26 protein-coding genes are annotated in these 45,323 nt (G+C 64.3%); 8 read left to right on the forward strand and 18 right to left on the reverse strand.

What is annotated here, in order from left to right:
• Positions 1-15: 15 nt before the first annotated feature.
• Genes AC3A5O_RS00740 through AC3A5O_RS00800 form a run of 13 tightly spaced genes read right to left on the reverse strand, consistent with a single transcriptional unit; the run spans position 16 to position 25,160 of the window.
• A complete protein-coding gene (locus AC3A5O_RS00740) occupies positions 16-1,398 on the reverse strand; it encodes an isochorismate synthase (protein ID WP_487752741.1) in 1,383 nt (460 codons plus the stop codon).
• The gene (locus AC3A5O_RS00745; RefSeq protein ID WP_305467012.1) at positions 1,395-1,703 is read right to left on the reverse strand and encodes an isochorismate lyase; all 309 of its coding nucleotides are present in this window, start codon (positions 1,701-1,703) and stop codon (positions 1,395-1,397) included. The genes AC3A5O_RS00740 and AC3A5O_RS00745 overlap by 4 nt, the downstream gene beginning before the upstream one ends.
• Positions 1,700-2,446 carry an alpha/beta fold hydrolase gene (locus tag AC3A5O_RS00750; RefSeq protein WP_205929573.1) on the reverse strand — a complete coding sequence of 249 codons (747 nt, stop codon included), beginning with the start codon at positions 2,444-2,446 and terminating at the stop codon, positions 1,700-1,702. Before AC3A5O_RS00750 ends, AC3A5O_RS00745 begins: the two co-directional genes overlap by 4 nt.
• A gap of 8 nt (positions 2,447-2,454) precedes the next feature.
• Entirely contained in the window at positions 2,455-4,053 is a 1,599-nt protein-coding gene (locus AC3A5O_RS00755; protein ID WP_305467010.1) for a (2,3-dihydroxybenzoyl)adenylate synthase, read from the reverse strand.
• Positions 4,046-4,759 carry a VOC family protein gene (locus tag AC3A5O_RS00760; RefSeq protein ID WP_305467009.1) on the reverse strand — a complete coding sequence of 238 codons (714 nt, stop codon included), beginning with the start codon at positions 4,757-4,759 and terminating at the stop codon, positions 4,046-4,048. The genes AC3A5O_RS00755 and AC3A5O_RS00760 overlap by 8 nt, the downstream gene beginning before the upstream one ends.
• A complete protein-coding gene (locus AC3A5O_RS00765; RefSeq protein WP_305467007.1) occupies positions 4,756-5,901 on the reverse strand; it encodes a Gfo/Idh/MocA family oxidoreductase in 1,146 nt (381 codons plus the stop codon). The genes AC3A5O_RS00760 and AC3A5O_RS00765 overlap by 4 nt, the downstream gene beginning before the upstream one ends.
• On the reverse strand, positions 5,898-7,610 hold the full coding sequence (locus AC3A5O_RS00770; RefSeq protein ID WP_305467006.1) for a class I SAM-dependent methyltransferase: 1,713 nt from the start codon (positions 7,608-7,610) through the stop codon (positions 5,898-5,900). Before AC3A5O_RS00770 ends, AC3A5O_RS00765 begins: the two co-directional genes overlap by 4 nt.
• Positions 7,607-8,641, reverse strand: a complete 1,035-nt coding sequence (locus AC3A5O_RS00775) for a class I SAM-dependent methyltransferase (RefSeq protein ID WP_487752742.1) — start codon at positions 8,639-8,641, stop codon at positions 7,607-7,609. Before AC3A5O_RS00775 ends, AC3A5O_RS00770 begins: the two co-directional genes overlap by 4 nt.
• On the reverse strand, positions 8,638-9,741 hold the full coding sequence (locus AC3A5O_RS00780; RefSeq protein ID WP_487752743.1) for a saccharopine dehydrogenase NADP-binding domain-containing protein: 1,104 nt from the start codon (positions 9,739-9,741) through the stop codon (positions 8,638-8,640). The genes AC3A5O_RS00775 and AC3A5O_RS00780 overlap by 4 nt, the downstream gene beginning before the upstream one ends.
• On the reverse strand, positions 9,735-11,480 hold the full coding sequence (locus AC3A5O_RS00785) for an ABC transporter ATP-binding protein (RefSeq protein WP_487752744.1): 1,746 nt from the start codon (positions 11,478-11,480) through the stop codon (positions 9,735-9,737). Before AC3A5O_RS00785 ends, AC3A5O_RS00780 begins: the two co-directional genes overlap by 7 nt.
• Complete coding sequence (locus AC3A5O_RS00790) at positions 11,477-13,216, reverse strand: ABC transporter ATP-binding protein (RefSeq protein WP_487752745.1); 1,740 nt, start codon at positions 13,214-13,216, stop codon at positions 11,477-11,479. The genes AC3A5O_RS00785 and AC3A5O_RS00790 overlap by 4 nt, the downstream gene beginning before the upstream one ends.
• The gene (locus AC3A5O_RS00795) at positions 13,213-18,687 is read right to left on the reverse strand and encodes a non-ribosomal peptide synthetase (protein WP_487752746.1); all 5,475 of its coding nucleotides are present in this window, start codon (positions 18,685-18,687) and stop codon (positions 13,213-13,215) included. The genes AC3A5O_RS00790 and AC3A5O_RS00795 overlap by 4 nt, the downstream gene beginning before the upstream one ends.
• A 38-nt stretch (positions 18,688-18,725) precedes the next feature.
• The gene (locus tag AC3A5O_RS00800; RefSeq protein ID WP_487752747.1) at positions 18,726-25,160 is read right to left on the reverse strand and encodes an amino acid adenylation domain-containing protein; all 6,435 of its coding nucleotides are present in this window, start codon (positions 25,158-25,160) and stop codon (positions 18,726-18,728) included.
• A gap of 303 nt (positions 25,161-25,463) precedes the next feature.
• Between AC3A5O_RS00800 and AC3A5O_RS00805 the strand changes: the two genes are divergently transcribed.
• From AC3A5O_RS00805 to AC3A5O_RS00815, 3 genes are read left to right on the forward strand one after another with little or no spacing between them, the layout of a single operon-like run.
• Positions 25,464-26,348 (forward strand): ABC transporter ATP-binding protein, encoded by an 885-nt coding sequence (locus tag AC3A5O_RS00805; RefSeq protein ID WP_487752748.1) that lies wholly within the window; start codon positions 25,464-25,466, stop codon positions 26,346-26,348.
• A complete protein-coding gene (locus tag AC3A5O_RS00810; RefSeq protein ID WP_487752749.1) occupies positions 26,345-29,440 on the forward strand; it encodes a hypothetical protein in 3,096 nt (1,031 codons plus the stop codon). Before AC3A5O_RS00805 ends, AC3A5O_RS00810 begins: the two co-directional genes overlap by 4 nt.
• A 33-nt stretch (positions 29,441-29,473) precedes the next feature.
• Positions 29,474-31,621: a TonB-dependent receptor gene (locus tag AC3A5O_RS00815; protein ID WP_487752750.1), complete on the forward strand. Its 2,148-nt coding sequence runs from the start codon at positions 29,474-29,476 to the stop codon at positions 31,619-31,621.
• Positions 31,622-31,645: 24 nt separating this feature from the next.
• Here the strand turns inward: AC3A5O_RS00815 and AC3A5O_RS00820 are convergent, their stop codons facing one another.
• Positions 31,646-33,616 (reverse strand): TonB-dependent receptor, encoded by a 1,971-nt coding sequence (locus AC3A5O_RS00820; RefSeq protein WP_487752751.1) that lies wholly within the window; start codon positions 33,614-33,616, stop codon positions 31,646-31,648.
• Positions 33,617-34,035: 419 nt separating this feature from the next.
• Here AC3A5O_RS00820 and AC3A5O_RS00825 point away from each other — a divergent pair, with 419 nt between their 5' ends.
• The gene (locus AC3A5O_RS00825; protein ID WP_305471117.1) at positions 34,036-34,905 is read left to right on the forward strand and encodes a helix-turn-helix transcriptional regulator; all 870 of its coding nucleotides are present in this window, start codon (positions 34,036-34,038) and stop codon (positions 34,903-34,905) included.
• Here the strand turns inward: AC3A5O_RS00825 and AC3A5O_RS00830 are convergent.
• The 3 genes from AC3A5O_RS00830 to AC3A5O_RS00840 all read right to left on the reverse strand — a co-directional run bounded on the left by AC3A5O_RS00830 (position 34,894) and on the right by AC3A5O_RS00840 (position 38,077).
• Positions 34,894-36,372 carry an aldehyde dehydrogenase family protein gene (locus AC3A5O_RS00830; protein WP_487752752.1) on the reverse strand — a complete coding sequence of 493 codons (1,479 nt, stop codon included), beginning with the start codon at positions 36,370-36,372 and terminating at the stop codon, positions 34,894-34,896. The two genes, AC3A5O_RS00825 and AC3A5O_RS00830, sit on opposite strands and share 12 nt — an antisense overlap.
• Before the next feature lie 177 nt (positions 36,373-36,549).
• Positions 36,550-36,951, reverse strand: a complete 402-nt coding sequence (locus AC3A5O_RS00835) for a RidA family protein (protein ID WP_122564799.1) — start codon at positions 36,949-36,951, stop codon at positions 36,550-36,552.
• On the reverse strand, positions 36,941-38,077 hold the full coding sequence (locus AC3A5O_RS00840) for a DSD1 family PLP-dependent enzyme (protein ID WP_487752753.1): 1,137 nt from the start codon (positions 38,075-38,077) through the stop codon (positions 36,941-36,943). Before AC3A5O_RS00840 ends, AC3A5O_RS00835 begins: the two co-directional genes overlap by 11 nt.
• A gap of 96 nt (positions 38,078-38,173) precedes the next feature.
• Here AC3A5O_RS00840 and AC3A5O_RS00845 point away from each other — a divergent pair, with 96 nt between their 5' ends.
• The gene (locus AC3A5O_RS00845; RefSeq protein WP_305481556.1) at positions 38,174-39,058 is read left to right on the forward strand and encodes a LysR family transcriptional regulator; all 885 of its coding nucleotides are present in this window, start codon (positions 38,174-38,176) and stop codon (positions 39,056-39,058) included.
• 649 nt (positions 39,059-39,707) lie between these two features.
• Here AC3A5O_RS00845 and AC3A5O_RS00850 read toward each other — a convergent pair.
• Positions 39,708-39,833, reverse strand: coding sequence for a hypothetical protein (locus AC3A5O_RS00850; RefSeq protein WP_446533920.1), 126 nt, complete (start codon positions 39,831-39,833; stop codon positions 39,708-39,710).
• Positions 39,834-40,236: 403 nt separating this feature from the next.
• Between AC3A5O_RS00850 and AC3A5O_RS00855 the strand changes: the two genes are divergently transcribed.
• From AC3A5O_RS00855 to msrA, 3 genes are all read left to right on the forward strand, one after another.
• Positions 40,237-41,628 (forward strand): alkaline phosphatase D family protein, encoded by a 1,392-nt coding sequence (locus AC3A5O_RS00855; protein ID WP_487752754.1) that lies wholly within the window; start codon positions 40,237-40,239, stop codon positions 41,626-41,628.
• Between the two features lie 182 nt (positions 41,629-41,810).
• Entirely contained in the window at positions 41,811-44,504 is a 2,694-nt protein-coding gene (locus AC3A5O_RS00860; RefSeq protein ID WP_122565364.1) for a putative bifunctional diguanylate cyclase/phosphodiesterase, read from the forward strand.
• Between the two features lie 84 nt (positions 44,505-44,588).
• Complete coding sequence (gene msrA / locus AC3A5O_RS00865) at positions 44,589-45,236, forward strand: peptide-methionine (S)-S-oxide reductase MsrA (protein WP_122565363.1); 648 nt, start codon at positions 44,589-44,591, stop codon at positions 45,234-45,236.
• The last annotated feature ends 87 nt before the right edge of the window (positions 45,237-45,323 follow it).

The following is a 45,323-nucleotide window of genomic DNA, read 5'->3' on the forward strand; positions in this document are numbered from 1 at the left end:
GGCTTGGCATAGACCTCAATACCCTGACCTGTAGCCGTTAGCGTATGAGAGGTGCAAGGCCTGTTCCATGCTCGCCAGCTTGATTTGGGTTTCCTCATATTCATCGGCCGGTCGAGATCCTTGAACAATCCCGCAGCCTGCGAACAAGTGGCAATGCGCAGGTGTCATCAGTGCTGAGCGCAGGGCCACCAGGAAATCGCCGTTGCCCCGAGAGTCCAGCCAGCCTATGGGGGCCGCGTACCAGCCCCGGTCGAAACCTTCGTGATGACGAATGAAGCCCATGGCTGTCGCGCCCGGCAAACCTCCAACCGCCGGGGTGGGGTGCAAGGCCTGGATACCGTCCAGCAAGCTGTGCCCTTCTTTCAGCCGGGCGCTGATCGGGGTACTCAAATGCTGCACCGTGGCCAGTTTTAAAAGCTCGGGTTGGGTTGCCGCTTGTAGCTCGTTGACGATGCCGTACAAGCCTTGCAGGATGGTTTGCACCACCAGTTGGTGTTCATGCAGTTCCTTGGGATCCGCTAACAAGCCTGCGCCTGCTTCCTGGTCTTTCTCGGGCGTTGGGGCGCGACGAGCGCTACCCGCGAGGGCATGGGTGCTCAGATGGCTTTCCTGGCAACTGAGCAGCCGCTCCGGCGTTGCGCCCATGAAACAGCTGTCTCCTCGGTGCAGGGCGAACAGGTGGGTCTGGTTGCGCCGCTCGTACAGCCGGCGCATGACGGCGCCGCTATCGAGGGCGGCGTCCAGCTGATATTCAATATGGCGGGCGAGCACCACTTTGCTCAGGTCGCCGCTGTCGATGGCCTGCAAGGCGTTGGCGACTTTGGCTTGCCACTGCGGCGCGGGCAATGCATTGCGTTCGATGACCGCGGGGCACGATTCGGGCGAGTGTGGCGTCGGGAAAAGCTGTTGGTACGCCGCCAGATTGGCAAGCGCCAATGCGGCCGGATCGCTACCGGGTTCCACCACGCACTGGCAACGCAGCCAGCGGCCGTCGGCGTCCTCGCTGAGCAACCATTGGGCCAGGTGAAAGCTGGCATCGGCAAACGGCGCCCAGTGCGGCGCGCAAGGCTGCTGGGTGTCGAAACGCATACCGCCCAGCAGCAGTGGTGGATGGGGGCCATCGATCACCGCGTCGGCGCACAGTGCGAACCATTGACGGTTCACCTCGGCCAATCGCTGGGGCCCCGCGGCTTCGATCTGCCAGGCACAGCCCAAGCCGAACAGTGCCAGGCCCGGTGAGTGAGCGCACCAGAAAAAGCCCTGCCGGTGCGCTTCGTAGAGCGCCAAGGGATCGAGGGACGGTGCGGGGCGCGAGCTCACTGCGACGACAGGACGCTGATGCTTCAACGCGAGCTGGTGCGCAGCTTCGAACACATTCAATAAGGCGGCTTCGTTCATACGGCCGCGCTCTTTTTTTGCAGCCAGAACGCCGTTTGTTCGGCGATGTACCAGTGGATGATCTGGTTGAACAGGCCCTCAATGAATTCACCGTCCAGCCCGGCCTCCTGCGCCCATCGCCGGCGCTGCGGCAACATCGCCGCGACGCGGTCCGGTGCGGCGATACTGGCCTGGTCAGGCTTGAAGGACGAGGCCGCGAGGACGTATTGCATGCGCAGCCCCAAGGCATCGACGATCTGCCGGTCGAGGGTGTCGATGGCGTGGCGAATGTCCGGCAGGCCGGTGCAGTGTTCCGGGGTTTTCATACCGAGTCTCCTTGAAGGTAGGCCGTGCGTTGCAGCAGGTGATGGATCACGGGGCGCGGCTGTTGCTTGAGGTAAAAATGATCGCCGTCGAACTGGCGGATATCCGGGGTGTGTTCGCTCAGGTCTGCCCAGGCCCGGGCCTGGTCAAGGCTGACTTCCGTGTCGGCCCGGGCCAGCAGTACGTCGATGGGCGCCGTCAAGCGGTCAAGCTGCGCCGGTCGCCAGGTCTCGATGGCCTGGTAGTCGCTGCGCAGGGTTGGCAGGAACAGTGCGCGCAGTTGCGGGTTGCCCCATAGGCCGGTGGCCTCGGCGTCCTGGCGCAGAATGTCGGCGATCAGCGCGGCGTCGTCCTGGCGGTGCAGGTCACTGGACGGTTGCCGGTGCGGTGGCGGGTGGGCCGAGACAAACACATGCTCGGCACCGACGCCCGCCGCCTCCAGCTGCACACCGACGGCGTAGGCCAGCGCCGCACCCATGCTGTGGCCAAACAGCCACAGCGGGCGGCTGGGCAAACTCAACAGGGCTTGGCTGATGTGTTCGGCCAGGCTGGCCAGGCAGGCAATACGCGCCTCGTTGAAGCGTTCTTCACGTCCGGGATATTGCACGGCCAGTAGATCGATATCTCCCGGCAGGTGCGCCAGCCACGGGCGGAAGAAACTCGCGCTGCCCCCAGCATGGGGCAGACACACCAGGCGGGCCCGAGGTTGGCCGCCCTCACGCAGTACGCGTATCCACGCGGACATTTCGCGGCTCATAAGGCTTGCACCTGTTCCGCCAGGGCCTTGCGGTTGACCTTGCCCAGGCGCGTCAACGGAAATTCGCGCAGCACATGCAAGCGATCCGGCAGTTTGTAGGCGGCCAGTCCACGCTCGCGCAGCCAGGCGTTGATCGCGCCCAGCTCGACCTGTTCGGCGTGGGCCAGCACACAGGCGCAACTGCGCTCACCCAGTAGCTCATCGGCCAAGGCCACCAGGGCGACATCGCGAATCAGCGGATGGCCCAGCAGCAGGTTCTCGATTTCCTCCACCGGAATTTTCTCGCCGCCGCGATTGATCACATCCTTGGTCCGCCCCTCGACGATCAAATGGCCCTCGGGCAAACGTCGCACCAGGTCGCCGCTGCGGTAGAAACCGTCGGCGGTGAAGGCGCGCAGATTCTGTTCGCCGGCGTTGTAGTAACCACGAATGGTGTAGGGGCCGCGCACCAGCAATTCGCCCACGGCGCCTGGCGCGACCGGGACGTCATCGGCGTCGACGATGCGGATCTCATCATCGGCGGTGAGCGGCAGGCCCTGGGTTTCGAAGATGCGCGCTTGCGGGTCATCCAGCGGGGTAAAACACAGCAACCCTTCGGCCATCCCGTAGACCTGTTGCAGGCCACACCCCAGGACAGGGCCGATACGTGCGGCGATCTCGGCCTTGAGCCGCGCACCACCGACCTGCAGCCATTGCAGGCTGCTCAGGTCATGGTCGGACCATTGCGCCATTTCCAGCCACAACAGCACCAGTGGCGGGATCAAAGCGGTGTGGGTGATGCGTTCGCTCTCGATCAGCTCGAAGGTGGTGTCCGGGCTGGGCTCTGGCGCCAACACGAGGGTCGCGCCGACACTAAACACCCCGAACGCACCGGGCGAGGCCAGGGGAAAGTTGTGCGCCACGGGCAATGCCGCCAGGTAGCGGGTGTGGCTGTCGAAGCCGCACGCGCGGGCCGCCAGGCGCGCATTGCAGGCGTAATCGTCATGGGTGCGCGGGATTAGCTTGGGCAGGCCGGTGGTGCCGCCGGACAGTAGCAGCACGGCGACTTCCCGTGAGTCTGGCGCGGGCAGCGGACGAGGGTCAGCAACACAGTCGGCCAGGGACACGAACTCCTCGGCCGCCCCGACCACCCAGATCTGTTGCAGGCTCGGCGCCTGCTCACGCAGGGTGCGCGCCAGTGGCCGATAATCGAAGCCCAGGTGCCGATCGACAATCACATAGGCAACGGCCTGGCTCAGTTGGGCCAAGTGGAGCAGTTCGTGTTCGCGATGGGCCGGCAGGGCAAACACCGGAATCACCCCCAGGCGCAACAGGGCGAAGGTCAGGCTGAAAAACTCGGCGATGTTCGGCAGTTGCACCAGTACTCGCTGGCCAGCGCGCAGGCCCCGGTCGGCGAGGCCGGCGGCCAAGCGGTCGGCCTGCAGGTCGAGCTCGGCGTAACGCCAACGCCGAAGACCGTCCACCAGCGCCTCTTTATGTGGCGTGCGCTGCGCCTGCTCGCGCAGCAGTTGGCCCAACGGCACGCCTTGCCAGTAGCCGTGTTCGCGGTAACGGCGGATAAAGTCGTCGGGCCAGTCGGTGCATCCATCAAGCATGGCAATCTCCTTGAGCGGTCGGGCAACCCAGCAAACGGGCGCCGTGCAGAATCAGCGGGTGCGTCAGGCCGGCGATTCGCACCGCCTGTACGCCGGTGTATTCGGCCGGCTGGATACGCAGCAACGGGTCGTCACCGGTCAGCAGGCTGAGGGCGGTGTGGTCGGCGGGATGTACGCCCAAGTGGATCGCTGCCAAGCCCGTTGCGCCGTTGGGGTGAATCATTCGGGGCGGATGCTGGGCCGGCTCATAGGGCGTGACCAGGAAGGGCAGGCGGTCGTGGCGCGGGTAGACGAAACGAAACCGCGTCTGGCGGCCATCAACGCAGGTACGCCGCCAGTTCACCGTCCGGCCCATGGCCACGCCGCAGCCCGCCAGGCCTTTGAGGCGCGGCGCCAGGGCGGGGGTCTCGCACAGCAGCGCCAGGTCGCAGAACCCTTCGCCTTGGGCCGCCCAGCGCAACATCCGTCGCCCGGCGCCACGGCCGGCCAGGCAGTCGATGGGCCACTTGAACAGCCAGGCGTGACGCGGTGTGGTGAGTAATTCGATGATCGGCCCCTGGCTGAACCAGATATGCGCGTGTTGGGCGCGAGCTTCGGCGGTGGCGTAGGTGACTTCGAAACCGGCGGCACGAAAGTTCGCCACGGCCTGGTGCAAGTCGCGCACCCACAGCAACACATGGCTGCAGGAGGATTGGGCAGTGTTCAAAATGGCAGCGCTCCCAGCAGTTGGGCGGTGTCATCACCGTAAGGGGCTTGCACGGCGTCGGCCAGGGCCTGGAGTTCAGCCAGCGGCAGCGAGCGGGGCACTGGCGGCTCTATCAAGGCGGGCATGCCAATCAGGTTGTTCATTTCACGCCAGGCCATGGACACCTCGGTGGCCCAGACGCCGCTGCGCAGGCGCCGCGAAGGTTCATCGATGTCGAGGCACAACGCGTCCAGGGCGACGATGACTGCGTCGGGCCAAACCTGGTTGAACACTTGTCGGTAGCTCAGGGGCACTTGCGGATCAAGCAGCACCATCGTTGGTCCGGCCAATCGTTCGCTGCCGGGGCCGGCCATGATCAGCCGGTCAGTGCTGTCCCTTAAAGCGTGCAGGCGCGGGTTCCACAGCACCGGGCCGTGGGTGTCGCCCAGGCTCAGCACCCCGGCTTCACAACCGACTTCGAGGCGATGCAGCAGGAACGAATGGTTGTCCGGGTCCTTGGGGTGCACCTGGTTCTGCACCCGCAAGCTGATCGGTACGCCGTTGAAACAGGCATCGAGCCGGGTGAAGGGGGGCTCCCCGACCGTAGCGGCCGGTGCCGCGAACGACCAGGGCCGCAGGCCTCCGGCCAGGCGCCCGAGAATATCCAGCAGCGGGTAAGCCACCTGGCTGTTGCAGGCGGCTTCGATATACGCCAGCCCCTGTTGATCGCGCAGATAGGCGGCCACGGCGAGAAAGCGACGGATCGCCAGGATATTCGGGTACAGCGTATTCACCGCATAGGCAGCGTGGCCCTGGCGCGCGGCCTGCATGCACGCGGCGATTTCGCGGTGGTGCACCGGGTGTTCCTGCAACACGTGGATGCCGCGACGCAGAAACTGTTGAGCCAAGTCAGCGCCAGCGCCACCGGTTGCGCCGGAGCGCACCACCACGCAAGCGATATCGACCTCATCCGGCACCTGTTCGACGGTCTCGTACAGTGCTACTCCATAATGGTCGGCGCAGGCCCGGGAATAGGCGTTGCCGCGGGACAGGATGCCCACCAGTTCGTAGCAGTCACGGGCGCGGGCCAGGGCTTGCAGGTAGATGCGACCGAACGCGGTGCCGGCCACGATCACGCGTTTGCGCGCAGGGGTGCTGTTCATGGGCAGGTCTCCGGGAGGCGTGCCCACTGGGCCAGCGTGTGGTCGTCAGGCAATTGTTCGAGTAGCTCAAGATCCAAGGCGGGCTCTTCGAGGTGCGCGGCCAATGCCGCGCGGCTCAAGCGATGGACGGGCACCTGGGCGACGAAGACGCGATGGCCCAGGTGCGCCAGTGGGTGTCCATCGGCGGGCAAGCTGCGGTTGCCCTGGAACCCGGTCCTGGCCAGGGCGGTTTGCCATTGCGTGAGGTTGAGGAAAGTGGTGCTGCTGAGCTGACGTTCATCGTCGGCCTGGTTGAGCATGAAGGCCTGGGAGGCCATCACCCAGAACGACTCCTGCGTGGGTTCGCTGAACACCAGCCAGCCGCCCGGCTTGAGCAAGGCGAGCAGGGTCGCCAGGGAGCGTTCGGTATCGCGGGCGGCATTGAGGACGCCGCCGGCGACGATCAGGTCCCAACTCTGGCTGCGGTAACCCTGGGCCAGGGCGGGCCGATCGATGTCGAATACGCCATGGCGAACCCACGGCCAGGCTTGCAAGTGCTCGGCGGCCTGCTCACTGAAATAGCGCGACACGTCGGTGCACAGGTAGTCCACCGACGCGTCGGCCAAGGCCGGCAACACGGCCTGGGTGGTCGACCCGGTGCCGGCACCGACTTCAAGTACGCGCAACGGCACACCGGCTGGCTGGCGTGCGGCCCAGGCACCGACCCAGTGGGCCACCGCGCGGTGCTGGTACTGGGCCGCCAGGCTTTCGCGGTACAACGCCGCCGCGCGTTCGGTGCGCCCTTCGGGAAACAACAGGTGCACGGCCGCACAATCACCGCGCATCAGCGCCGGCAATTGACGGGCATTGTCCCGCGCATAGTCGAGGGTGCCGCTGCCGCCGGTGTTGCGCGTCCAGTCCAGGGTCAGTTGCGACCAGATACCTTCGAGGGCTTCATCGCTCCAGGCGCTGGCGTCGAGGGTGGGGTGCAGTCGGGTGCCTTCGCGACTCAACAGACCTTGCCCTTGCAACACGTCCAGCCAGCGCGCGATCAGCGGCCGGTGCCCCGGCGCGATGCCCCCATGGGCCAGCCCCTGGGCGACGTCGTTCAACGGTGCGGGCAACAGGCCGCAATGGTCCAGGCCGTTGAGCATCGACAGCAACGCGGCGTGGCCAAGCCGATCATTGAGCCGTACCGCTTCGACGAGTTGCTCGGTGGAAAACTGCTGGTCGAGGGCCGCTTCGGTCGCATCGAGGTAATCCTCGACCCATGCGGCCTCGCAAGGGTGAGGCACGACGAACAAGGTCTGGCCATGCAGCGCGACGCAGCTCACGTCGGGATGCCCGAGGGCACGCTCGCGCCAACGTTGATGTTCGAGTTTGACGCTGGCCAGGTCGCGCCATTCCCCAAGGGCATCCGTAAACCCCTGGACACGACAATTGAGCTGTGCCGCCGCCCGCTCGGCGAGTTGCCAATCGCCCGGTTGCGCCGTGACGAACAGCACCTGTTCCAGGTGACTCAGGTCGGTCAACGGCAGGGCGGGGAAGTCCAGCAGCCGTTCCAGCTGTTCGGCGTTCATGACCGCCACGGCGGGGCGTTGGCGTTCGATGACCGCCAACAGGCGTGCCGGAGAGCGTTGATGTATGCCCAGGTCAGTCAGGGCAGGCAAATGCCACGGGAGCGTGCAGCCCGGCAGCTCAATCAGCAGGGTGTCAACGTGCAGCGTCATGATGAAACTCCTACGGCGTGAAACAAACGTTGCCCGGCGGCCGCCAGCGGGTCGGTTGCCGTGGGCCATACTTCGAGTAATTGGAAACCCTGGGCTTGCAAGACCTGGCGCCATGCATCAGGCGGGATGAACGCTTCATCGGTATCGCGCAGCGGTGCATCGGCAGGCGGTGACAACAGCAGGTGCATGAAGGTCAGCATCGCCGGGTTGTCCGCGATGGACTCGCTGAACAAAAAGCTTCCGCCGTCCCGCAGGCAGGCGCGAATCTGCCCGAGGCTTTGGGGCAGATCGCGGGCGTTGTGCAGCACATTGCCGGCGATCACCAGGTCCTGGCTGCGGGCCTCGATGCCTTGCTCTGCGAAGCCTCGGTCCAGGTCGAGCAAGGCGAAATGCATCCCCGGCTCCAGGCGAAACTGACGCTGGGCCGCCCCGGTGAAAAGCGCACTGATGTCGGTAAAGCGATAGTCCTTTTCGTTTGCTTGCAACGTTGCCAACACGGCGTGGGTGGTGCAGGCGGCGCCGCCGCCCAATTCCAGCACCCGCAGCACATCGCCGTGGGCACGGACTTCGCTTGCCCGAGCGGCGAGGGCCTGATTGATCGCTGCGGTGAAGCGGTTGTGCTGGTAGGCACCCAACACCGCGACGGGGTCGCCCGATTGCAGGAGCAACGGTGTCAGGGCAAGTTGATCGCGCAACAGGTCGGGCAGGCACTCAATGACCTGGCTGTGCAGGGGCGCCATGCTGGCCGGGAAGCCGAGTTCGGCGTACAGCCCGGGCAAGTTATCGATCGCGGCTGTGGGTGGCGTGCCTTGCCAGGCGAGGCGTCCGGCGTCTTCGCCCAGCGCACCGGCACGGGTCAGTGCCGCCAGCCAGCGCCGCACAATCCAGGCATGGCGGGGGGCCGTGCCCAAGGCCCGGTTGATCTGCCCGGCGCTGCGCCAGACCTGCAACGGCAAGGCCCCGGTGTGCAGCAACACTTGGGCCATCACGCCCAGGCTCACGTGTTCGAGTTCATTCAGGGCGCTGTTCATAGGCAACCTTCTTCAACGGTGTGCAGGTGTTCGAGCGGGCCGGGCAGCAGGTTCAGCGCAAGGATCGCCGCGGTGCGTTGCAGGCGTTCAAGGCTGGCGGCGGGTGGCAACACCTGGGCGGCGTAATGGCAGCCGGCACTGATTTCACCGTTCGCCACGCTGACCACCGTGGCGGCGGCCATTGCACCGGTCAGCGCCGCATTGCCTGCACCACTGAGCACCAGGCTGCGAGTGCGCGCCTGGCCGTCCCACTGCCCGTCGAGTTGCAGCAGCAACGTGACGAACGGGGCCTGGCCGCTGAGGTCCAGCAGGCTGGCCTCGCACAAGCGCTGCACCGCTTCGGCGCGCGGCAGGCTGTGGGCCAGGTCCAGCGCCTTGAGCACATGCCCGTCGGTGATCACGTTGAACCACTGGCCGACATCCAGGCTCAGGTCCATGGCCAGGCGTTCGCCTTCTTGATTCAAATAGGGCAGCACGTGAACCTGGCCGGGGAAACACGGCAGCACCACGTCCCGGCTGCGGCGCAGCGCCCGGCTGCAACGGCCGTTGCGCCATGCCGCCAGGGGCTCGCTGGTGCCATCCACCGCTCCTTGCAGGAAGTCGTCGGCGGCCACGGCGGTGAATGGGGCACGCAGGCCGAAATAGCTGGTCAGGCCCTGGACCTGGGTGAAGGCCCGCTCGGCCAGCCAACGTGGAAGCAAGCCGGTAAGGCCTGGTTGCAGGCCCGCACCGAGGACGGCGCAACGGTTGGGCCACTGGCTCGGCTCAAGCGTCATCTCGCCGGCGGCATCCACGTAATGCGCATCGGCTTGCAGCGCCGCCCGGGCGGCACGATCTCCCAATCGCCAGGCGGGGCCGGCGCAGTTGAGCAGCACATCGCAGCCACGGGCGAACCCGGCCAGGGCAGGGGCATCATTGAAGTCCACCGCTGTCCATTGCAGGCGTGCGTCGGGCCATTGCTGCTGGAGCGATGCCAGGCAGTGGGCACCGCTGCGTGGGTCACGCCCGCCCAGGCGCAGTTCGTTCACGCCCAAGCTCAACAGCGCCCGAGCGCTGGCCAGACCGACATCGCCACTGGCACCCAGGACCCCGATCAGCATGGCTGGGCCTGCGCATTCAGGCGCCAGCCGCCGGCACGCTGGCGATCTCGCCAGAACCCGGTGTAACGCCCGTCGAGGGCCAGCAGTTGCGAGTGTGTGCCTGCTTCCACCAGGCGGCCGTGGTCGAGCACCAGAATCTGGTCAGCGGCCATGATGGTCGGCAGGCGATGGGCGATGACCAGCACCGTCGAGCTTTGCTTCAGGCGACGAATCGCCGCTTGTACAAAGGCTTCGTTGTGCGGATCCAGGGCGGCAGTGGCTTCATCCAGCAGCACGATAGGAGCGCCCTTGAGCAGCGCCCTGGCCAGGGACACCCGCTGGCGTTCGCCGCCAGACAATGCCGCGCCGCCTTCGCCCACCGGGGTGTGCCAGCCCTGGGGCAGGCGCGCAACGATTTCATCGACGCCGGCCAGCCTCGCCGCTTCAGCCACCTGCTGCGCGTTGGCGTCCGGCCTGCCGACACGGATGTTGGCTTCGAGGCTGTCGTCGAACAGGTAGACGTCCTGCATCACCAGCGACAGTTGCGCCATCAAGGCTTCGTTGGACAGTTCGCGCACATCGACGCCACCGACCTTGACGCGGCCTTCGGTCGCATCGAAAAAGCGCATGAGCAGCCGCGTGACGGTGGTCTTGCCCGAGCCCGAGGCGCCGACAATCGCTGTCATCGAATGGGCCGGTGCCGTGAATGTCAGGTCGCGCAGTACCGTCGGGCCGCTGGCGTAGGCGAAGCTGACGTGTTCAAAGGCAAAGCTGCCAGGAGCGGTCAACGGCTGACTGACAGCGGGTTGCGGCAGTGGCGACTCGCGCAGGATGCCGACCAGTTGCTCCAGGTCATTACCGGCCATGCGCAACAGCCCGCTGCGCGCCGCCGCCTCGGCCAATGGCCCGACAAATCGGGCCGCCAGGGCGAGCAGGGCGACCAGCTGGATGGCGTCGATGTCGCCTCGGACGGCGAGAGCGATGCCCACGCCCACCAGCAGCGCGAAGGCCAGTTGCACGGTCAGGCCGCCGGCCAGCAATTTGGGAAAGGTCTGGGACAACATCGAACCGCCGGCCTGTTTCTGTGCCAGGTTGGCCGCCTGTAAGGGCGCATAGCCGTCCTGGGTCCGGCCAAAGGCGCGCAGCACTTGCTGGTAGCGGGCGAACTCCACCACGCGGTTACCGGCCAGGGTCGCGGCGGCTTCGACCCGGGCATCGTTACTGCCGATGGCCGCGGCGGACCAGTGATGGGTGAAGTAGATCAGCGGCGCGCACAGCAAGGCGGTCAGGCCCAGGCGCCAGTCGAAGATGAACAAGGTCAGCGCGACGGTGGCTGGTACCACCACCCCGGACACCACCGGCCCCAGGTAATGGGCAAATAAACCGGTGACCATCAACGTGCCGCTGGTGGCACTGCGCGACAGACGCCCGACTTTCTCCGAGTTAAACCAGCCCAGGGGCAGGTTGACCAGGTGTTGGCCGAGACGATCATGCAAGGTGGTCAGCACGACTAGCGCGAGCGCAAAGCCCTTCATCGCCTGCTGGTAATGGGCAACGCACGTTAGCACGGCCATCGCCGCCAGGCCGGCCAGCCAAGCGATCGCCGTGGGATGATCACCGGCAAACAGCGCGTGCAGGATCGGCACCAGGAACGCTACGGCCAGGCCTTGCAGCACGGCGCTGGTTACCAGCCACGCGAGGTATCGGTAGAGGCCTGCGGCATGTGCCGGCCCCAGTAAAGTGACAAGGCTGCGGATCACAGGGACATCTCCAGCTCGGGGAGGGAGTGCTTGGCGCCGGTGCGCCACAGGCGGGCATAGGCACCGTCGGCCTGAAGCAGGGATTCGTGACGACCGCTTTCAAGCACTCGGCCCTGATCGAGGACAACGATCTGGTCGACGCCGCTGATACTGGCCAGGCGGTGCGCGATTACCAGCACCGTGCGACCCCGGGCCAGGGCCGACAAGGCGTCCTGGATCAACGCTTCGGATTCGGGGTCGGCGTGGGAGGTGGCCTCGTCGAGGATCAGCACCGGCGTATCGGCCAACAGCGTGCGGGCGATGGACAGGCGTTGCGCTTCACCGCCGGAGAAAATCGCATCCTCGCCGATCACCGACTGATAGCCTCGGGGCAGGGCCTGGATGCGCGGGTGAATCTGCGCCGAACGAGCCGCCATCTCCATCTCGGCGTCGCTGGCGTCGGGGCGGCCCAGGCGCAGGTTATCGGCCACGGTCCCGTGCACCAGTTGCGCGTCTTGCAAGACGAAACCGACTTGCCGATACAGCTGGCGCGGATCGATTTCTCGCACATCGACACCGCCCACCCGCACGCAGCCGGCGTTGACGTCATGGAAGCGCGGCACCAGTTTGGCCAGGGTCGATTTACCCGCGCCGGATGCGCCGACCAGGGCGGTCACGCTGCCGGCCGGGCAGTACAGATCCACGCCGTTAAGGATCGGGTGCTCGGGGTCGTAGCCGAACTGCACGCGCTCAAAGGTGATGTCGCTGCCCTGGGGCTGCTTGCTCACGTTGGGCGCGGGCAGCTCGTCGACCTTGAGCAGCGCTTCGATGCGGTCGGCGGCCGCCAGGGCGGTGCGTTGGGCGGTCAGGCTCTGATTGATCACCAACAGTGACTGCGGAATCACCACCGCCACCAAGGTTTCGGCGAATAATTGCAGCGGCGTGATCCAACCTTCGGCCAGCAACAGGCTACCCGCCCCCAGGCTCACCAGCAGGATCACCGGAACGCTCAAGGCCATGGAGGAAAACGCTTCCAGACGCAGCAGCGGCTTGACCCAGCCGGCGTATTGCTCGCTGAACTGGTTGACCGCCTGTTGATAGCTGCGATGGGCCTGGCCCACCTGGCCGAACGCCTTGACCACGGCAATGCCGTGGACAAACTCGACGATCGCGGCACTGACTCGGCTCATGCTTTTGTCCAGCAACTGCATCTTCGCGCCGAAGCCGCGCATCATCAGGGCGTAGGCCACTGCATACACCGGCAAGGTCAGCACGGCCAGCAGCGCCAGGCGCCAGTTCAGCGTGACCAGCCACACCAGACCGGCCACGGGCGTGACGATGGCCGCGGTGAGTTCCACCGCATGGTGGGCGACCAGGTGATGCAGGTCTTCCAGATCGTCCTGCACCACTTTGCGCACCGCGCCCGAGGTGGTGTCGGTGTACCAGCCCAGGGGCACGCGCCCCAGCTTGCGTACCATGGCTTCGCGCAGGCTCGCCTGCAGGCGGTGGTCCGCCAGGTGGGTCAACCACAAGGCCACGCCGTTGGCCATCCAGCCCAGGCTCAAGGCAATTACCACCAGCGCCGCCCAGCGCCACAAGGATTGAGCGTCGACGCTGCCGGCCAGCAGCAATCGGCCCAGCTCGGTCAGGCCGATGAAGGGCACCAGGTTGACCAGCGCGCCGACCGCGGCAAACACCACGCCGAGACGGATCAGGCGGTTGACCGGACGTTTCAGGGTATCCAAAGCGCTCGTCATGAGTTTTTCCGTAGGGCGTCCAGCAGGTGCGCGGTGACGGTGTGGACGTGGGGTGGTTCGATCACGCTGAAGTGGTTGCCGGGCACGTCGATCAAGTCGAACCGCCCCAGGCACGCGTCTTCCCAGAACGGTGCCGCCAGGTGGCCAACGCCGCCGGTGATGCCGAACGATTGCTGTTCCAGGCAGCGCAGGTAGGTCATGTTGCCGAGGAACGGCGGCGGGTCGAACCGTGCCGCGCGCATGCTGTGGCGGCACACGCGAAACAGTGTTGGCACCAGTTCCGGGCCAATGGGCACCCCGGCCTGGCCCGACGCCAGGCGCGCGTACTCGGCCAGGCGTTCTTCCTGGCTGCGCGCCGATTGTTGTTGCACCGCCAGCGCCAGGGCTTCCAGGCCCGGATCGCCGCTCAAGGACGCCATGGCCCCGGCCGGCACGCGGCGATTGTCACGGGCCATCAGCAGGTCGATGGCGCGGTACACGTCGTAGTCCTCAATGTGTGCGCCGAACACGGTTTTAACCGGGTCCAGGTTCAGGTTGGGCACGAAGATCGCCTCATAGGCCAGCTCTTCGTCGGTGTCGATGAACATCGGAATGCTGTCGATCAGGCTCAGGTCCACCACGTCCATGCCGCGTTCGAGCAGGCGCCGGGCGACCTCGGTGGCGAGCAGCCCGCCGAGGCAGTAACCGATCAACTGGAAGCGCTGATGACCGTCGGCGATCAAGCGTTCGGCGTAGTCCTGGGCCACGCTTTCGATCAGGCGCTTGGGCTCCAGGGCCAGGTAACGCTCGGTGTCGGCTACGGCAAAGCCGATCACCGGTCCGGCCTGTTGCTCGGCCAGGGCGCGCCCCAGGTGTTGGAAGTAATCCAGGGTGCCGAGGGCGGCGTGGAACATCACCCGCACCGGGCCGACGTCGCCACCGCCAAACGGCACCACCAACGCATTGCTGTTTGACGAGCGCTGGGCTTCGCCGCTCGCCGGAGTGGGGGCTGTCGCGGTTTCGCCATGGTTGAGCAGGCGCACCAGGGCGGCCACATTCGGCTCGTTGAGCATCTGCCGCAGCAGTGTGTCGTAACTCAAGCCCTGGGCCTGGGGCAGTTGTTCACGCAGTTGACCGGCGACGCGGGCGAGGATCAGTGAGTCGGCGCCTTTTTCGTAAAAACTGTCGTCGACGCCAATCTGCGTCAATCCCAACGCCTCGGCCCACAGCCGGCACAGCTCGGCGGTGAGCGGATCGCTCGGCGTCGCCTGGCCAGCCGACACCTGGGCATCAACGGCGGGGCGCAAGCTGGCCAGGGTCTTGCGGTCGACCTTGCCGTTGGCGGTCAATGGCAAGCGGTCGAGCACTTGCAGGTGCGCCGGCAGCATGTACTCGGGCAAGCGCTGCGCCAGGGCGCGGCGCAGGCTGTCGACGTCCAGGCGCTGGAATCCGGCCTTGAAACGGGCGGCGAACACCTGCATGCCGAGGGCGGCCAGCGGGTGATCGGCCTGGGGCAGGGCGGACAGGCACTCGCCTCCAAAAGCCTGGATCCGCGCCTGCCAGGTTTCGGCGTCGTGCAAGCCGCTATGGCCCTGGTCATGATCGCCGTTGACCGGCGTCATCATGAAGCCCTGGGTCAGCAGGATCGGCGGCCATTCGCCGGTGGGTTCGCTGAACACCAACCAGCCACCTGGGCTGAGCAGTTCGGTGATCTGGCCGAGGGCCTTGTCGATGTCCTTGACGCTGTTGAGCATGCCCGCGCACAGCACGACATCGACGCTGTTGCTGGTCAGCCCTTGGGGCCGGATGTCCTGGTCGATGTCCAGCACGCCGTAACGCACCCAGGCGTGCTCGGTAAACCGTTGCTTGGCCGCCGGCAGGAAAAAAGCGGTCATGTCGGTGAACAAATAATCGACATCCAAGCCATCGAGCAGGCCGATCACGGGGGCGCTGGTAGCGCCGGTGCCGGCGCCGATTTCCAGGATGCGCAATGGGCCGTCGCCGTCATGGTGAGTGGCGAGGCGATTGATCAGGGCCGCGATGCTGTGATTGTTGTAGCGCGAGACGGCGTCCCCGCCGTACAGCTGCAACGCCAGGTCCTGTTGGCCTTGGGGAAACAGCAGGTCGAACGGGTTGACCTCGCCCTTGAGCAACTGCGGCAATTGCCAGACATGGTTGAGCTGATAGTCGAACAGCGCCTGGCTGCACAGCCCCGAGGCGACCGCCTGTTCTACCTTGCCCCAGGCCAGCGCCGGCTCGGGTGCCGGTTGCGCCAGGCGATAGCGCGATTGTTCGAGTTGCACCAGGCCTGCATCGCACAGCGCGCCCAGCCAGCGGCGCACCAGCCAGTGATGACGAGGTTGTGCCTGCAAGGCGTTGAGAATGGCCGGGGCATCGGGTTCGGCCAGCTCGCCGCTGAACAGCCCGGCCTTGAGCATCACCTCCAGCATCGAGCTCAATGCCGCGGCACGGAGGTCTGCCTGGTAATCGCGTACCTGTTGCGCGTCAAAGGTGCCGACCTGGTTGTCGGCGTAACGATTGATGGTCGTGAGCAAGGACGCGTCCGGCAGCGGTTTTGGCGTTGTCCGCGCAGCGGTAACGAAGGCCAACAGGCTACGCTCGCCGGTTGCGTCACCGGTGACCAGGCTGACTGCGCTGTCCACGCCAGGGGTGGCGAGCAATGCGGCGTCGATCTCGCCCAGTTCAACCCGATGTCCACGGATTTTCACTTGGCCGTCTTCACGGCCGAGGAATTCCAGTTCGCCACCCGGCAGGTAGCGACCCCGATCGCCGGTGCGATACAGGCGCTGGCCATCCACCGGATGGGCGAAGAACCGCGCCTCGCTCAGTGCCCGGTCGCCGAGGTACCCCTGGGCCAGGCCGACACCGCTGATGTACAGGTCGCCGGGCACCCAGGTCGGCGCGTCGCGCCATTGGCTGTCGAGCACGCGAAAGCCCTGGTTCGCCAAGGGCAGGCCATAGGGAATACTGCGCCACGCCGGGTCAATCGCGCCGATCGGGTGCAGGTTGGACCAGATCGAGGCTTCGGTCGCGCCACCGAGGCCTACCAGGGCCAGGCCGGGCAAGAGCCGTTGGAGTTGCGGCGGCAGGTTCAGCGGGATCCAGTCACCGGACAACAAGGCCAGGCGCAGGCTGTCCAGCGGCCGAGGCTCGGCATGCAGGTAATGGGCGAGCATGTGCAGTTGCGCAGGCACCGAGTTCCACAGCGTCACCTGGTGACGCTGCACCAGCTCGGCCCAGTGCGACGGGTCGGCGCCGCGTGCCGGGTCGGGCAGCACCAGCGCACCGCCCGCTGCGAGGGGACCGAAGAGGTCGTACACCGACAGGTCGAAACTCAACTGTGCCAACCCCAGCACGCGATCCTTGGCGCTGAGTTGAAAGCGTCGGTTGATGTCTTGCACGGTGTTGAGGGCGGCGCGATGGCTGATCATCACGCCTTTGGGATCGCCCGTGGAGCCGGAGGTGAAGATCACGTAGGCGAGATCATCGGGACTGCCGTCGGCCGCTTTGAAATCAGCCGACGCGGGCGCCAGTTGATCCACCGCGTGCCAGTGCACCCCCTCAGGCAGCGGCGTATTGGGCAAACTCTGGGACTGGCCGAGGACATGACGCACCTGGGCGCTGCGCAGCACGCGATCGCGGCGGGCGGCCGGGGCGTTGCTGTCCAGTGGCAGGTAGGCAGCCCCGGCAAGCAATACGCCGTAGGCCGCCACGACCTGATCGAGGCCTTTGGGCATGAGGATCGCCACCGGTTCCTGGGCAGCGCAACCGGCCTGGCACAGGGTGGCGGCGACGGCACGGGCGCGTTCGACGAGTGCGGCGTAGGTCAGGCTGCCACTGGCGTCGATCACCGCCAACGCTTGCGGATGTGCCTCGGCCATGGCCAGCAGGCCGTCCTGCAAGCGACCGGTGGGCAGCGGCGCGGCGGTGGTATTCGCTGCCAGGCGTTCACGTTGTTGCCAGGCCGGCAGGGGCACCTGCATCGGTTGTTCCCAGGCGACCGGGTCCAGGGCCAATCGCTGCAACTGAGCCAGGAACGCCTGCTGCATGTCGTTGACCAAGCCGTCGGGGAACACGCCTTGGCGCACATCCCAATGGATGTGCAAACCGTGGAGGTCATCCATCACCTGGCAGTCGAGGGTGACTTGCGGGGTCTGGGTAATGCCGTGGCCCACCCGGCGCTGGCTGGCCGCCAGGGGTTCGATCGCCAGGCCAATGGCGCTGGTGAACACCACGGGCATGGCTGCGGCTTCACGGCCACGACGACGGCCGATTTCACGCATCACTTCAATGCCGGAAAACAGCCGGTGCTCCAGGTCGGCAAACAATTGGCTGCCCAGTTGCCGGGCCTGCTGGGTGAAGTCCTGGCCTTGAGGGTCGTTGACCTGCAGCAGGCTGACGGAGGTGAAGTCCCCCACCAGCCGATCCACCTGCGGGTGCAGTGGCAAGCGGTTGAGCAGCGTCAGGTTGAGGCTGAAGGCGGGGCGCTGGCTCCAGCGTTGCAAAGTCCCGACGTAGGCAGCGAGTACTGCAATGGAGGGGGTCAGGCCGCGTTCGCTGGCGGCTTTTTTCAGGGCGCTCCAGTGTGGCTGATCGAACTGGGCCGAGTGCCTCTGGAAACGCGCTACGGTCGTGTCTTCGCCGCTCAGGGGAGCCGGCAGTTGCGGTGCGGCGGGCAGATCATCGACGCGCGCCAGCCAATACTCGCGGTCGCGTTGATGGCGGCTGCCTTCGAGCAGGCCACGCTCGGCCAGCAGGTAATCGCGGAAGGTGATGTCCAGGGGATCCAGGGTAGCCTGGGGATCGTCCAGCAACAGCTCCAACTCGTTGAACAGCAACTGTGCGCTGGCCCAGTCGGCAATCAGCGAGTCCATGGAGAAATGCAGGGTGTCGCCACTGTCGCTGCGGCTCATGCGCAATTCGAACAGCGGCCATTGATCGGTGGGGTAGAGCTTCTGTTCCATGGCCTGGCGGATGTGTTGCACGGCGTGCTGTTGTTCTTCGCCAGTAGCGCCGCGCAGGTCCGCGACGGCCAGCGGGTAATGGGCCACGTTGGCCAGGACGCATTGCGAACCCTCGCTGGCGATCACCGCGCGCAGCATGTCGTGACGCTCGATCAGACGGTTCCACGCCTGTTCCACCCGCTGCGGATCGAGCAGCGGCCAGCTCAGTTCCAGGTAGCCATGGCAGGCCACGTTGCCGTAGCCAAACGAAGATTGGCGGCCCAAGAGGTAGGCGTTCTGCACGTCCGTGAGCGGGAAGGGCGCGTGGCGGTTCGCCGGGTCAGCCTGGACCAGGGGCCGTTCCTGTGTTTCGAGCAGGTGCAGGATCTGTTGTTTGTGCTCGCGCAGTTGTGCGAGGCGCTCGGCATTGAGCAGGCCTTGGGGCGCGCGGAATTTCAGTTGTCCGTCCTGGGGCCAGAGTTCGACGCCCAGGGACTTGAGTTCACTTAGCAGTTTGGCGGCGGGCATGGGTACAGCTCCTGGAAAAAAGAGGGGTTGCGCGGGCATCAGATGACGCCCTCTTCAACGGTGTCCGAGTTGGGCTGGCGCTCAAGGATCTGCGCCACCTCCGTCAAGGTGGCGGCGCCGAACAACTGGCCCATGGGCAGTTCAAGGCCGAGGCGGGTACGCAGCATTTCGAGAAAACGCGTGGCCAGGAGGCTGTCGCCACCGAGGCGGAAAAAGTTGTCGTGGCGCGACACGCTCGGCACGTTGAGCAATTGCCGCCAGAGCTCGGCGATCACTTGTTCGTCCGGCCCCAGCGGTTGTTCGTCCACCGTGGCGCATGGTTGGGCGGCGGCCAAGGAGACCTGCAGCGCCCGGCGATCGATCTTGCCGTTGCTGCTCAGAGGCAAGCGTTCCAGCACGAGGATTTGTTCCGGGCGCATGTACCCCGGCAGGCACTGCTCCAGGTGTCGTGCCAAGACCTGTGCCTCGGTGCTGGCGGTCACGGCGGCCATCAGCCGGTTGTCCGTGACGAGCGCTACGGCCTTGGTTACGCAGGGGTGACGGGCGAGGGCCGCCTCGATTTCGCCCAGCTCGATGCGATGGCCGCCAATCTTCACCTGGCTGTCGGCGCGCCCGAGAAATTCCAGCAGGCCATCGGGGTGGTAGCGGCCCAGGTCGCCGGTGCGGTACCAGCCATCGACAAAGCGCTCGGCGTTCAGCTGTGGCGCGTGGCGATAGCCGCGAGCGACCCCGGCCCCACCAATCCACAGCTCACCGGTGACCCAATCCGGGCAGTCCCGGCCCAGGGCATCGACCACCCGGTAGGCCTGGTTGGCCAGTGGCACGCCGTAGGGGATCGAGCGCCAACCCGGCAGTGCTTGCTCCACGGGGTAATGATTCGACCAGATTGCCGCTTCAGTGGCGCCGCCCAGGGCGATAAAGCGACAGCCAGAAGCCTGTTGTCGCAGGCGCTGGGGCAGGTCGAGGCCAATCCAGTCGCCCGACAGCAACGCGACCTTCAGGTCCAGTGGCTGGCGGTCATGAGCGTTGGCTTCCAGCAGCATGTCCAGGAGGGCCGGCACGCTGTTCCACAGCGTCACGCGGTGGTGCTGCAACGCTTTGAGCCAGGCCCGGGCGTCGCGGCGCTGGTCTTCTTCGATCAAGACCAGCGCACCGCCCGCCGACAGCAGTCCGAACAGGTCGTACACCGACAGGTCGAAATCCAGTGCTGACAGGGCCAGCGTGCGGTCGCTGGCGTCGATGCCATAGCAGCGGTTGATCTCGGCCACGGTGTTCATCGCCGCGCGGTGGGTGATTTCCACACCCTTGGGCTGGCCAGTGGAGCCGGAGGTGTAGATCACGTAGGCGAGCTCCGCGGCCGAGATGGCGAGCGGCGCCGACAGCGGTTCAGCTTCCAGCGCCTGGAGCGGATCAAGGTGTTTGACGCTCGGCAGTTGCGGGTCATGCGCGGCCAGCATCAGCGCTACACCGGCCTGTTGCAGAATGCGTTGGCAACGCTGTAACGGTTGGTCGACACCGACCGGCAGGTACGCGGCACCCGCGGCCAGGATGCCCAGCACGCTGGCGATCTGTCGTGGCCCCTTGGCCAGGGACACAGCCACCAGATCGCCCGGCACGACACCCGCGTCCGCCAGGCTGCGGGCAATGCGCAGCGCCTGCTCGGCCAACTCGCCATAGCTGAGCGTGCCGTGCTCACCCCACAACAGCGCCGGGCGTTGTGGCGCTTGGCGTGCGTGTTCGAAGAAGCCCTGGTGCAAGGTCGGGTCACCCGGCACGCTCGGGCCCGGGGCGTTGAGCTGGGCGCGCAATTGCGCCTGGGCTGGGGGCAGCAGGTCGGGCGGTGGGCTGTCCCAAGCGTGCTCGGCCAGCCAGTTCAAGCTGTACAGGTAGGCGTCGAACATTGCTTCGACCAAACCGTCGGGAAACAGGCCGACCACGCGGTCCCAGTTCAAGGCAATGCCGCCGTTGGCTTCCACCACCTGATGGTCGAGCCAGACCTGTGGGGTCTGGGTCAGGCCAAAGACTTGCCGGGCAAACGGCCCATCCACCGGCGCGGCCGTACCATCCGGGACCCCAAGCGCACTGGTGAACACCACGGGCATGCTCACCTGTTGCTCGCCGCTGCCCCGGGCCAGCTGCCGCAACAGGCTGACCGAGCCGAGGCAGCGGTGTTCCAGTGCCTCGCCCAAGGTCCGCTGGGTACGTCGGGCGCGGTCGACCCAGCGTTCGCCGGGCACCGGTACATAGCCGAGCAGCGTGAGGGAGGTGAAATCGCCCATGACCTGATCGATCTGGGGATGCAGCGCACGACGATCGAACAGCGTGAGGTTGAGGCTGAGGTCGGGACGCGCACTCCAGCGACCGAGGGTTTCGGCAAACGCGCAGAGCAGTACCGCAGAGGCGGTGAGGCCATGCTGTTGGGCCTTGGCCAGGATCGCTCCCCAGGCGTGGGCGTCGATTTGCCCTTGCAGGCGTTCGAAGCGCGGTTGGCCAATGCTGGCGGGGTCAACCGCCAGTGGCAGTTGCGGATGCGGCGGCAGTTCAGGCAGACGCTCTTGCCAGAAGTGTTGCGCGGCTTGCAGCTCGGCCTCGTCCACGGCGGATTGCAGTTGATAGTCACGAAACGACAGTTCCAGGGGCTGCAGCGTCAACCTGGGGTCACGGTACAAGGCATCGAGCTCTGCGTAGAAGCGCAGGATGCTCAGGGCATCGAGGATCAGGTTGTCCAGGCTGATGGCCAACCGCGTGTACCGGCCGTGGGCCACGGCCTGCACATCGAACAGCGGCCACTGGCCTGGATCGAACACGCGATGGGCACAGTGTTCACGCAAGTCGTCGAGGTTGGCGTAGCCCTGGCCAATTTCGAAGGACGGCAGCTGTTGCAGGGGCAGGATGCGGGCCTGGCCGCATTGATCGAACACCGCACGGAGCATTTCGTGACGCTCGATCAAACGCTCCAGTGCGTTCTGCAGGCGCGGCAGGTCGAGGTCCTCGACGTCGTATTCGCGATAGAAGTGGCAGCTCACGCCGCCCAGTACCAGGCTCGGGTCACGACCCAGCCAATAGGCTTGCTGCACCTCGGTCATTGGGAAAGGCGCATGGCGTTGCGGCAGGTCGGGCACAATCGTGTGTTGCGGTTCGGCCTGGGCCTGTCGATGCAAATCGGCACAAAAGTGCGCCAGCACTGGTTTGGAAAAGACCTGGGCGATCCGCGCGCCCCCCAGCCCTTGCTCTGCAAGCAGACGCACCAGGCGGGTGGCGCTCAGGGAATCACCGCCCAGGGCAAAGAAGTTGTGTTCACGGCAAACCTCACCACAGCCCAGCAACTGCTGCCAAGCAAGCGCCACCTGCGTTTCGATGTCGCCGCTGGGAGGGGACAGGTTGGCCTGCAAGGGGGCTCTGTTGGCCGCCAGCCAGTCGGTCAATACTTTGCGATCCACCTTGCCGTTGCCGGTCAAGGGCAGCTGTGCGCAGCCCAGGATTGTGCCGGGAATCATGTAGCTCGGCAGACGCTCGGCCAGATGTTGGGCCAGGCCCGGTGGGGCTAAGCGTGTGGGGGTCGCGGGGCCGTCCGTCAGGCGCACCACCGCAGCCAATTGCTGGCCGGCCAGCAGCGCCACCGCCTGCTCGATGCCTGGCCAGGCCAGCAACGCGGTTTCGACTTCCCCGGCTTCGATGCGGTAACCGTGCAGTTTGAGCTGGAAGTCGGTGCGCCCGAGGAATTCGACGTTGCCGTCGGGGTGATAACGCGCACTGTCGCCGGTGCGGTACCAGCGCAGGCCTTGATAGTCGACAAAGCGTTCAGCAGTGCGTACCCGGTCGCCGCGATAGCCCTCGGCAACACCGGCGCCGCCGATCCACAGTTCGCCGGCCACCCAGTCCGGGCAGTCGTGCCCGCGCGGGTTGACGATGCGCAGGCGAACGTTATCCAGTGGCGTGCCATAGGGCAGGCAGTGCCAGGGCAAGGATTGGCCGGGCAGCACTTCGAACAGGGTCGAGTGAATGGCGGTTTCGGTGGCACCGCCCAGGGCCATGAAGCGGCAGCCGGGGGCTTGGGCCCACAGCCGTGGCGCCAGGTCCGGAGCAACTTTGTCGCCGCCCAGCAACACCGCACGCAGGGGCAGGTTGGCATCGGCGGGGGCACAGCCGAGCAGCATGTCGAGCAACGCCGGCACGCAGTTGAGCACGCTGGCGCGATGCTGCAGGGCCAGTTCACGCCAGCGGCCGGCATCGCGCTGGGCCTCGGGCGCGATACCGATCACCGCCGCCCCGGTCGACAGCGCGGCAAACAGGTCGAACACCGACAGGTCGAACTCCAGCGCCGAGAGCGCGAGGATTCGGTCGTCGCTGTTCAGTTGCAAGCGCCGTTGCAGGTCTTCCAGGGTGTTGGCGGCGGCCTGATGACTGATTTCCACGCCCTTGGGCTCACCCGTGGAGCCGGAGGTATAGAGGATATAGGCCAGGTCGCTGACGGCTCCAGGCCGCGGGGCATCCAGCGCGGTGCTGGCGGCGGGCAGTTGCGTGAGCACCAAGCGGGCACCCGACGAATCGCAGATTTTCTGGCAACGCGTCGCCGGTTGATCGACGCTGATGGGCAGGTACGTGGCGCTGCACGCCAGGATGCCCAGTACCGCGATCACCTGCTCGGGCCCCTTGGGCAGCTGCAACGCCACCACGTCGCCGCGCCGGACGCCTTGGCCTTCCAGGTAGGCCGCCACTTGCAGAGCACGTTCGGCGAGTTCGCCGTAGTGGATGACGGGATCATCGCCGTGCAATAACGCGGGCAGGGTGGGGGTCAGGCGTGCCCGGGCAAAAAAGGCCTCGTGCAGACGTTGTACCGGCAGGGCCGCTATCTGCCCTTGGACGCCGTTACGTACCTCAAGTTGGCTGGCGGGGATCAGCGCCGGAGGCGACAGGTTCCAGGCCGAAGACTCAAAACACAGGCGCTGCAACAGCCCGGTATAAGCCTCGAACAAACCGTCCAGTACACCGTCGGCGAACAACCCTTCACGGGCGTCGAGATTGACCAGGATGCCGCCATCGAGCTCGGTGACCTGGGCGTCGAGCCACACTTGCGGGCCTTGGGAAATGATCCAGGCCGGTTGGCCGAAACACGCCTGCACGCCCTCGGCGAACAATTCCCCCAGCCCCAGGGCGCTGGTGTACACCACCGGCGCCAGCACTTGCTCACCCCGTTGCCGGGATAGTTCGCGCAGCACCTCCAGGCCGGAGAACGCGCTGTGTGCCGCATCGCTGTGGAAGCGCCGTTGCAGGGCCGTGGCGCGAGCGGCGAAAGTGCCGGTGACGTGGCCGTCCCAAGCCAGCAGGATCGATGAGGTGAAATCGCCGACCAGGCGCTCGACATCGGCATGCAGTGGCGTGCGACTGAACAGTGGCAGGTTGAGCAGCAGCTCGGGCGTCTCGCACCAGGCGCCGAGGGCTTCACAGAACACCGCCGCCAAGGCCATCGCCGGCGTCAGGCCGTGCTCCCGGGCATGGCGCTCGAAGGCCTGGCGCTGGGACGGCGGCAGCCAATGGTGACGGCGCCGCACCTGACGATCGTCGCCCTGGGTCTTGATGGGCAAGCGCGGGGCGCCGGGCAACTGGTCCAGACGCTGCAACCAATAGTCACGAGCTTGTTGATGAAGGGCACGTTGCACGGGGCTGGCGTGTTCACGGCGCAGGTCGGCCAGGTAGCGGGCGAAGCTGTAGTCCAGCGCGGCCAGGGGCTGTTGGCGATACAGCTGCACCAGGTCACCGAGCAGGGTGCGCAGGCTCAGGGCATCGGCGGCGAGCATGTCGAGGTTCAGGTGAAGGCGCGTCCCGTCGGGCAGCAAGGACAACTGGACATCCAGTACCTGACCTTGTTCAACGGCCAACTGGCGGTGGGATAACTCCGCGCGCAACGCCTCCAGCCGTTGCTGCTGTTGCTCGGCGCTGGCCTGGCGCAAGTCGTGCACCTTCAACCCTGGCCAAGGGCTGCGGGGGAGGATCCGCTGGCGGCCGTCGTCGAGAAACTGCGCACGCAACATGGGGTGGCGTGCCAGCAGCGCCCGCACGGCCGCTTCCAAGCGGGACGGGTCGACGTCGCGGCCATCGAATTCGTTATAAAAGTGCGCCGCCACACCGCCCAACTGCTGGCCGGGGGCGCGTCCGATCCAATAAGCGTGTTGCATCGGCGCCAGTTCGAAAGGCTCCTCGTCGTCCGCGGCTGTGGTGGCCGTAGCCGGGGCTTGGGGCGCCGCATCGAGCACGGCCAGCCAGGCTGACAGCCGCGGATCGGCGATCAGGTCGGCAAACCGCGCGGTCAGGCCGTGGCGGCGCCATTGGCCGGCCAGGCGAATCAGGGTGACGGAGTCCAGCCCCCATTCGATCAGGTTCGCCTCCAGGGGAATCTGGTCGGCGGGCAGGTCGAGGGCCTGGGACAGGGATTGGCGCAGCAGTGTTGCGGTTGAGGTGCTGGGAGTGGCCATGGCTCAACGTCTTCTCATTGCTAGGGCCCGGACCGGGGTTGGCCCAGGCGCTGGGGGCAGGCAGTTGCATGGAGGAAGATGCTAGTCATTCTCATTTTGGCAACTACCCGGATCGAATCGTTTTTGCCCCGCATCCGCGTATCGCTCACCGGTTGCAGTGCCGTGGTGGCTACGCACAACGCCGATCGCACGCAGGATGCGGTTGGAAAATGACTTGAATCGGGTAGAGCCCGCCCCATGGCCTTGACTACCGTCGCTCGCCGCCCTCTTGCAGGGCCTGTGTCCCTCTGATTGGAGTTGTGGATGTCTGTCGATTCGGGTTTACAAGTGCGCGGCCTGCGCAAGCGCTACAACAACGGCGTCGAAGCGCTGCGCGGCGTGGACCTGAGTGTCGGCCCCGGGATGTATGGCTTGCTGGGGCCTAACGGCGCGGGCAAAAGCAGCTTGATGCGGACCCTGGCGACCCTGCAGCAACCCGACGCCGGCAGCATTCACCTGGACGGGGTGGATGTGTTGGCCGATTCCGATCATTTGCGCCGCCGCCTGGGCTATCTGCCGCAGCAGTTGGGCGCATATCCGGGCGTGAGTGCGCGGGACTTGCTCGATCGTTTTGCCTGGCTCAAGGGGCGTACCGACAGCCGCCAGCGCCGCGAGGAAATCGAGGGCCTGCTGGACAAGGTCAATCTCCAACAAGCCGCCCATCGGGCGCTCGCCACTTATTCGGGCGGCATGCTGCGTCGGTTCGGCATCGCCATGGCGCTGGTGGGCTCGCCACGCTTGTTGATCGTTGATGAGCCCACGGCGGGCCTTGACCCGGCCGAACGCAACCGTTTCCATCGGGTGCTCGCCGATGTCGCCGCCGAGTCCATCGTGTTGCTTTCGACCCATATCGTCGAAGACGTCGAGAACCTCTGCAGTCGACTGGCGGTGCTGGGCGGTGGGCAGATCATTGTCGAAGGTAGCCCGGCGCAGTTGCTGGGTGCTGAGCAGGGGCGGTTGTGGGAAGCGTCCTTCGACCGTGGCGAGTCGCTGCCCGATGCCTTGCATGTGGCCGCCAGCCCGCAGGGCAGCCGGGTCATCGTCCATGGCGAGCGTCCGGCCGACCCTCGCTTTCTGCCCCATGCGCCGCGCCTGGAAGACATCTATTACCTGGCCCTGGCCCAGGCGGGTGAGGTGATCGAGGCATGAATACCTCTGCTCTGCTGATGCGCGAGGCCTGGGTGGAAGTGCGTGCCGGGCTGCGCAGTGGCATTCCATTGCTGGTGTTCCTCGGCCTGACCGGCTACCTGCTGATGGCCCTGACCAACGCCGACTATGTGCAGAAAATGGGCGCCAGCGAGATCGCCCGCAATGCCCCGAGCCTGATTTACCTGATGTCGTGCGGCTGTATGTTCTTCCTGTTTTTTGCCTGGGCCTGGGTGTTTGCCCAACCGGCCCTGAGGGACCGCAAGGCGCAGTTGGAAGAAGTGCTGCTGGCCTTGCCGCTGTCGCTGCCGGCGCTGTTGTGGGGGCGTTTTATCGGTGCGGCGTTGGTGGGTGGTTTGCTCGCCAGTTCATTGATCGTCGGCTTTCTCGTCAGCCCGGTGCTGGGCTGGCTCGGCTGGGTGCCGGCGGCGAGCATCGGCGCCCCCGTGTGGTCGGCGCTGGGATTTGCCTGGGGCGCCTTGCTGTTGCCGGTGAGCACCGGCATCGGTGCGTTGTATTACCTGCTGGCCTTGCGCAGCCGGGGCCTGGCTGCGCCGTTTGCCTTGGCGACGGTACTGATGCTGCTGTGGATGTTCGCGGTGGTGGTGCTCAAGGGCGGGCACATCAATCCATTGTTGGCCGCCAGCCTCGATCCGTCACTGTTTACCTTTGCTCAGGCCCAGGTGGAAACCTGGAGCGCCGCGCAGAAGTCCCAATCGCTGTTGGCATTGACCCCGGGGTTCTGGCTCAACCGGGCGTTGTGGTGTGGGTTGCCCTTGCTGTTGCTGGCCATCGTCTTGGCCCGCACCAGTCGCCAAGGCTTGATGGGCCGACGCAGTGGCGCTGTGTTGGCCGAGCCGCCGATGCTGTTGGCGAGCCACGTGCGCTTGCCCGGCCCGTTATCCGCCAGCCGCTGGTCGCGGGCCTTGTGGCGTGAGATCCGCTGGCAGGTACGGCAGTTGTTTGCCCGGCGCATCGGCTGGGTCGCCCTCGGGTTGTTGCTGGCCATGGGCATACTCAGCGGGTTTGTCCACATCGTGTGGCATGCACGCGGGCCGATGGTGCCGCGCCCGGATCTGATCTTGCCGTTGTTATCGAGCGCGTCGTTCCTGGTGATCGCCTTTATTGTCGCGGCGCTGGTGGGGCTGGTGTGCCGGCGCGATGACGTCGAAGGCCTGGGCGCGATGTTGCAGGCAACCCCGGCACCGGTGTGGCTGCGTTTGTTGGGCCGGGTGGCCTGCGTGCTGGCGGCGACGCTGGTCTTGGCACTGGTGCCGGGCGTTGCCAGCCTGGTGATCAGCGCGATGGCCGCCCCCGACAACCTGGCGCCGGGCTTTGTGCTGATCTATCAGACGCTGGTGTTCGCGCCGCCGCTACTGGAACTGGCGATGCTCACGGTGCTGGTGCATGCGTTGATTCGTCGCTCCGGCCTGGCGTACGCGACGTCAATGCTGCTGACGTTTTTCCTGGTGCTCAACCATGAATTGGGGTTGGTCAGTTATCCCGCCTATGCCATGGCGATACCGGCCCACGTGGCGTTGTCACAACTCACGGGCTGGGCGCCCTGGTTGCCTTATCTGGCCACCTTGACCAGTTGGAAACTGGCCGGCTGCCTGGTACTGGTTGCGGTGGCGGCGCTGGCCTTGCCCCGGGGGCCGGAGCGACGCCGTCTCATCGATGTACGCCGCAGCCTGCTGGGCTTGCCGGGTGCGCTGCTGGTGTTGGGGGCTGTCGGTTTGCTCGGCAGCGGCACGCTGTTGCATTGGCATCTGGTGGAACAGGGCGATTACCAATCGGTGGCCGAGGAACGGGCTGAGCGCGCCGAATGGGAACAGCGATGGCTGGCCGGGGCGGGTGCCTGGCAGGTGGCGAACGGGCGCTTGCATTTGCGCATCGATAGCGTTGCGCGACGTGTAGACGGTGAGTGGACGTTGGGGACCGTGATCGCCGCCAATGAGCACCTGGACGCCGAACTGCCGCCGGGTTTGCACGTCACGGCGGTGAGCGTCATGGGGCGGCCGGTCATTTTCGAACAGGCGGCCGCGCACCTGCGTGTGCCTTTGGCTGAATGCGCGGCGAGCGGCTGCAACGTGCAACTGAACTGGACGCTGGATGCCGTCGGCTGGCCGTCCGAAGGTGACGCATTCTGGCTGGGACCGCGAGGGGTGTGGTTGCAATCGCGCCGCGTGATGCCACGCCTGGGCCTGGACAGCGAGCGCCTGCTGCGTGCACCGGTCCACCGTGCCGAAGCCGGTTTGCCGCCTGAGGTGCCGAATCTGCCGGCAGGCTCGGCGGTCGCCGCGAACGCGGTGGCACCCGCAGGCGCGTGGCAATGGCTGATCGAGGTCGATGGCCAGGCTTTCAATGGTCACAGCGCAGGGCCACTGGACTTCGCCTATCACACGGCGGCGACGCACGACCTTGACGGCGTGCAAGTACTCGCCGATGCCAGCCGCCAGCAAACCGCCCGTGAGGTGCGCGAAGACCTGGAAGCCATGTCCGCTTGTGTGGCTCGGCGCCTGGGCAGTCGCCCGGCCGTCGAGTCCCTGAGCCAGTGGCCGACCGGCATGGGTACCAGCCAGTTGAGCCAGCACCATCTTGTGCTCAGCCAGACGCCGGATTGGGACGTGACGCAGGCGGGCGTCGGGCGCTGGACGCGCCGCGCGCATATCGCCGAACTGCTCGCGCGGCGGATGTTGATCGATGCCAGCGACCTGCGACAGGCCCAGGGTTACCTCTGGCTGAGCCAGGGCGTGGCGGGCGCGATCGGCTTGTTGTGTGTCGGCGACGTTGACGGCGTTGAAGCCCGCTCGACCTTGGTGAAGTTGATGGCCGATGACTTGACGCGCGCCTTGAGCAATGACGGCGAGCCCATCGGCACCTTGGCCGACGCCCGGGAACAAGGCTGGGTCGCGATGTATGCACCGCTGGCCAGCCTGGATTGGGTGGCCGGGCAAAGCGCCGGACAACTGACGGCGATGACCACGAGTATCCGAACTGGCCAGGGATGGCCCGCCGCGATCCAGGACCTGCTGGGCGCGCCCTCCGATCAGGCGATCACCGCAGCGCTCAAGCGCTGGGGGCCTGCGCAATGAATTCGAACCATCCCTTTTGCCTGGAGTTTTTCCATGTCATCACAACTGTCTATCCAACCGCTGCGCCGTCCCCTCGGCTGGCGGGAAAATGTCTTGACCCAAACCCTGGCGTTGGCCTTGTCCAGCCAGATGTGCGCGGCCTATGCCGCTGATTATCAACCTGCCGCCAGCGCGGAGGTGATCGAGCTGGCACCGCTGATGGTCAGCGCCCGGCTGAACGAGGAAAGCGCCAAGGATATTCCCTTCGGGCTTTCTGTGATCAACGGACAAACCCTCGAAGCCCGGCGCTTGCGCACCCTGGAGGACGCATTGCGGACCACGCCGGGTGTGGATGTGAATTCCTGGGGCGGCGCCAACGACGCCAATGTGCGCATTCGTGGTGTTGGTTCGCTGAACCAGATGAGCATGGACGATGGCTCGGTGGTGTTGAATGTGGACGGGGTGCCGATGTCAGTGCGCAACGCAGCGATGGCCACCCTCGACGTGGAACAGGTGGAAGTGCTCAAGGGACCCCAGGGCACGCTGTTCGGACGTAACAGCGAGGCGGGCGCGATCAACGTCACCACCCGTAAGCCGACCCGTGAACGGGAAGGTTATGTGCGCGGTGAAATCGGCAACCAGGGCCAGTTCATGACCGAAGGCGCCGTGGGCGGGCCATTGACCGAATCCGTCGCGGGGCGCATTGCCGTGCGCCGCAGCGGCTTCGATAACTGGGTCGATGCCCAGCAGGACGGTGATCCGCTGACCAAGCCTCGCGACCTGGCCCTGCGCGGCAGCCTGCTGTGGGACAACGACCAAGGCACGACCGGCCTGCTGACCGCCGAGCGCCAGCGCGCCGATCATTACGCTGGCCTGGAGATGCTGCGCCCGTTTGGTAACCGCCCCAGCCTGGACTACACGCCCGGTACGTTCGATGACAACCAGAAGACCAACGAGCGTTATTCCTTCGAGCTCAACCATGACCTGGCGCAGTCGCGGATCACCTCGATCAGCGCCTACACCAGCACCGACCTCAATGCGGTCAAAGGTTATGACCGGAACATCACCGAGGCGCTGTACGGCTCACCGTTCGAATACCTGATCGAAGATTCCGCCAAGGAGCGCGTGTGGAGCCAGGACTTGCGCCTGGGTTCACTGGCGGACGCCGATGTGTTCTGGGTGACCGGGATAAACCTGTCACGCTCCGAGCGCAGTTTCGACTCCGACGATTTCACCAGCGGTGCGCAGCAAAGGCGCGATTTCAGCACCAACAGTTATGCGCTCTACGGCGAGATGACTTATCCGATCGCCGAAGACTGGAAGCTCACTACTGGCTTGCGCCACAGCTGGGACCGCAAGACCTACGGTGCCGACTATTCCAGCGGCGGCACTACCGTCGGCGACGAACGCCGGTTGCAGGACAACTACAGCACCGGGCGCGTGGCGTTGAGCTACGCGCTGACAGCGCAGACGAATCTGTATGCGGTACTGTCGCGAGGCTATAAATCAGCCGGTTTCAACGATTACGCCACCTCGGTCAAGGACAGCGAACCCTACAAGGCCGCCAAGGTGAATTCCGCCGAAGTCGGTTTCAAGCATGAAAGCGCGGAGGGTGCCCTGAGCCTCGAGGGGGCATTGTTCCTGACCCGGGTGCAGGACGATCACCTGCTGGGGTATGACTTCAACACCCTGGCGGTCAGCGCAGTGAACGCCGATACCCGCAGCAAGGGTGCCGAGCTGTCGAGCACGTGGCATGTCACCGATGAGCTGACCCTGGGCAGCGCCATCAGCTACACCAACGCGGTGGTGACCTCCGATGCGCCGGGGGTTTCTGGCGGTGATGTCGCGGCGGGAAATCGTGTGCCGGATGTGCCGTTGTGGAGCGGCAACTTCAGCGTCGCCTGGCAGAAAAACCTGGATGAGTTCCTGGGCTTGCCGGCGCCGCGCCTGAATACGTTGCTCAACTATCGGGTGCAGAAAAATCGCCCGGCCGACCCACAGAATCACTATGACCTCAAGGGCTACGCCAAGCTGGACCTGCACCTGGGCCTGGAGAGTGGCGGTTCGGAAGTCTACCTGTGGGGCGACAACCTGCTTGATGCGCGATATGACCTGTATGGTTCGTATTCCACCGATCAAGTGCTGACCGGCATGCCGGGCCGAGGACGCTCGGCCGGCGTGGGGTACAGCTATTCGTTCTGAGTGCCGTTTGATTCGAAGGGCAGGTTAGAACGCATAGGTATAGCCGACCCCCAAGGTGCGTCGCCGTGCTGGCGCACCGTAGGCCACCGGGTCACTGTAGAAACCATAGGTGTCGTAGGTTTGGTTCAGCAGGTTGTCGGCGAAGGCATAGACCTCCCCAAACCGGCTTTCGAGGCCTGCGCGCAGGTCGAGTTTCTCGTAGTTGTCCAGGTTGAAATGATTCTGCGGATCGGCGGCGCGTTCGCCCACCAGGCGGTAATTGAGGCTGGTGTTCAAGGTGGTTTCGCCAAGACTGGCGAAGGTGCCCAACGGGTGCTGCCAGCTGATGTTGAGGTTGCCGCTCCAGCGCGGCACATCCGGGGTAAGGTTGCCGGCGGCGACATCACCGGCCTGGATGCCGTGCACGGCGCTGGTGATCTTGGCGTCGAGGTAGCTGGCGCTCGCGGCCAGGGTCAGGCCATGGTCGAAATGCCAGGCGCCCTCCAGTTCGGCGCCGCGGGTGCGGGTATCGGCATTGAACGCATTGGTGGCGAAGGTCGCAGCGTTGTAGCCCAGCAGATGGTCGTCGTGCACGCGGGTGTAGAACAGCGCACCGTTCAAGCTACCGCGGCGATCTTCTGTTTCACTTTTGAAGCCCACTTCAGCGGCTCTGCTGACGGCGGCCTTGTAGGGCTCGCTGTCGCTGACTTGTGCCGCATAATCATTGAACCCCCCGGATTTATAACCCCGCGCCAGTTGCACATAGACGTTGGTTTGCGGGGTGAGCGCGTAGCTCAGGGCCACGCGGCCGGTGCCGTAATGGTCAGTCAACTTGCGTGAATCATCCACGGCGTTGGCGCCATCGATGTATTGGCCATCGTAGGTCTTGCGATCCCAGGAATGGCGATAACCCGTGGTGAGTTTCAGGCGTTCGGTGAGCGGGAAGGTGACTTCGCCGTAGCCGGCATACGTGGTGGTGGTGAAATCGCGGAACCTGGCGCTCGTAGTGCCGTAGGTGTTGCGCGGGGTGTCGTAGCTGCGCTCGTTGCGGCTGGCGGCAAGGCCGGCGATCCAGAATGTGTCGGCGTCGGGCAGCGAGCTCAAGTGCAGGTCCTGGCTCCAGCTGCGCTCGAAGGACTTATCCACCACCCAGTACTCACTGGGCGTGCCGTACAGGGCGCCCATCAGTTTGCTGTCGTAGGCGATCAGGCCTTCGAAGTCGGCGGTGGAGGTGGCGGTTGTCGAGGTCAGGCGACTGTTGGCGAAGTCATGATCGACCTTGACGGTGTAGCGCTCGGTGGTCTTGTAGTTGTCGTCGAACAGGCCGGGTGTCAGGTCCAGGCTGGGGTCGCTGCCATAGGGGCGCAGCACCAGCGAGTTGGTGGCGCGCTCGGTTTTCTGGCGTTCGGCGCTGAACAGTATCTGGGTGTCATCGTTGAGGTCCCAAAGCAGGCTGGCGCGATAAGCCTCGTTGCGCGGTTTGGTGATGGGATCGTTGGTTTGATCGTTGTCGATCCAGCTGTCGTAGCCGGCACGACGAACCGCCAGGCGGCCGCTGAGGCTGTCGCTGATCGGCCCGCCGATGGCTCCTTCGCTGAGGAACTGGCCCTCCTGACCGACTTCGCCGCGCACATAACCTTCCAGTTCGCGGGTCGGCTGGCGGGTGGTGATATTCACCGCTCCCGCCTGGCCAATCGCACCGGACATCGTGCCCTGGGGCCCCTTGAGCACCTCGATGCGGTCGACATCCAGGGTGCCGAAACCGAGGCTGCGGGAGGCTACGGGTACGCCATCGATGTTGAACGCCACTGAGCTGTCATCCATCGACATCTGGTACAGCGAGCCGACGCCGCGGATCAGCACGTTGAAGTCATTGGGGCCGCCGGATGAATTGACACTGACCCCGGACGTATTGCGCAGGGCGCTTTCCAATGTGTCGAGGCGCTGGGTACGCAGTTGCTCGCCGCTGATCACGCTAAGGCTGATGGGCAGGCTCTTGGGATCTTCCTGCTCCATGCGCGCGGTCACCGTCGAGACAGGTAATTCAAAGACTTCGCCGGTGGCGGCAAGGGCTGGACAGGCCAGTGTCCAAGTTAAGATTATTGTTATAGTATTACACTTGTAGCAAGATCGAGGGGTAGTCGTCGTGTTGCATCGTGCAGACATAATGGGACCTTGACTGAGGTTTTGAGCAGTGCGCGTGACCGTTAGCAGTAACGAATGGGCGCAGCGTGTGCGGCGCGCCAGATGCTAATAATTATCAATTGCATAACTCTACCCCGATGTGATCTGATTCGAGCCGTATCCGGTCAACCAGGAGATTCACGATGTCAGTCGTTCAAGGAGGCGCAGGAGAGCCGATGCCGGTTTCGCGAATCATTACGGGAGAATATGGAAGCGACTTGGGACCCGGGGCGCACTGTCGGGTCACTCGCATGGCCCTGCAGGACGGACTCGACATCGTGCGCTGGCAAAGCAAGTTCGAGCAACCGATCGAATTGCCCCTGCAGGATGACAGCGATTGCATTCACTTCAGCTTCACCAACCTGCTCAAGGGCAAGGCTGCCTGCAGCTTCCGTGACGGCCGTCGGCAGCGCCGCTACGTGATTGACGAAGGCGCGGGCTGCATCAGTTATGGCCGTCGTCGCGATGGCCTCTATCACCAGCATGGCGAGATCGACAACATCACGGTCATGATCCGGCCCGAGGTGCTGTCACAGTGGGAGTTGAAACTCGACCCGCTGCTGAACAAGGCACTGGCGTGCGATCATTGTTTCCTTGATGGCCATCGCAGTGGCGAGATGAGCGCGACGGCCCATCTGTTGTGCAAGGCCATGGACCCGGGACCCGACTTGCCGATGGGCCAACCGCGAAGCGGTCTTTGGCTGTATGGCCAAAGCGTGACCCTGGTCAGCCTGTTCCTGGAGGCGCGCCGCAATGTGGAGTGCACTTGCCGTGTCAGCCACATCGACCGCCAACGCCTGTTGCGTGCGCGTGAACGCTTGCTTGCCGATCTGGGCAAGGCGCCAAGCCTGTCGGAACTCGCTCGCGAGTCCGGCATGAGCCAGCCCAAGCTCACCCGCGGTTTTCGCCAACTGTTCTTCAACAGCGTCTACGGCGTCTTCCAGCAAGCGCGGATGATCCAGGCCCGCAGTCGATTGTTGAACGGCGAAGAGTCGGTGATGCGAATCGCCTCGGACCTCGGTTATGCCAACGCCAGCCACTTCGCCACCGCCTTTCGCAAGCAGTTCGGGATCAACCCTTCGCTCCTCAAGCATGGCGGAAGAAACAAGCTATCGATCTAGGTCAGGTGCGCCAAACCCAACGATCGCCTTGGTTTCCAGATACTCCTCAAGGCCGAAGACGCCGTATTCACGGCCATTGCCCGAGCGTTTGTAGCCACCGAAGGGCGCCATGGGATTCCAGGCCGGGTAATTGAGGAGCACTTGCCCCGCGCGGATACGAGAAGCCACGGCGCGTGCCAGATCAAGATCCTGCGATTGAACATGGGCGCCGAGCCCATAGATCGTATCGTTCGCGATAGCGACTGCCTCATCGATGGTTTCATAGGCAATGATGCACAGCACCGGCCCGAAGATTTCTTCCTGGGCGATCCGCATGGCGTTATCCACCTCGGAGAAAACCGTCGGGCGGGTGTAGAAGCCCTTTTCAAACCCCGACACGCGTCCCAGTCCACCGCACAGCAGTTTGGCACCCTCATGCAGGCCAGCCTCGATCATGGCTTGCACGCGATTGAACTGGGCCTCATTGGCGATGGGGCCGAGTACCGTGTCCGGTGATTGCGGATCGCCCACGATGATCGCGTTGGCAGTGGCGGCCGCCAGCGCTTCGACTTCCGCCAGGCGGTCCTTGGGCACGATCATCCGGGTGGGGGCGCTGCACGATTGTCCAACGTTGCGCAACGCCGCCATCACGCCCAACGGGACGGCTTTGGCAAAGTCCGCATCAGGCAGCAGAATGTTCGGGGATTTGCCGCCCAATTCCTGCCCGACCCGCTTCGCCGTCGGGGCGGCCGCCTGTGCCACCAGTGCACCTGCGCGGTTTGAGCCGGTAATCGAAATCATGTCAACATCCGGGTGTGCGGCCATTGCCGCGCCGACCACATGGCCGCTGCCGTTCACCAGGTTGAAGACGCCCGGCGGAAGGCCCGCATCATGGACCACTTGCGCAAACAGGAGGGCGCTCAGCGGTGACAGTTCACTGGGTTTGAGGACCACCGTGCAGCCGGCTGCCAGCGCTGCGGCGACTTTTGCGGTGATTTGATAAAGCGGCCAGTTCCACGGGGTGATGAGGCCGCAGACGCCGATCGGTTCGCGCTGGATTGCGGTCCCGTTCTCGACTGTCTGGAAGCGATAAGTGGAGAGGAGGTCGCGGGCGACTCGAACGTGTTCGGCCGCCAGGGGCACTTGCATCGCCCGTGCAGAACCGATGGCTGCGCCCATTTCCAGGGAGATCGCCTGGGCAAACGCTTCTTTTCGCTCAAGGATAAGCGCATGGATCTTGTCCAGCACCCGTGCTCGCGCCACTGTGGGAGTGGTAGACCAATCGGCAAACGCGGCACGCGCCGCCGCGACCGCCCGATCGACATCCTCGGCAGACCCGCTAGCGACCTGGGCGACGATCTCTTCGGTAGCCGGATTGACCACCGGCAAACTGGCCGGGCTTGCCGGCGCCGACCAGCCGCCATTGATATAAAACAGGTGGGCGGTTTGCGGATCAACGCAGTAGCTGTTCGAAGATTGGCTAGTCATCCAAGGTGTTCCTTTCGAGCGGTATGTCGAGTCTGCTCAATAAGCTAACAAAGCGGCCCAGAGAAAATATGCCGTTCTTCACGTGCGCAAAGGAGAATCTGCCGTATCTGCAGGGCTAACTTGGCATTACCTTGTGGCGAGGGAGCTTGCTCCCGCTGGGCTGCGCAGCAGACCCTTTTACCCGCTGCGTGCCACTGCTTCTATTTCGATCAGGTAGCCATGATGCAAGGCGGGAACCGGCACCACCGCCCGCGCTGGCCGGTGTTCTCCCAGGTAACCGGCGTAGATTCGATCGAAGGCGGCCCAGTGTTCGATGCCTGCGACATAGACAGTGACCTTCAGCAGGTCGCTCGTGCTTCGGCCCGCTGCGCTGAGGATCGCCACCAGGTTATCGAGCGCGATGGAGGCTTGGACCTCAAACGGTTGGTCGGCGCTGTGGACGCCATCGGCGCGTATCGGCAGTTGTCCGGACACATACAGGACGCCTTGGTGCACGACTGCCTGGGCGTAATGTCCACCCGGCGCTGCGGCGTTGGCCGTGCAGATCAGGTTGATCGAGCCTGTTTGATTACCAGCCATGCAAACGACCCCAGGTATGTACACCACCCTCGGCGTCGACCGCGTGATAGTCCGGGAATTGCGTGCCTGTGGCACAGGCATGGTTGGGCAGGATGCGCAGGCGACTACCAATGGGGAAGCGCACGGTGATATCAACATTCTCTGCCGTTTCAAGCGCGATGATCCCGTGCTCTTGATTGGCTCCGGTGAGCAGCGCCCCCTCGATCCAATCGCCGGCTTCGGTGCAAACCTGGCCGTAACCAAAGTCTCGCTTCTGGTGCTGCGTGCCCCGGTCACGGCTCATGGACATCCAACCGGCATCGGTGATGATCCAGCCTTTGTCTTTCTGATGACCGATGACGGTGGTCAGTACGCTCAGCGCCAACTCGTCCGGCTGGCAGATACCGATGTTGTGCATCACCAGGTCGAAAAACACATAGACCCCGGCGCGTACTTCGGTGACGCCTTCCAGGCTCAATGCCGACAATGCCGTAGGCGTCGAGCCGATGCTGACCTCCGGGCACGGGAACCCCGCTTCACGGATTCGTTGGGCCGCTTTGACGCAGAGACCGCGTTCCTGTTCGGCCAAGGCTTGCAGCGCTTCTGGGGTGTCAAGCTCGTAGCTTGACCCGGCATGGGTCATCACACCGCGAAGCTGCATGCCACCCTCGCTGAGTATCCGGGCGACTTCAACGAGTGAATCGTCGTCCACGTGCAGGCCAGATCGATGGCCGTCGCAGTCGATCTCGATCCAGACGTCGAAACGTTCGTGGTGTTGCTGGCCGAAGGCGACGATGGCCTGGGCCGCTGCGATGCTGTCGGTAAGGAGGCTCAACTGGCAGCCTTGGCGCCGCAGCAGCAGGGCTTGGGCCAATTTGCCTGGCGCTATGGCGACGGCGTAGAAAACGTCACGGATGCCTTCAGCGAAACAATATTGGGCTTCCTTCAAGGTAGAAACCGTTACGCCACTGGCGCCGGCGGTGAGCTGCGCCCTGATCACAGGCAGGCATTTGCTGGTTTTGATATGCGGGCGCAAACGCACACCCAAGGCATCCATGCGTTGTTGCATGCGCTGGATATTGTGCTGCATGCGCGGCACATCGACGATCGCGGCGGGGGTATCGAGGGTGGCAAGAGAGGCGGACATGAGGGGGGCTCGAATGGCTGGGTACAGGGAGCACTCTACAAAACGTTCGTGAAGCTGTGGTTCAATTAGATGTCATCAATCATTAAGTACAAGTGAATGATATCCATCGAAGACCTGCGTCTGGCCGTGACGCTGGCGCGTGCCGAGTCGTTGAGCGCTGCCGCCAGAATCCTGAATGTCTCACCCCCTGCGCTGTCCATGCGTCTGCGCAAGCTGGAGACGCTGCTCGGCCTGACATTGGCCAATCGCGATGCCCGGCGCCTGAGTCTTACCGCCGATGGCGAGCGCTTCTCCCGGGAAAGCGCGCGTTTGCTGGAGCAGTTGGAGGCGCTCCCGGAGTCCTTCAAGCAACAAGACGAGCAACTGGTCGGCACGCTCAGGTTGGCGGCGCCGTTCGGCTATGGACGCCAACGCGTTGCACCGCTGCTGGCGCGGTTCGCCAGGTTGCACCCTCAGCTATGCCTGCACCTGGATTTACGCGAAACGCCTTGGCCTGATCGCCATGACAGCGATGCGGTGATTCATATTGGTCACCTCAATGACAGCCTGTGGGTGGCCAGACTCCTTACGTCAAATGACCGATGGTTATGCGCAAGCCCTGCCTATCTGGAGCAGCACGGCACGCCGTCCTCGCCCGAGCAACTCGCTGAGCACCGCTGCATTTGCATTCGTGAAAATGATGAAGATGTCACGCTGTGGCATCTGCGTAAGGGGCAGGGGCGTAAAACCTTGCGCATCGAGCCCGCGATGCTGAGCAACGATGGCAGCGTGGCCCGACGCTGGGCGGAGCAAGGCCTGGGGCTGGTGTTGCGTTCGCAATGGGATGTCAGTGACGCCATTGCCGACAGGCGTTTGGTTCGGGTGTTGGCGGATTGGCAATTCGACAGTGCGCCGATCAGCCTGGTGGTGCCTTCACGAAAACTGCGTAGCCCGCGGGTGCAGGCTTTGGTGGTGTTTCTGGAAGAGGCGTTGAAAGCATGATTGGCAGATTTTGGTGTGTATATCCGTTATTTAGGTAACGGCGGCTTATGGTTCCGCTCTTACAGCGGGTCACTTTTGAAGAGCGCAAAAGTAACCAAAACGCTTTTGCCCCACCACTCGGTGCCTCGCCTAGGCTCGGCATGCCTGAACGAAGGCATTGCTCCGTGGGCCGCCGCGAAGGGCCATCCATGGCCCAGCGCGGCTAACCCGGCATCCTTGCCGGGTTGCCCACTGCGCAATACCTTCGTTCAGCCAGCGTGGTTAACGGGGCGCCCGAGATCAACGTCCACCGCGAGGCGGCCTGATAGCCGACCTGGCTCTTGGTTGGGACCGCGTTCCTCCTGTGGGAACGGGCTTGCTCGCGAAGGCGGTGGGTCAGTTTGCGGTGATGTTGGATGTGCCGACGGCATCGCGAGCAAGCTCGCTCCCACAGGGGATCTTGGGTGTTCATGAGTCTTGTGTTCACCACAGGCCCACTGTGGGAGCGAGCTTGCTCGCGATAGCGGTGGCTCAACCACATAGGGCCGGCATGTGCCCCGCTCTTGCTCTTGCTCTTGCTCTTGCTCTTGCTTTGGCTCTTGCTCTTGCTCTTGCTTTGGCTCTTGCTCTTGCTCTTGCTTTGGCTCTTGATCTTGATCTGGACGCCCCGTTAAACCACGCTGGCCGAACGCAGGTATTGCGCAGTGGGCATCCCGGCATGGATGCCGGGATAGCCGCGCTGGGCCATGGATGGCCCTTCGCGGCGGCCCACGGAGCAATGCCGGAGTGAGGGCATGCCGAGCCTAAGCGAGGCACCGAGTGGTGGGGCAAAGCGTTTTGGTTACTTTTGCGCTCTTCAAAAGTGACCCGCTGTAAGAGCGGAACCCTAAGCCGCCGTTACGCAAAAAACGGATATACACACCAACCCACGCCTTTCGGAACACATAATCAGAGTCGTCAATAACGACTTAGTGAACAGCATCACCTGTGGAAGCGAGCCCACTCGCGAAAGCGGCATGTCAGGCAACCCGGCATTTTCCTACCCCGCAAGCTTCAAATGACTACGTCCCCTGTTAGTCATTACCCACAGCCTGCGCCCCCTACCCTATCGATATTTATGGCGCGCCGGGCTTTAGCATCAAACCGTCAGGCCACTTGATGCCTGCACCCACCGACTAAAACTTCGAATGGATTCGAATATGTTCAAACCTACCGTCGGCCCCATTGTCGGGCACACGACCACCGATCACGCCCGGATATTCCTGCGCGGCGATCACGGCAACAACCGGGTATTTGCCGGCATTCGCCACCGGCGCCGAGGGGACACCCGCTGGTCAAAAGGGCACTTCGTCCAATTGAAGGCATACCGCGACATGTCCGATGTCATCGTATTGAAAGGCCTTCAACCCGACACCGCCTACGAATACCAGGCCGGCTGGCTCAGCCCCTTGAGCCCGACCCATACCGTGGAAACCATCCAGGAACTGCCGCTGCAATGGCCCCGCAACACCTACTGTTTGCGCACGCCGGCCGATAAAACCGATGCACCACGGGCTTATATCGTGGGTTCATGTCGCTACTTGCGGATCGCCGCCAGCACCCCGTTACTCCCCAGCCTTGGGGATCGCACCTTTGCCGGCATCAATCGCGTCGTCGAACAGGCCGACCCGCCGATCAGCGCGGTATTGATGACCGGAGACCAGGTTTATCTCGATGACTTGAATATCATCGGCCCGGACCGAACCTATAAACACATCCTTTTCAGATACCGATCGGTATTTACCCAGCCGCACATCAGAAAACTGATGTCTGGCACGCCGACCTACATGATCCTCGACGACCACGAAATCGAAGACAACTGGCCCGCCAGGAAAACCGACCACGATGATGTCCTGTATGCCAATGCCATGAGCGCTTATGGGCTTTACCAGGCCAGCCATGGGCCCGCCCATGAACTGTCGAGCGACGGAACATTGAACAAGTCGTTGGCCCGCTACTGGTACACCTTTGCCCATGGCGATATCCACTGGTTCGTCACCGACAGCCGGACGCAACGCAACCTGTCGGCGGACGATCGGCGCATCCTCGACGCGGAACAGGAACGGTCCCTGCTCGAGTGGCTCGTCAGCAGCCCCGCACGGGTCAAGCTCGTCGTCACCAGCGTGATGTTTTTCCCTGACAGCCAGCGCAACGACGGCGATGCCTGGCAGGCCTTCCCGGAACAACGTCTGCGCCTGTTGGAGACCATCCGCCGCCATCGGATCAAAAACGTGGTGTTCATCTCGGGTGACGTCCACGGTTCCATGACCAGCCGCCTGCGTCACAGCCAGGATCCTGATTTCGAGGTCAACACCGTCGTTTCATCGCCGTTCTACAACAGCAAACTGCTGCCTTTTGCAAAAGCCGCGGATTTTATTTTCCACAGGCCCATGGCCCGCACGGACAGCGGTGAGTACCGCTATGAACTGACCAGCGAAGTGGTGAGCCGGGACAACTTCGCCCGCCTGCAGGTCACGGCGCAGAGCCTTCAAGTCACCTTCCACGACCGTGACGGCGGGCCCTTGCAGACGGTCGATATCCCGCTGCGATGAACTTCCATGCCCTCTGATCGGCCGGCGACTGGAGAAATCCCGTTGTCGGCCGATAAAAGGTTTATAGCACTTGGCCTTCATCTCTCTTGTCAGCCAGTGCCGCAATGATGCAACCTTGCGCCAATCCGTAATAACGAGGGCGTCAGCCCGGCGCGATCAGCATTTTCGAAGCGAGTTTCCCCATGAAAAGCCAACCCGATGCCGCCAGCCGTATGGCGGCCGAGGTAGTGACGCAGTTACCGGTGCCCGCGCGGCTCGGTATGCTGCGTTTCGAACGGCTGAATGAAGCTAGCTGGGCGCTGTTGTTTCTCGACCCCAACTGCGAGCGACACTTCGGCCTGCCGGCGGTAGAGCTGTGCTCGCTGGTCAGTTCGCCCTACGCCAGCCTGATGGAACCCGAAGCGCGCTATCAATTGCACGACGCCATCCAGCAACAATTGGCCCAGGCCGCGCATTACCAGATTCGTTACACGCTCCACACCGCCAAGGGCCCGATGAATGTGCTGGAAACGGGCGAAGCCTACAAGCAGCACAATCGTCACCTGCTGCGCGGCTACCTGCTGGTGGTGGACAATTTGCTGCAAAGCGAACCCTCCATGCCGGCCCTGGACCTGGAAACCCAGAACTCGCGCCTGCAGATCGCCCTGGAACTGAACCAGCGCGCCCAGCAAGAGCAGCTCCAGCACCTGGACCGGGTACGTGCCCAACAGGACCTGATCCTGCTGCTGACCCGTCAACGCTACAGCGCCAACAACTCCCTGCTCGAAGCGGCCGAACTCATCACCCGCAGCGCCTGTGACATCTACCAGATCGACTGCGCCAGTATCTGGAATCTGGACGATGGCCAACTGGTGCCGATTTCCGCGTACAACCGCGCGTCCCAGGAGTACTTCCTGCCGACGGTCATCGACGTCAACGAGTTTCCCGACTACATGGAGGCGCTGCAGACCTGCCGCGCCATCGACGCCCACAATGCGATGCGCGACCCGCGTACCCGGGAACTGGCCGAGAGCCTGCGCGCCCGCGACGTCAACGCCATTCTCGACGCCAGCGTGCGTATCGACGGCCAGGTAGTAGGCGTGCTGTGCCTGGAACAAGTGGGCGTCACCCGCGCCTGGCAATCGGATGAGATCGCCTTTGCCGGCGAGCTGGCGGACCAGTTCGCCCAGGTCATCAACAACCACAACCGCCGCACCGCCACCAGCGCCCTGCACCTGTTCCAGCGCGCCGTGGAGCAGAGCGCCAACGCGTTCCTGCTGGTCAATTGCGACGGTGTGGTGGAGTACGTCAACCCGAGCTTCACCGCGATCACCCAATACACCACCGAGGAAGTCCACGGCCAACGCCTCTCGGAACTGCCGGCCCTGGAAAACCTCAGCGAGCTGCTGTTCGACGCGCCCTCGGCGCTGGCTCAAAGCAATAGCTGGCAGGGCGAGTTCAAGAGCCGGCGCAAGAACCTGGAACCCTACTGGGGCCAGCTGTCGATTTCCAAGGTGTATGGCGACAACCGCGAGCTGACCCACTACATCGGCATCTACGAAGACATCACCCAGACCAAGCTGGCCCAGCAGCGCATCGAGCGCCTGGCCTACACCGACAATCTGACTAACCTGGGCAACCGCCCGGCGTTCATTCGCAACCTCGATGAACGCTTCGCCCGGGACAGTGATTCGCCCATCAGCCTGCTACTGGTGGACATCGACAACTTCAAGCGTATCAACGACAGCCTCGGCCACCAGACCGGTGACAAGCTGCTGATCAGCCTGGCCCGGCGCCTGCGCAACAGCCTGAGCCCCAGCGGCAGCCTGGCGCGATTCGCCAGTAACGAGTTCGCCGTGCTGTTGGACGACACGAGCCTGGAAGCCGGGCAGCAAATCGCCAGCCAATTGCTGATGACCCTCGACAAACCGATGTTCGTCGACAACCAACTGATCAGCGTGACCGGTTCCGTGGGCCTGGCCTGCGCGCCGCTGCACGGCCGTGATCCGCAGACCCTGATGCGCAACGCCGGCCTCGCCCTGCACAAGGCCAAGGCCAACGGCAAGCATCAGGTCCAGGTGTTCACCGAGGCGCTGAACGCCGAGGCCAGCTACAAACTGTTTGTCGAAAACAACCTGCGCCGCGCCCTGACCCAGAACGAACTGGACGTGTTCTACCAGCCCAAGTTGTGCCTGCGCAGCGGCCGCCTGCTGGGCATGGAGGCGTTGCTGCGCTGGAACCATCCGGAAAAGGGCATGATCCGCCCGGACCAGTTCATCAGCGTGGCCGAAGAAACCGGCCTGATCATCCCCATCGGCAAATGGATCGCCCGCCAGGCTTGCCGCATGAGCAAGCAATTGACCGCCGCCGGCCTGGGCAACCTGCAAGTGGCGATCAACCTGTCGCCCAAGCAGTTCTCCGACCCGGACCTGGTCGCCTCCATCGCCAGCATCCTCAAGGAGGAACAACTGCCGGCCCGGCTGCTGGAACTGGAGCTGACCGAAGGCCTGCTGCTGGAAGCCACCGAAGACACCCACTTGCAGCTCGACCAGCTCAAGCGCCTGGGGCTGACCCTGGCCATGGACGACTTCGGCACCGGGTATTCATCCCTGAGCTACCTGAAGAAATTCCCGATCGACATCATCAAGATCGATCGCAGCTTCATCCATGAGATCCCGGACAACCAGGACGACATGGAAATCACCTCGGCGGTGATCGCCATGGCTCACAACCTGAAACTCAAGGTCGTGGCCGAAGGCATCGAAACCGCCCAGCAACTGACGTTCCTGCGGCGTCACCGTTGCGACGTCGGCCAGGGCTACCTGTTCGACCGGCCAATCCCCGGCGCGGAGCTGATCGACAAGCTCAAGCGCTACCCGCGCGGGCCTCTGGTCTGACAGCAGCGTATAGCTTGCGGCGGCTTTTCTGAGGCACACTGACGGTCTATGTCGCTCAATTCAATCTGACTGAGAGGACTGATCATGGTCTTGCGCTCGGAAATCCTGGTGAATAAAAACGTGCTACCTACTCAAGAACAAGCCCTGCCTGGCCGTGAAACCCCCATGACCGTGCCGGACAAACACTTCGTCCACGACGCGCCCCTGCTGGGCCCGTTTGCCATGGACGTGGACTTCGCGATCTTCGGCCTCGGCTGCTTCTGGGGCGCGGAGCGCAAGTTCTGGCAGCGCGAAGGCGTGGTCAGTACAGCGGTGGGTTACGCCGGGGGGTTCACGCCAAACCCAACGTATGAAGAAGTCTGCTCGGGCCTTACCGGCCACAGCGAAGTGGTGCTGGTGGTCTACGAGCCAGCGAAAGTCAGCTACGAACAGCTGTTGAAGATGTTCTGGGAACTGCACAACCCGACCCAGGGCATGCGCCAGGGGAACGACATCGGCACCCAGTACCGTTCGGTGATCTACGCCACCAACCCGACCCAACTGGCGGCGGCCAGACACAGCGAGCAAGTCTTCCAGGCCGAGTTGACCAAGGCCGGCAAAGGCACCATCACGACCGAAATCGAAGAGGCGCCGACCTTCTACTTCGCCGAGGCCTATCACCAGCAGTACCTGGCGAAGAACCCGGAAGGCTATTGCGGGATCGGCGGGACCGGCGTGACGTGCCCGATCTGACTTTCTGGCTCCAGATCCAGTGTGGGAGCTGAGCCTGTGGGAGCAAGGCTTGCCCGCGATGCGGCGGCACATTCAACATCGATGCAG

The sequence above is a fragment of the Pseudomonas sp. Soil_N_39 genome (genome assembly GCF_057655955.1).

What these genes read in the sequence shown, in the direction of transcription:
- AC3A5O_RS00810 (WP_487752749.1), top strand. Translation starts at nt 26,345, where the DNA reads ATGAATACCTCTGCTCTGCTGATGCGCGAGGCCTGGGTGGAAGTGCGT.
- AC3A5O_RS00830 (WP_487752752.1), bottom strand. Translation starts at nt 36,372, where the DNA reads ATGACTAGCCAATCTTCGAACAGCTACTGCGTTGATCCGCAAACCGCC.
- msrA (WP_122565363.1), top strand. Translation starts at nt 44,589, where the DNA reads ATGGTCTTGCGCTCGGAAATCCTGGTGAATAAAAACGTGCTACCTACT.
- AC3A5O_RS00755 (WP_305467010.1), bottom strand. Translation starts at nt 4,053, where the DNA reads ATGCTTGATGGATGCACCGACTGGCCCGACGACTTTATCCGCCGTTAC.
- AC3A5O_RS00815 (WP_487752750.1), top strand. Translation starts at nt 29,474, where the DNA reads ATGTCATCACAACTGTCTATCCAACCGCTGCGCCGTCCCCTCGGCTGG.
- AC3A5O_RS00790 (WP_487752745.1), bottom strand. Translation starts at nt 13,216, where the DNA reads ATGACGAGCGCTTTGGATACCCTGAAACGTCCGGTCAACCGCCTGATC.
- AC3A5O_RS00750 (WP_205929573.1), bottom strand. Translation starts at nt 2,446, where the DNA reads ATGTCCGCGTGGATACGCGTACTGCGTGAGGGCGGCCAACCTCGGGCC.
- AC3A5O_RS00775 (WP_487752742.1), bottom strand. Translation starts at nt 8,641, where the DNA reads ATGAACAGCGCCCTGAATGAACTCGAACACGTGAGCCTGGGCGTGATG.
- AC3A5O_RS00780 (WP_487752743.1), bottom strand. Translation starts at nt 9,741, where the DNA reads ATGCTGATCGGGGTCCTGGGTGCCAGTGGCGATGTCGGTCTGGCCAGC.
- AC3A5O_RS00770 (WP_305467006.1), bottom strand. Translation starts at nt 7,610, where the DNA reads ATGACGCTGCACGTTGACACCCTGCTGATTGAGCTGCCGGGCTGCACG.
- AC3A5O_RS00845 (WP_305481556.1), top strand. Translation starts at nt 38,174, where the DNA reads ATGATATCCATCGAAGACCTGCGTCTGGCCGTGACGCTGGCGCGTGCC.
- AC3A5O_RS00765 (WP_305467007.1), bottom strand. Translation starts at nt 5,901, where the DNA reads ATGAACAGCACCCCTGCGCGCAAACGCGTGATCGTGGCCGGCACCGCG.
- AC3A5O_RS00740 (WP_487752741.1), bottom strand. Translation starts at nt 1,398, where the DNA reads ATGAACGAAGCCGCCTTATTGAATGTGTTCGAAGCTGCGCACCAGCTC.
- AC3A5O_RS00745 (WP_305467012.1), bottom strand. Translation starts at nt 1,703, where the DNA reads ATGAAAACCCCGGAACACTGCACCGGCCTGCCGGACATTCGCCACGCC.
- AC3A5O_RS00820 (WP_487752751.1), bottom strand. Translation starts at nt 33,616, where the DNA reads ATGGAGCAGGAAGATCCCAAGAGCCTGCCCATCAGCCTTAGCGTGATC.
- AC3A5O_RS00800 (WP_487752747.1), bottom strand. Translation starts at nt 25,160, where the DNA reads ATGGCCACTCCCAGCACCTCAACCGCAACACTGCTGCGCCAATCCCTG.
- AC3A5O_RS00795 (WP_487752746.1), bottom strand. Translation starts at nt 18,687, where the DNA reads ATGCCCGCCGCCAAACTGCTAAGTGAACTCAAGTCCCTGGGCGTCGAA.
- AC3A5O_RS00805 (WP_487752748.1), top strand. Translation starts at nt 25,464, where the DNA reads ATGTCTGTCGATTCGGGTTTACAAGTGCGCGGCCTGCGCAAGCGCTAC.
- AC3A5O_RS00855 (WP_487752754.1), top strand. Translation starts at nt 40,237, where the DNA reads ATGTTCAAACCTACCGTCGGCCCCATTGTCGGGCACACGACCACCGAT.
- AC3A5O_RS00860 (WP_122565364.1), top strand. Translation starts at nt 41,811, where the DNA reads ATGAAAAGCCAACCCGATGCCGCCAGCCGTATGGCGGCCGAGGTAGTG.
- AC3A5O_RS00840 (WP_487752753.1), bottom strand. Translation starts at nt 38,077, where the DNA reads ATGTCCGCCTCTCTTGCCACCCTCGATACCCCCGCCGCGATCGTCGAT.
- AC3A5O_RS00825 (WP_305471117.1), top strand. Translation starts at nt 34,036, where the DNA reads ATGGCCCTGCAGGACGGACTCGACATCGTGCGCTGGCAAAGCAAGTTC.
- AC3A5O_RS00850 (WP_446533920.1), bottom strand. Translation starts at nt 39,833, where the DNA reads ATGCCCTCACTCCGGCATTGCTCCGTGGGCCGCCGCGAAGGGCCATCC.
- AC3A5O_RS00835 (WP_122564799.1), bottom strand. Translation starts at nt 36,951, where the DNA reads ATGGCTGGTAATCAAACAGGCTCGATCAACCTGATCTGCACGGCCAAC.